General features: G+C 67.6%; 45 protein-coding genes and 3 pseudogenes. 23 read left to right on the top strand and 25 right to left on the bottom strand.

Features of this window, described 5'->3' with window-relative positions; genetic code table 11:
- Window positions 1-81 precede the first annotated feature (81 nt).
- From BV908_RS04105 to BV908_RS04095, 3 genes are all read right to left on the bottom strand, one after another.
- Window positions 82-981 (bottom strand): sulfurtransferase, encoded by a 900-nt coding sequence (locus BV908_RS04105; RefSeq protein WP_103737309.1) that lies wholly within the window; start codon window positions 979-981, stop codon window positions 82-84.
- A gap of 60 nt (window positions 982-1,041) precedes the next feature.
- Window positions 1,042-1,953, bottom strand: a complete 912-nt coding sequence (locus tag BV908_RS04100) for a DMT family transporter (RefSeq protein WP_015912681.1) — start codon at window positions 1,951-1,953, stop codon at window positions 1,042-1,044.
- Between the two features lie 97 nt (window positions 1,954-2,050).
- Complete coding sequence (locus BV908_RS04095) at window positions 2,051-3,190, bottom strand: aromatic ring-hydroxylating dioxygenase subunit alpha (RefSeq protein WP_103737308.1); 1,140 nt, start codon at window positions 3,188-3,190, stop codon at window positions 2,051-2,053.
- Between the two features lie 306 nt (window positions 3,191-3,496).
- On the opposite strand from BV908_RS04095, the gene xseB reads away from it, so the two are divergent.
- From xseB to dctP, 4 genes are all read left to right on the top strand, one after another.
- Window positions 3,497-3,742, top strand: coding sequence for an exodeoxyribonuclease VII small subunit (xseB, locus tag BV908_RS04090; RefSeq protein ID WP_103737307.1), 246 nt, complete (start codon window positions 3,497-3,499; stop codon window positions 3,740-3,742).
- Between the two features lie 8 nt (window positions 3,743-3,750).
- Window positions 3,751-4,647: a polyprenyl synthetase family protein gene (locus tag BV908_RS04085; RefSeq protein ID WP_246867438.1), complete on the top strand. Its 897-nt coding sequence runs from the start codon at window positions 3,751-3,753 to the stop codon at window positions 4,645-4,647.
- 103 nt (window positions 4,648-4,750) lie between these two features.
- On the top strand, window positions 4,751-6,640 hold the full coding sequence (gene dxs, locus BV908_RS04080) for a 1-deoxy-D-xylulose-5-phosphate synthase (RefSeq protein ID WP_103737305.1): 1,890 nt from the start codon (window positions 4,751-4,753) through the stop codon (window positions 6,638-6,640).
- A gap of 273 nt (window positions 6,641-6,913) precedes the next feature.
- The gene (gene dctP, locus BV908_RS04075) at window positions 6,914-7,996 is read left to right on the top strand and encodes a TRAP transporter substrate-binding protein DctP (RefSeq protein ID WP_011804476.1); all 1,083 of its coding nucleotides are present in this window, start codon (window positions 6,914-6,916) and stop codon (window positions 7,994-7,996) included.
- Window positions 7,997-8,135: 139 nt separating this feature from the next.
- Here dctP and BV908_RS04070 read toward each other — a convergent pair whose 3' ends face one another.
- The 4 genes from BV908_RS04070 to BV908_RS22705 all read right to left on the bottom strand — a co-directional run bounded on the left by BV908_RS04070 (window position 8,136) and on the right by BV908_RS22705 (window position 13,541).
- Window positions 8,136-9,962: a TRAP transporter large permease subunit gene (locus BV908_RS04070; protein WP_015912686.1), complete on the bottom strand. Its 1,827-nt coding sequence runs from the start codon at window positions 9,960-9,962 to the stop codon at window positions 8,136-8,138.
- Between the two features lie 21 nt (window positions 9,963-9,983).
- Window positions 9,984-10,610, bottom strand: coding sequence for a TRAP transporter small permease subunit (locus BV908_RS04065; protein ID WP_103737304.1), 627 nt, complete (start codon window positions 10,608-10,610; stop codon window positions 9,984-9,986).
- A 325-nt stretch (window positions 10,611-10,935) separates the two neighbouring features.
- Window positions 10,936-12,807 (bottom strand): gamma-glutamyltransferase family protein, encoded by a 1,872-nt coding sequence (locus BV908_RS04060; RefSeq protein WP_103737303.1) that lies wholly within the window; start codon window positions 12,805-12,807, stop codon window positions 10,936-10,938.
- A 557-nt stretch (window positions 12,808-13,364) separates the two neighbouring features.
- The gene (locus BV908_RS22705) at window positions 13,365-13,541 is read right to left on the bottom strand and encodes a hypothetical protein (RefSeq protein WP_246867437.1); all 177 of its coding nucleotides are present in this window, start codon (window positions 13,539-13,541) and stop codon (window positions 13,365-13,367) included.
- A 400-nt stretch (window positions 13,542-13,941) separates the two neighbouring features.
- Here BV908_RS22705 and BV908_RS22700 point away from each other — a divergent pair.
- The 3 genes and pseudogenes from BV908_RS22700 to BV908_RS04050 all read left to right on the top strand — a co-directional run.
- Window positions 13,942-14,841: pseudogene (locus BV908_RS22700) on the top strand (PAS domain S-box protein); the annotation flags it as partial.
- Between the two features lie 238 nt (window positions 14,842-15,079).
- A complete protein-coding gene (locus tag BV908_RS22695) occupies window positions 15,080-17,932 on the top strand; it encodes a response regulator (RefSeq protein WP_246867436.1) in 2,853 nt (950 codons plus the stop codon).
- Between the two features lie 35 nt (window positions 17,933-17,967).
- Window positions 17,968-19,101, top strand: coding sequence for a two-component system response regulator (locus tag BV908_RS04050; protein WP_103737302.1), 1,134 nt, complete (start codon window positions 17,968-17,970; stop codon window positions 19,099-19,101).
- A gap of 82 nt (window positions 19,102-19,183) precedes the next feature.
- Here the strand turns inward: BV908_RS04050 and BV908_RS04045 are convergent, their stop codons facing one another.
- Window positions 19,184-20,152, bottom strand: a complete 969-nt coding sequence (locus BV908_RS04045; protein WP_103737301.1) for an inositol monophosphatase family protein — start codon at window positions 20,150-20,152, stop codon at window positions 19,184-19,186.
- 170 nt (window positions 20,153-20,322) lie between these two features.
- On the opposite strand from BV908_RS04045, the gene BV908_RS04040 reads away from it, so the two are divergent.
- From BV908_RS04040 to BV908_RS04030, 3 genes are read left to right on the top strand one after another with little or no spacing between them, the layout of a single operon-like run.
- Window positions 20,323-21,117 carry an RNA methyltransferase gene (locus BV908_RS04040; RefSeq protein WP_103737300.1) on the top strand — a complete coding sequence of 265 codons (795 nt, stop codon included), beginning with the start codon at window positions 20,323-20,325 and terminating at the stop codon, window positions 21,115-21,117.
- A 33-nt stretch (window positions 21,118-21,150) separates the two neighbouring features.
- Complete coding sequence (cysE, locus tag BV908_RS04035; RefSeq protein WP_047349618.1) at window positions 21,151-21,942, top strand: serine O-acetyltransferase; 792 nt, start codon at window positions 21,151-21,153, stop codon at window positions 21,940-21,942.
- A gap of 7 nt (window positions 21,943-21,949) precedes the next feature.
- Window positions 21,950-22,609: a nitroreductase gene (locus BV908_RS04030; protein WP_103737299.1), complete on the top strand. Its 660-nt coding sequence runs from the start codon at window positions 21,950-21,952 to the stop codon at window positions 22,607-22,609.
- A gap of 116 nt (window positions 22,610-22,725) precedes the next feature.
- On the opposite strand, the gene BV908_RS04025 is transcribed toward BV908_RS04030, so the two are convergent.
- Genes BV908_RS04025 through yjgA form a run of 4 tightly spaced genes read right to left on the bottom strand, consistent with a single transcriptional unit; the run spans window position 22,726 to window position 26,822 of the window.
- Window positions 22,726-23,826 carry an NAD(P)-dependent alcohol dehydrogenase gene (locus BV908_RS04025; protein ID WP_058130996.1) on the bottom strand — a complete coding sequence of 367 codons (1,101 nt, stop codon included), beginning with the start codon at window positions 23,824-23,826 and terminating at the stop codon, window positions 22,726-22,728.
- 57 nt (window positions 23,827-23,883) lie between these two features.
- Window positions 23,884-25,530, bottom strand: a complete 1,647-nt coding sequence (locus BV908_RS04020; RefSeq protein ID WP_103737298.1) for a SulP family inorganic anion transporter — start codon at window positions 25,528-25,530, stop codon at window positions 23,884-23,886.
- Window positions 25,531-25,558: 28 nt separating this feature from the next.
- Entirely contained in the window at window positions 25,559-26,167 is a 609-nt protein-coding gene (gene mog / locus BV908_RS04015; RefSeq protein WP_103737297.1) for a molybdopterin adenylyltransferase, read from the bottom strand.
- Window positions 26,160-26,822 (bottom strand): ribosome biogenesis factor YjgA, encoded by a 663-nt coding sequence (yjgA, locus tag BV908_RS04010; protein WP_103737296.1) that lies wholly within the window; start codon window positions 26,820-26,822, stop codon window positions 26,160-26,162. The genes mog and yjgA overlap by 8 nt, the downstream gene beginning before the upstream one ends.
- A gap of 95 nt (window positions 26,823-26,917) precedes the next feature.
- Between yjgA and pmbA the strand changes: the two genes are divergently transcribed.
- Complete coding sequence (gene pmbA / locus BV908_RS04005) at window positions 26,918-28,327, top strand: metalloprotease PmbA (RefSeq protein ID WP_103737295.1); 1,410 nt, start codon at window positions 26,918-26,920, stop codon at window positions 28,325-28,327.
- Between the two features lie 25 nt (window positions 28,328-28,352).
- Window positions 28,353-29,273 carry an EamA family transporter gene (locus tag BV908_RS04000; RefSeq protein ID WP_103737294.1) on the top strand — a complete coding sequence of 307 codons (921 nt, stop codon included), beginning with the start codon at window positions 28,353-28,355 and terminating at the stop codon, window positions 29,271-29,273.
- A gap of 84 nt (window positions 29,274-29,357) precedes the next feature.
- On the opposite strand, the gene BV908_RS03995 is transcribed toward BV908_RS04000, so the two are convergent.
- Together BV908_RS03995 and BV908_RS03990 are read right to left on the bottom strand one after the other, a co-directional pair.
- Window positions 29,358-30,386 carry a TerB family tellurite resistance protein gene (locus tag BV908_RS03995; RefSeq protein WP_103737293.1) on the bottom strand — a complete coding sequence of 343 codons (1,029 nt, stop codon included), beginning with the start codon at window positions 30,384-30,386 and terminating at the stop codon, window positions 29,358-29,360.
- Between the two features lie 140 nt (window positions 30,387-30,526).
- The gene (locus BV908_RS03990) at window positions 30,527-32,086 is read right to left on the bottom strand and encodes a fumarate hydratase (RefSeq protein WP_015912701.1); all 1,560 of its coding nucleotides are present in this window, start codon (window positions 32,084-32,086) and stop codon (window positions 30,527-30,529) included.
- A gap of 190 nt (window positions 32,087-32,276) precedes the next feature.
- On the opposite strand from BV908_RS03990, the gene fumC reads away from it, so the two are divergent.
- Window positions 32,277-33,668: a class II fumarate hydratase gene (gene fumC / locus BV908_RS03985; protein ID WP_103737292.1), complete on the top strand. Its 1,392-nt coding sequence runs from the start codon at window positions 32,277-32,279 to the stop codon at window positions 33,666-33,668.
- A gap of 36 nt (window positions 33,669-33,704) precedes the next feature.
- Here the strand turns inward: fumC and BV908_RS03980 are convergent, their stop codons facing one another.
- From BV908_RS03980 to proX (BV908_RS03965), 4 genes and pseudogenes are all read right to left on the bottom strand, one after another.
- A complete protein-coding gene (locus BV908_RS03980) occupies window positions 33,705-34,481 on the bottom strand; it encodes a Crp/Fnr family transcriptional regulator (RefSeq protein ID WP_103737291.1) in 777 nt (258 codons plus the stop codon).
- Between the two features lie 190 nt (window positions 34,482-34,671).
- A complete protein-coding gene (locus BV908_RS03975; protein ID WP_011804495.1) occupies window positions 34,672-35,400 on the bottom strand; it encodes a response regulator in 729 nt (242 codons plus the stop codon).
- Window positions 35,397-36,884 (bottom strand): ATP-binding protein, encoded by a 1,488-nt coding sequence (locus tag BV908_RS03970; RefSeq protein ID WP_103737290.1) that lies wholly within the window; start codon window positions 36,882-36,884, stop codon window positions 35,397-35,399. The genes BV908_RS03975 and BV908_RS03970 overlap by 4 nt, the downstream gene beginning before the upstream one ends.
- Before the next feature lie 242 nt (window positions 36,885-37,126).
- Window positions 37,127-37,984 (bottom strand): annotated as a pseudogene (gene proX, locus BV908_RS03965) (glycine betaine/L-proline ABC transporter substrate-binding protein ProX); the annotation flags it as partial.
- A gap of 96 nt (window positions 37,985-38,080) precedes the next feature.
- Between proX (BV908_RS03965) and BV908_RS03960 the strand changes: the two are divergent.
- Window positions 38,081-39,412 carry an IS1380 family transposase gene (locus BV908_RS03960; protein WP_103737289.1) on the top strand — a complete coding sequence of 444 codons (1,332 nt, stop codon included), beginning with the start codon at window positions 38,081-38,083 and terminating at the stop codon, window positions 39,410-39,412.
- Window positions 39,413-39,827: 415 nt separating this feature from the next.
- Here the strand turns inward: BV908_RS03960 and proX (BV908_RS03955) are convergent.
- From proX (BV908_RS03955) to BV908_RS03940, 4 genes and pseudogenes are all read right to left on the bottom strand, one after another.
- A pseudogene (gene proX, locus BV908_RS03955) lies at window positions 39,828-40,052 on the bottom strand (proline/glycine betaine ABC transporter substrate-binding protein ProX); the annotation flags it as partial.
- Between the two features lie 36 nt (window positions 40,053-40,088).
- Complete coding sequence (gene proW, locus BV908_RS03950) at window positions 40,089-41,291, bottom strand: glycine betaine/L-proline ABC transporter permease ProW (RefSeq protein WP_103737288.1); 1,203 nt, start codon at window positions 41,289-41,291, stop codon at window positions 40,089-40,091.
- Window positions 41,292-41,315: 24 nt separating this feature from the next.
- Entirely contained in the window at window positions 41,316-42,605 is a 1,290-nt protein-coding gene (gene proV, locus BV908_RS03945) for a glycine betaine/L-proline ABC transporter ATP-binding protein ProV (protein WP_103737287.1), read from the bottom strand.
- A gap of 656 nt (window positions 42,606-43,261) precedes the next feature.
- Window positions 43,262-43,843 carry a TIGR00645 family protein gene (locus BV908_RS03940; RefSeq protein WP_041835925.1) on the bottom strand — a complete coding sequence of 194 codons (582 nt, stop codon included), beginning with the start codon at window positions 43,841-43,843 and terminating at the stop codon, window positions 43,262-43,264.
- Window positions 43,844-44,078: 235 nt separating this feature from the next.
- On the opposite strand from BV908_RS03940, the gene acs reads away from it, so the two are divergent.
- Window positions 44,079-46,076 (top strand): acetate--CoA ligase, encoded by a 1,998-nt coding sequence (gene acs, locus BV908_RS03935; protein WP_015912709.1) that lies wholly within the window; start codon window positions 44,079-44,081, stop codon window positions 46,074-46,076.
- Window positions 46,077-46,432: 356 nt separating this feature from the next.
- Window positions 46,433-46,942, top strand: coding sequence for a hypothetical protein (locus BV908_RS03930; protein ID WP_011804503.1), 510 nt, complete (start codon window positions 46,433-46,435; stop codon window positions 46,940-46,942).
- 87 nt (window positions 46,943-47,029) lie between these two features.
- Here BV908_RS03930 and BV908_RS03925 read toward each other — a convergent pair whose 3' ends face one another.
- Window positions 47,030-47,335, bottom strand: a complete 306-nt coding sequence (locus BV908_RS03925) for a c-type cytochrome (RefSeq protein ID WP_011804504.1) — start codon at window positions 47,333-47,335, stop codon at window positions 47,030-47,032.
- 108 nt (window positions 47,336-47,443) lie between these two features.
- Between BV908_RS03925 and BV908_RS03920 the strand changes: the two genes are divergently transcribed.
- The gene (locus BV908_RS03920) at window positions 47,444-47,686 is read left to right on the top strand and encodes a TIGR04438 family Trp-rich protein (RefSeq protein WP_011804505.1); all 243 of its coding nucleotides are present in this window, start codon (window positions 47,444-47,446) and stop codon (window positions 47,684-47,686) included.
- Between the two features lie 132 nt (window positions 47,687-47,818).
- Here the strand turns inward: BV908_RS03920 and ilvD (BV908_RS03915) are convergent, their stop codons facing one another.
- Window positions 47,819-49,513, bottom strand: coding sequence for a dihydroxy-acid dehydratase (ilvD, locus tag BV908_RS03915; RefSeq protein ID WP_047350769.1), 1,695 nt, complete (start codon window positions 49,511-49,513; stop codon window positions 47,819-47,821).
- A 229-nt stretch (window positions 49,514-49,742) separates the two neighbouring features.
- On the opposite strand from ilvD (BV908_RS03915), the gene ilvD (BV908_RS03910) reads away from it, so the two are divergent.
- Both ilvD (BV908_RS03910) and BV908_RS03905 read left to right on the top strand, forming a co-directional pair.
- Window positions 49,743-51,599, top strand: a complete 1,857-nt coding sequence (gene ilvD, locus BV908_RS03910; RefSeq protein ID WP_047350770.1) for a dihydroxy-acid dehydratase — start codon at window positions 49,743-49,745, stop codon at window positions 51,597-51,599.
- Between the two features lie 154 nt (window positions 51,600-51,753).
- Window positions 51,754-52,182 (top strand): PaaI family thioesterase, encoded by a 429-nt coding sequence (locus BV908_RS03905; RefSeq protein ID WP_103737286.1) that lies wholly within the window; start codon window positions 51,754-51,756, stop codon window positions 52,180-52,182.
- Between the two features lie 13 nt (window positions 52,183-52,195).
- Here BV908_RS03905 and bfr read toward each other — a convergent pair whose 3' ends face one another.
- A complete protein-coding gene (gene bfr / locus BV908_RS03900; RefSeq protein WP_103737285.1) occupies window positions 52,196-52,678 on the bottom strand; it encodes a bacterioferritin in 483 nt (160 codons plus the stop codon).
- Between the two features lie 181 nt (window positions 52,679-52,859).
- Here bfr and lgt point away from each other — a divergent pair, with 181 nt between their 5' ends.
- From lgt to BV908_RS03880, 4 genes are all read left to right on the top strand, one after another.
- Window positions 52,860-53,684, top strand: a complete 825-nt coding sequence (lgt, locus tag BV908_RS03895; protein WP_199856238.1) for a prolipoprotein diacylglyceryl transferase — start codon at window positions 52,860-52,862, stop codon at window positions 53,682-53,684.
- 235 nt (window positions 53,685-53,919) lie between these two features.
- A complete protein-coding gene (locus BV908_RS03890) occupies window positions 53,920-54,591 on the top strand; it encodes a GntR family transcriptional regulator (protein ID WP_011804511.1) in 672 nt (223 codons plus the stop codon).
- Entirely contained in the window at window positions 54,588-56,054 is a 1,467-nt protein-coding gene (locus tag BV908_RS03885; RefSeq protein ID WP_103737284.1) for a malonyl-CoA decarboxylase, read from the top strand. Before BV908_RS03890 ends, BV908_RS03885 begins: the two co-directional genes overlap by 4 nt.
- Before the next feature lie 146 nt (window positions 56,055-56,200).
- Window positions 56,201-57,226, top strand: a complete 1,026-nt coding sequence (locus BV908_RS03880) for a tripartite tricarboxylate transporter substrate binding protein (RefSeq protein ID WP_088887419.1) — start codon at window positions 56,201-56,203, stop codon at window positions 57,224-57,226.
- Window positions 57,227-57,265 lie beyond the last annotated feature (39 nt).

Genomic DNA, 57,265 nt, shown 5'->3' with positions numbered 1-57,265 from the left:
ACAGGCAGGCCCATGCACGGCGCCGGCTTGGCCGTGCACCGCAAAACGGGCTGTAACGTTGCGAAAGCGTCCGCGTGAGCGTCAGCCGCGCTCAACCGGCCGGCCGGGGTCGCTGCACCACTCGCTCCAGCTGCCGGCAAACAGGGCCGTGGGACCCAGGCCCGCGATTTCCATGGCCAGCAGGTTGGGCAGGGCGCTCACGCCGCTGCCGCATTGATGGACGACGGTGGCGGGGTCGCGGCCCTCCAGCAGGGTGGTGAACTCGGCACGCAGCTGCTCCGGGCTCTTGAAGTGGCCGTCCGTTCCCAGGTTCAGGCCGAAGGGGCGGTTGAGTGCGCCGGGGATGTGGCCCGCCACGGGATCCAGCGGCTCCACCTCGCCCCGGTAGCGTGGTGTGGCGCGCGCGTCGACCACCGTCTGGCCGGGCTGACCCAGTTGCGCCAGCACCTCCTGCGCACTCACCAGCCGGCGCAGCGGCGCCTGCAGCCGAAAGTGCGACTGGAAACGCGCCGGCTCGTCGCCGCTGGCCACCGCGCCGCCGGCGGCCTGCCAGGCCTGCAGCCCGCCGTCGAGCACGGCCACGGCATCATGTCCCGCCCACTTGAGCATCCACCACAGGCGGCCGCAGTAGTTGGCGCCGTTGCGGTCGTACACCACGGCCTGCATGTCATTGGCAAAGCCAATGTCCGAGAGCCAGGTCGCAAATCGCTCGCGGTTGGGCAGCGGGTGGCGCCCGCCCGATGCGGGCTCGTCCGCCGCCGAGGCCACGACCGTGCCGCCCGCGCCGGGAGCGCCATGGCGGGCGCTCAGGTGCTTGTCCAGGTCGGCGTGGAAGGCGCCGGGGATGTGCGCCTCGCGGTATTGGCTGGCACCCAGGGTGGGTTGGGTGAGGTCGAAGCTGCAGTCGAACACCATCAGCGGCTGGCCGCTGTGCAGGAGGGACTGCAGTTCAGGAACGGAGATCAGCGTGGTGTAGGGCATGGTCGGGCTCTGTGCGTATCGATCAGGCCCCATTGTCGCGGCGTTGGGCGCGCCAGCGCGTCAGTGTTCTTCGGCAGGCGTGTCCGGCGCGGCCCGGGCACGCAATACGGTGGCCGTGATGCCGCTGCCCACGATGAGCGCCATGCCCGCCCAGCCGATGAGTGGCAACTGGTCGCCGAACAGCGCCACGCCGTAGATGCTGGCGAAGACGATGCCCGAGTACTGCAGGTTGGCCACCACCAGCGTGCCGCGGGCGGTGAGGGCGCGCGAGTAGGCACGCGTCATGCACAACTGCCCGCCCGCGGCCAGCAGGCCCAGCGGCAGCAGCCACAACGCGGGCCACCCGGGCCAGTCGGACATGCCCGTGACCAGCATAGCCGCGCCGCCGGCTACGGCCGAGCCCACGGCGAAATAGAACACGGTGCGCGTCTCGGGCTCGCCCAGGCGCGACAGCGCCACCACCTGCATGTAGGCGAACGCGGCGGTCAGGCCCGAGCACAGGCCCACCAGACCCGCAAAGGCCTGGTTGTCGTCGATGCTGGGGCGCAGCATCATGACCACGCCCGCGAACCCGACCAGCACGGTCAGCACCAAGGTCACTTGCAACGGCGGGCGCGGCTGCGCGCTGGAGGGGCGCCAGGCGAGCAACGCGCCGCCGATCAGGAAGGCGGCGATCCACACGCTGCTCATGTAGTTGAGTGTCATCGCCGTGGGCAGGGGCAGGTAGGCGATGGCGTAGAACCACGCGCCCAGCGATGTCACGCCGATCAGGCTGCGCCAGGCGTGCATGCCAGGGTAGCGTGTGGCCAGTGCCACCTTTTGCGAGCGTGCCAGCGCCCAGAGGATGGCCATGCCGATGAAGCCGCGGTAGCAGACCAGCTCGGCCGCGTTGAAGTAGGCCGAGGCCATTTTCACGCAGACCCCCATGCTTGCGAACAGGAACGCCGCCAACACCATCCAGAGCGCTTGCATGGAAAACCTATGGGTATGAATAAAAATAGCTGCCAGCGCTTGTGTATCAAGCGCTGGCAGCTATTGTAATGGTAGCGTAGGGCGGCGGTGTGGGGCCTTAGCCGCGGGACACGGCGGCACCCATGCGACCGCGGTACCACTCGTGGAAGTGCTGCATGCCGTCCTCCATGGGGCTCTGGTAGGGGCCGACCTCGTTGTCGCCGCGTTCCATCAGGGCCTTGCGGCCCGCGTCCATGCGCTCGGCGATCTCGTCATCCTCGATGCAGGTTTCCATGTAGGCCGCACGCTGCGCCTCGACGAACTCGCGCTCGAAGGCGACGATTTCCTCGGGGTAGTAGAACTCCACCATGTTCAGCGTCTTGTCCACACCGATCGGGTGCAGCGTGCTGACGGTAAGCACGTGCGGATACCACTCCACCATGATGTGCGGGTAGTAGGTGAGCCAGATCGCGCCGCGCTCGGGCATCTTGCCCTCGCGGTATTTCAGCAGCACCTCGTGCCACTTCTTGTACACGTCGGAGCCCGGCTTGCCGAACGTGGAAGCCACCCCCACGGTTTGCACGGAGTATTCCTTCTGGAACTCCCACTTCAGGTCGTCACAGGTGACGAAGTTGCCCAGGCCCGGATGGAACGGACCCACGTGGTAGTCCTCCAGGTAGACCTCGATGAAGGTCTTCCAGTTGTAGTTGCACTCGTGCAGTTCCACATGGTCGAGCGCATAGCCCTCGAACGACAGCTCACGCCGCGTGCCCATACCGGCCAGGTCGGCGGCGATGTCGCGACCGTTGTCCTCGAACAGCAGGCCGTTCCATTCGCGCAGCTTGTAGTTGTTGAGATTCAGGCAGGGGTCGTGCGCGAAATGCGGCGCGCCCAACAGCTCGCCGCTGGTGGAATACGTCCAGCGGTGAATCGGGCAGACGATGTTGCCGCCCGCATGGCCCTTGCCTTGGGCCTGCAGGTTGCCGCGGCCCTTGAGCATCACTGCCTGGCGGTGCCGGCAGACGTTGGAGATCAGCTCCACCCGCCCCTGGGCATTGCGCACGAGGGCGCGGCCCTCCTTTTCCTGGGGCAGCGCGAAGTAGTCGCCCACCTCGGGGACGGCGAGTTGGTGCCCCACGTAGCGGGGCCCTCGCTGGAAGATCGTCTCCAGTTCGCGCTGCAGCAGCGCTTCGTCGAAATAGCTGGAAACTGGTAGTTGGCTTGCGGCCTGCTGCAGTTGAAGACTTAAATCAGACATGGGTGACCTGACCTAAAGACTCCCCACAGGGAGGGTGCGCGTGCGCACGGGGCTATAGAAAAAACGAAACCGGCCCAGGGAAGTACTCCATAGCCGGTTCGTGGTGAAGGAATGGGATTATAGGTGGTGGGGTTATTTCCGCGGCGGGTGTACGTGTATTGCGCGCGCCTAGCAAGCCGCGTGCGGCGTCCGGGGCGGCGATCTCCCGCCGGCCGCGGGGGCATCCCCGCGGCCTTCGCCGGGCAGGCGCGGGGCCCTGCGCCTAAAATTGGCCGTTTCCACTTGCGCCCTTGGCGCTGCGTCTCCATGGCCAAGGCCCCCGCCGCCCCTTCATCCACCCAGCCCGATCCCGTCAGCTACGAAGCCGCACTGGAAGAGCTTGAACAGCTCGTGGGCCGCATCGAGTCGGGCCAGCTACCGCTGGACCAGATGCTGGCGGGCTACCAGCGGGGCGCGGTGCTGCTGAACTTCTGCCGCGCGCGCCTGGACGCGGTACAGGCCCAAATCAAGGTGCTGGACGAAGGCACGCTGCAGCCATGGACGCAGGAGTGACGCCCGCCATGTCCGCCGTGCCCGTGTTCGACTTCGATGGCTGGATGCGCGCGCAGCTTGCGCGGGTCGAGGACGCCCTGTCCCATTGGGTGTGCCCCGATGCGCCCGCAGGCCTGGGCGAGGCCATGCGCTATGCCGTGCTGGATGGCGGTAAGCGCCTGCGCCCGCTGCTGGTGCTGGCCGCTTGCGAGGCCGTCGGCGGAAACGCGCAGGCCGCCCTGCGCGCCGCCTGCGCGGTGGAGCTGATCCACGCCTATTCGCTGGTGCATGACGACATGCCCTGTATGGACAACGATGTGATGCGCCGTGGCAAGGCCACGGTGCATGTGCGCTTTGGCGAAGCGCGTGCACTGCTGGCGGGCGACGCACTGCAGGCGCTGGCGTTTGAGCTGCTCACACCCGAGGAGGGGGTACCGCCGGCCATGCAGGCGCGGCTGTGCCGTGAGTTGGCCCGCGCCGCGGGCGCCGACGGCATGGCCGGCGGGCAGGCCATCGACCTGGCCAGCGTGGGCCTGCAGTTGTCTGAAGACCAGTTGCGTCAGATGCACCGCCTGAAGACGGGCGCGCTGCTGCAGGCCAGCGTGGTGATGGGCGCGGTCTGCGGCCAGACCCCGGAGGGCACGCTGCGCGCGCTGAGCGACTACGGCGCAGCCATGGGGCTGGCCTTCCAGGTGGTGGACGACGTGCTGGACGTGACCCAGGACTCCGCCACACTGGGCAAGACCGCCGGCAAGGACGCCGCGTGCGACAAGCCGACCTATGTCTCGCTGATGGGGCTGGAGGCCGCGCGCGCGCATGCCGAAGCCCTGCGCGCGCAGGCACTGGCGGCGTTGGCCGCCAGCGGCCTGACCGACACGCGGGCGTTGGCGGCGTTGGCCGACATGGTGGTGCGCCGTTCGCATTGATGATGGGCAAGGCTGCGCATGGCGGGGCTGGTGTCTTTTTATGAATCAAATTGGCCTCTAGCGCTTGTTCATCAAGCGCTAACAGCTACTAAAAACATAGCATATGTCCACGACGAACTATCCGCTGCTTGAGCGCGTGAACGATCCCGCCGACCTGCGCCGGCTGCCCCGTGCCGAGCTCAAGGCGCTGGCTACGGAGCTGCGCGCCTTCGTGCTGGAGAGCGTGTCCAAGACCGGCGGGCATCTGTCGTCCAACCTGGGCACGGTGGAGCTGACCGTGGCGCTGCACGCCGTGTTCGACACGCCGCGCGACCGGCTGGTGTGGGACGTGGGCCACCAGACCTACCCGCACAAGATCCTGACCGGGCGGCGCGACCGCATGCCCTCGCTGCGCCAGCTGGGCGGCCTGTCGGGCTTTCCGCAGCGCGCCGAGAGCGAATACGACACCTTTGGCACCGCGCACTCGTCCACCAGCATCTCCGCGGCGCTGGGCATGGCGCTGGCGGCCAAGCAGCGCGGCGACGAACGCCGCTGTGTAGCCATCATCGGCGACGGCGCCATGACCGCCGGCATGGCCTTCGAGGCGCTGAATAACGCCGGCGTGGCCGACGCCAACCTGCTGGTCATCCTGAACGACAACGACATGAGCATCAGCCCGCCCGTGGGCGCGCTGAACCGCTACCTGGCGCAGCTCATGAGCGGACAGTTCTACGCCAAGGCGCGCGACGTGGGCAAGAGCGTGCTCAAGAACGCGCCGCCGCTGCTGGAGCTGGCCAAGCGCCTGGAGCAGCAGGCCAAGGGCATGGTGGTGCCGGCCACGCTGTTCGAGAAGTTCGGCTTCAACTACATCGGCCCCATTGACGGGCACGACCTGGACTCGCTGATTCCTACGCTGGAAAACATCCGCGGCCTCAAGGGCCCGCAGTTCCTGCACGTAGTCACCAAGAAGGGCCAGGGCTACAAGCTGGCCGAGGCCGACCCCGTGGCCTACCACGGCCCGGGCAAGTTCGATCCGCGCGTGGGCCTGGTGAAACCGGCCACGCCGCCCAAGCAGAGCTTCACGCAGGTCTTTGGCCAGTGGCTGTGCGACATGGCCGAGAAGGACGAGCGCCTGGTGGGTATCACGCCCGCCATGCGCGAGGGGTCGGGCATGGTGGAGTTCCACCAGCGCTTTCCCGAGCGCTACTACGACGTGGGCATCGCCGAGCAGCACGCCGTGACCTTTGCCGCCGGCATGGCGTGCGAGGGGGTGAAGCCGGTGGTGGCGATCTACTCGACCTTCCTGCAGCGCGCCTATGACCAGCTCATCCACGACGTGGCGCTGCAGAACCTGCCCGTGGTGTTTGCCCTGGACCGTGCGGGCCTGGTGGGTGCGGACGGCGCCACGCACGCCGGCGCGTATGACATCGCCTTCGTGCGCTGCATTCCCAACATGAGCATGGCCTGCCCGGCCGACGAGCGCGAATGCCGCCAACTGCTCACCACCGCCTACGAGCAAGACCACCCTGTGGCCGTGCGTTACCCGCGCGGCGCGGGCGTGGGCGTGGCGCCGCTGCCCGATCTGGAGGGGCTGCCCTTCGGCAAGGGCGAGGTGCGCCGCAAGGGCCGGCGCATTGCCATCCTGGCTTTCGGCACGCTGCTGTACCCGGCGCTGCAGGCGGCCGAGGCGCTGGACGCTACGGTGGTGAACATGCGCTGGGCCAAGCCGCTGGATACGCAGCTGCTGCTTCAGGTGGCAGCGGAGCACGATGCGCTGGTCACCGTCGAGGAGGGCTGCATCATGGGCGGCGCCGGCAGTGCCGTGGCCGAGGCGCTGGCCGCCGCAGGCGTGCAGCGCCCCTTGCTGCAACTGGGCCTGCCCGACGCGTTCATCGAGCATGGCGACCCGGCCAAGCTGCTGGCCCTGCAGGGGCTGGACGCCGCTGGCATGCAGCGCTCCATCACCGAGCGCTTCGGCGCATTGCCGGGCGCGCAGGCGCTGGCAGCGGCCTGACGCGCTTTCCTTCCCTTCACAACAATGCAGTCATCCCGCGGCAGCGTGCCGCTGGGATGCGTCGCGGCGCCTGTGCAGCCCATCGCGGAGGCCTGCGCTGCTCCTTGCCCGGCCGAGTAATACGCGCCATTCGCGGATTTTTCAGGGGAAACCCGCAACGGGGCCGGCAACCCACGTTTTTACAATTTACCTCCGCTCATCGGCGGGATTCAGCGGCGCGTACACTCAACCGCGTTACTGTTTGTTTGCTTCATCATTTCGGAGAATTTGTCCATGGATCGTCGCTCAATCATCAAGCAGGCCGGTTTGGCTGGCGTACTCGCAGCCGGGGTTGCACCCGCAGTGCATGCCCAGGCCGCCGTTCGCTGGCGCCTTGCCTCCAGCTTCCCCAAGTCGCTGGACACGATCTTTGGCAGTGCAGAAAAATTGTCCCAGGCCGTCAAGGCGATGTCGGGCGGCAAGTTTGAAATCTCCGTGCACCCCGCCGGCGAGCTGATGCCCGCGTTTGGCGTGGTGGATGCGCTGCAGGGCGACACCATCGATATGGCCCAGACGGCCGCCTACTACTTCACCGGCAAGGACCCCGTGTTCGCCTTCAGCTGCGCTGTGCCCTTCGGCCTGACCACGCTGCAGATGGCAGCCTGGAAGGACCACGGCAACGGCCGCAAGTACCTGGATGCCTTCTTCGAGAAGTACAACTTCAAGACCGCCAGCGCCGGCAACACCACCACCCAGATGGGCGGCTGGTACCGCAAGGAAATCAAGACCGTCGCTGACCTCAAGGGCCTGAAGATGCGCCTGGGCGGCGGCGTGTTCGGCGAGGCCATGGCCAAGCTGGGCGTGGTGGCGCAGAACATGCCCGCCGGTGACGTGTACCAGGCGCTCGAGAAGGGCACGCTGGACGCCGTGGAGTTCGTTGGCCCGTACGACGATGAAAAGCTGGGCTTCAACAAGGTGGCGCCGTACTACTACTATCCCGGCTGGTGGGAAGGCTCCGCTGACCTGGAGTTCTTCATCAACATCAAGAAGTACAACGCCCTGTCGCCCGAGCACAAGGCGATCCTGGACGCAGCCACCCGCGTGGCCGCTGCCGACATGACCGCCAAGTACCAGGTGTTCAATCCGCGCGCCATCAAGAACCTGGTGGCCAACAAGACGCAACTCAAGGCGTTCCCCAAGGCGATCATGGACGCCGGCTTCAAGGCGTCGATGGAAGTGTTTGCCGAGCACGAGGCCAAGTCGCCCGAGTTCAAGAAGATCCACCAGGACATGCGCGCCTTCCAGCGTGACCAGATCCTGTGGAACCGCTTCTCGGAGTTCCCGTTCAACCAGTACATGAACAGTGTGAAGATCTGATCGCGTGGCGGGCTGCTGCCCTTGCGGCGGCGGCTTGCGACCAATCCAACGAGGCCGCAGTTCCCTGCGGCTTTTTTGTTGCCCGCGCAAACTAAAAAAGCCCCGGCGTACCGGGGCTTTTTAGTGGGGTTGAGACGGCTTACTTGCTGCCCGAGCCCATGGCGTCCTGCAGCGCCTTGGCTGGGTCGTCCGAGCCGTAGCCGCCGTCGGCAGGGGGCGCCAACTCGCCCTCCGGTGCCGGTGCCGGTGCCTGCTCGGCGTCTGGAGCGGGCTGCGATGCGAACGGGTCGTTGCCTGGGGCCCCGTAGCTCTCCGCATCCTGGAGCGCATCCATCATTTGCGCGCCCACCGCTTCCATGTTCACTTCCACCTTTTTGTCCAGGCTGCCCGTCACCAGGGACGGGAAGGCGATGAGCAGGCTCACCATGATCAGCTGGATCAGGACGAAGGGAATGGCGCCCTTGTAGATCTGCATGGTGGTCACGGGCTGGATGGCCTTGTGCGTCACCCGGTCGATGTAGGGCTTGTCCGGGGCCACCGAGCGCAGGAAGAACAGCGCGAAGCCGAAAGGCGGGTGCATGAACGAGGTCTGCATGTTCATCGCCAGCAGCACGCCGAACCAGATCAGATCGATGCCCATCTTGTCGGCGACGGGTCCCAGCAGCGGCACCACGATGAAGGACAGCTCGAAGTAGTCCAGGAAGAACGCCAGAAAGAAGATCATGAGGTTCACCACGATCAGGAAGCCCACCTGTCCGCCGGGCAGGCTGGCCAGCAGGTGCTCCACCCACTTCGGTCCGTCGGCCGCCTGGAACACCAGGCTGAACGTGGTGGCGCCGATCATGATGAACATCACGAAGCTGGCCAGGCGCGTAGTGGCGCCCAGCGCCTGCTTGAGCAGGGGCATGTCCAGGCGCCGGCGCGCGAAGCCCATGACCAGCGCCGCCATGGCACCCATGGCGCCGCCTTCGGTCGGTGTGGCAATGCCCAGGAAGATGGTGCCCAGCACCAGGAAGATCAGCAGCAGTGGCGGAATCAGCACGAAGGTCACGCGCTCGGCCAGGCGAGAGAGCATGCCCAGCTTGAGCACGCGGTTGATGCTCGCGATGACGAACGCGATGAAGGTGCCGCCGCACATGGCGGTGACGACCTTCTCATCGGTCGGCACGTCCAGCACTTCGGTGCCTGTCCACCACGTATGCACGTCGGCCATGTGAGCGGCCAGGAAGATCGATGCTGCCGTGGAGATGCCCATCACGACGGCCAGCGAGGCATAGCCGGAGCTGCCATTGTCTTCACGGTAGATGCGCGCCTCGGGTGGCAGGGCGGGTACGGACTGGGGCTTGAAGATGGCCAGGATGACCACCCACAGCACGTAGAGGCCGACGAGGATGAAGGCGGGCACGAATGCGCCCTTGTACATCTCGCCCACGCTGCGGCCGAGCTGGTCGGCCATCAGGATCAGCACCAGTGATGGGGGAATGATCTGGGCCAGGGTGCCGGATGCGGCAATCACACCGCTGGCGAGCCGCCGGTCGTAGCCGTAGCGCAGCATGATGGGCAGCGAGATCAGGCCCATGGAGATCACCGAGGCCGCCACCACACCGGTGGTGGCCGCCAGCAGCGCGCCCACGAAAACCACCGCCAGCGCCAGGCCGCCGCGCAAAGGGCCGAACACCTGGCCCACCGTGTCGAGCAGGTCCTCAGCCATACCACTGCGCTCCATGATCAGGCCCATGAGCGTGAAGAAGGGCACCGCCAGCAGCGTGTCGTTGGCCATGATGCCGATCAGGCGCTGCGGCAGCCAGGCCATCACGGACGAAGGAAAGACCCCCAACTCGATCCCCAGGAAGCCGAACAGCAGGCCGCAGGCGCCCAGGCTGAACGCCACGGGGAAGCCCAGCAGCAGGAAGATGATCAGGCCCCCGAACATGACGGGGGCGTAATTGCTTGTGATGAATTCCATGAAATGCTTTCCTGGGGCAGATCAGCGTTGCGCGGCGGGAGCGGCGGACAGGGCCTGCTCCTGCTTTCTCTCAGCTTCGGCGCGCAGCGCCTCGGCCAGTTCTTCTTCAGCGCTCTTGTCGCTGAGCTTGCCCATGGGATCGGGCCCCTGGCCACGCAGGAAAGCGATGCGCTTGATGAGTTCGGACCAGCCCTGCAGCATCAGCAGCGTGATACCGACGGGAATCGCCACCCATACGGGCCAGCGGATCAGGCCGCCAGGATTGCCGGACACTTCACCCGACTGGTACATCTGGATCACGACCGGCATGGTCAGGTACAGGATGGTGATGCATAGCGGGGTGAGAAAGAGCGCAAAGCCGACGATGTCGATCCACACCTGCACCTTCTTGGGCAAGCGGCTGTTGACCACGTCGATGCGCACGTGCTCGCGGTTGAGCAGCGTCCAGCCGGCGGCGATCAGGAAAGACCATGCGAACAGGTACCACTGCACTTCCAGAAAGGCGTTGGAACTCGTGTCGAACGCCTTGCGCACGATGGCGTTGGCGGCACTGATGAAAGTGGATGCGAAGATGAGCCAGATTGAATACTTGCCCACGAACGCGTTGAGCCTGTCGATGGCCCGCGACAGTGAAAGTAAAGCCTGCATGGTGTCTCCAAGAAGATGGCTGGGTGCGCGTGTCTGTCCGCACGCGGGGTGGGGCATGGGCCAGATCGATTTGCAGAACGCTGACGCTGCCGTCGGTAGGCAGGGCACGGTCGGCGGCGCCGCGCACACGTTCTTACAAAGGTGACATTCTACGAAGTCACGCAGCCTCGCCAGGTAAAGGGTTTAGCCTGCCCCCGCAGGGGGAGGAGCGTTGCGCTGCTATGAAAATGGGAGAAACCGGCGCACGCAATAGCGCAGGCGGTCCACGCGCTGCCGCACGAAGGGCGACGCACCGCCCGTGCGTCGCCAGGGGGGATCGGGGCTTTCAGTCGCCCATGACCACGCCTTCGCGCCGCGGGTCCGCTCCGCCCAGCCACATGGGTTTGCCATGCACTTCGCTGCGCGTAATGGCCTGCAGGCCACTGGTCATGTTCATCTCGCGCACTTCCGCGCCGCGTGCGCGCAGGTTGTCGATCGTGGTGGAGGTGAAGCGCTTTTCCTCCAGCAGGGTGGGGCCGTTGAGGTTGCCGAAGTTGGGCAGATTGATCGCCTGCTGCGGCGTCAGGCCCCAGTTGAAGATCCCGTAGATCGTCTTGGCGGTGTAGTGGATGATGAGCGCGCCGCCCGGGCTGCCTCCGCTCATCAGCAGGCGCCCGGACGCCTTGTCAAACACCAGTGTGGGCGCCATGGACGAGCGGGGGCGCTTGCCCGGCTCGACGCGGTTGGCGATGGGGCGGCCCTGGGCGTCGCGCGGCGCAAAGCTGAAGTCGGTCAGTTCGTTGTTGAGTAGGAAGCCCCCGCTGCGCGCGCTGCTGGTGCTGACCATTTGGCGGGAGCCGAACTGGTCTTCGATGGTGGTGGTCATGGCGACGGCATTGCCCCGGGCATCGACGACGCTGATGTGGCTGGTGCCGTACTCCGGCTGGTCGGGCATGGGCGCCATGCTGGTCTGCGCCCCGCCGGGGGTTCCGGGCCGGGCTACCTTCATGCTTTGCGGCTGGATGAGGCGTGCGCGGCTGGCGAGGTAGGCCGGGTCCAGCAGGCTCATCCAGCTGCCGGCAGGGGGGCGCACGAAATCGGGGTCGGCCACGTATTGCGCGCGGTCGGCGAAGGCCAGGCGGGCGGCTTCGTTGTACAGATAGAGCCAGTCGGCCGTGGGCAGCGGGCCCAGCGGGTCGGCGGAACCTTGGGGGCCCTCCTGCAACGGCATGGTCGTGGCATCGGTGTTCTTCAGGATGCCCAGGATCTGCGCCACGGCAATGGCGCCGGAACTGGGCGGCGGAAAGCCGCAGACGCGATAGGCTTTAGCGCCAATCTGGTAGTCGGAGCACAGGGCCTCCCGTTTCTTGGGCTGGTAGCCTGCCAAGTCGGCCAGGCTGAGCCCGCCGGGATTGCCTGCGTGGCCCTGAACCTTGGCCACGATGGCCTGGGCCACTTCCCCTTCAAGCAGCGCCTTGGAGCCGTTCCTGGCAATGGCACGCAGCACGCTCGCCAGCTCAGGATTCTTGAGCGTGTGCCCCACGGGCCAGGGTTGGCCGGCGGCATCGAAGAAATAGGCGCGCGCCACCGGGTCCTGCGCGAGGAACTTCTCATTGGCCAGCAAGGTGTGCAGGCGCGCACTGACCTTGAAGCCCTGTTGCGCCAACTGGATGGCGGGCTCGAACAGTGTGGCCCAGGCAAGCTTGCCGTGTTCCTTGTGGGCCTGCTCCAGCATGCGCACCGTACCCGGCACGCCGACCGAGCGCCCGCCCACCACAGCGTCATGGAAGGCCATGGGCTTGCCATTGGCGCCAATGAACAGGTTCTCCGTGGCGGCCGCGGGGGCGGTCTCGCGCCCGTCGTAGGCCTCGACCTTGCTGCCAGCCGCGTGCAGCAGGAACGCGCCGCCGCCGATGCCACTGGACTGCGGTTCCACGAGGGTAAGCACCATCTGTACCGCGATGGCCGCATCCAGCGCCGAGCCGCCTGCCTTCAGCACCTGGTAGCCGGCGTCGGTCGCCAGCGGATTGGCGGCTGCCACCGCGAAGCGCTCGGTAGCCCAGCCGGGCTTCTCCGTGTAGCCGGAAGAGCCCTCGGGCTGTTGCGGCACCTGGTAGTGGAATGCGGCGGGGGGGCTGGAGCAGGCCGCCAGCGTCACCACCGCGAGGGCGGCGACGACAGAGGCGGTCATACGTTGGGCGCGCAGGTACGGTCGCATCGGGGTCTCCTTGGTGGTGGCGTGATCCGGGCCATCGTACTGGGCAGGAAGGTCACACGCTCCCGCTGTTACATGCTGGTACGCTGCTGTTGGCAGGTGGTGGATAAGTGTCATGCAGGATGGCGAAAATGGTTACGTTTTGACATACTCCGCGCACCCACTGGATCACGGCGCACCACGCGCCTGTGACGCATCTTGCACCGACCCCCGAAGCACGGGGCTGATGGAGGTTTCCTTGAAAAGCTCCCCCGACGTGTGGCTGGTCGCTCGGCCCCTTGGCAGGCATGACGGCCATGCCTGAGCGCAAGGAACGGCTGGCTGTTCTGCGCGATTCGCTGCGCGACCCCCAGGGCCGGTGGTTGCGGGGCGCCGTATGGGTGCTCGTGCTGGCGGCGCTGGGTGCCTGGCTGGCAGTGGAAGCGGTCGCGCTGGTGCGCTCGGAACAGCGCCAACACGAACGCAATCAGCTGCTGGAAGGCATGGAGCAGACGCTGCTGGGCGAGAGCAGCAACGGCCCGCTGCTGGGGATGGTTACCTTGCTTGGCTTGAGTGAGCCGTCACTCAAGGCTGCCGCGCAGGGCTTTCTGCCCTACGATGCGCCGCCGGTGCTGGCGCGCCTGGGCGTCATCCGCGGCCGCTTCATGGTGGATGGCGCCTACGTGATCGCGCGCGACGGCACGGTGGTAGCGCATGACACCGCCGGCAACCGCACGACCGGTGCGCAGCTGGGACATCGGCCCTATTTTCAGCAGGCCTTGCAGGGCAATGCGTCCGTATATGCCGCCCTGGGCGGCACGTCGCAGGAGCGCGGCCTCTATTACGCAGCGCCGCTGTATGAGAGCGATACCCCGTCCAGTCCCATCATCGGTGTGGTTACCGTCAAGGTGGGATTCTCCCATTTCGACCGCCTGCTCACGCGGGCGGGGCATCCCGTGCTGCTGATGTCGCCGCAGGGCGTGGTGTTCTCTTCCACCCGTCCGGAGTGGCTCTACGCGATGACCGCGCCCCTGACGCAGGAACGCATCGACGCGGTGCGCAGCACGCGCCAGTTTGGCAGCCGTTTCGACAACGGGCTGGTGTCGGCCCTGCCGTTTTCCACCGATTCCCGCGAAGCGCTGATCGACGGCGTGCGCTATGCCGTGGGCCGCCGCGCCGTGGACTGGAAGGACCCTGCGGGCCCCTGGCAGCTGGTGTTGCTGGACGACAAGCGCCATCATGCCCATGGGGTTGCGCTGGATGGTGGGAGGGGTCGCATTCGCGCTCTTTGCGCTCGTGGGTGCCATGGCGCTGGATGCGCTGCGCAACCGGCGCCGCCTGGCGGAGGGCATGCAGCGCTTTTCGGTGCTGGGCGCGGCACTGGAGAACAGCCCCATTTCCATCGTCATCACCGATGCGGAAGGGGTGATCGCGTGGGTCAATCCCCAGTACGAACGCAGCACCGGCTATACGCTGGGCGAAGTGCGCGGGCGCAAGCCATCGATAGCCGCCAGCGAACACACGCCCGCCGGTACTTACCGGGACATGTGGAGCCGGTTGCTGGCCGGCCATTCCTGGCGCGGACGCTTCGTGAACCGGCGCCGGGACGGCACCCTGTACCACGAGGAAGCCACGCTGTCGCCGGTGTTCGACGCCAAGGGCCGGCGCATCGCGATCGTGGGGCTGCTGCAGGACGTGACCGCGCGCATCGAGGCCGCGCAAGAGCTGGAGCGGCGTGAACGCCGCCTGAGCGAACTGCTGGAACAACAGACAGCGCTTTTTGACAACGCGCCGCCCATCGTGCTCGTCTGCGACGGGCAGATACGGCAGTTCAACCGCGCCCTGGCGGAACTGCTGCACTCCTCGGACGATGCCCTGGCGGGAACCCCGGTACAGGAGCTGTTCGCAGGCGAGGCCGGCTACGGCGCCTTCACCGCACGGACCGTTCCCATGCTTCTGGCCGGTGGCTCGGTGCGCGAGCAGGCCGTGCTGCGGCGTCCGGACGGCACGTCGTTCACGGCGCGCATGGCGGGCCGCGGGCTGAAGATGGAAGGCGTGCAGATCGCATCGCTGTGGGTGATCGAGGACGTGACCGAGGCGCAGCGCGCCGAGGCTGCCACGCGCGAAGCCAACGCGCGGCTGGAGCTGGCGCAGGAGGCGGGGCACATCGGCGTGTTCGACTACAACTTGCTGACGCAGCGCATGGTGTGGTCGCTCCAGCTGGAGCAGCTGTATGGCGCGGCGTCGCTGCCGGCGCAAAAGGACGGGCATGCCGCAGAGGCCGTTCCAGGCGTGGATGGATGTGATCCATCCCGAAGACCGTGCGCGCGTGCAAGGCCTGCTGGCGCAGGCACAGGCCGGCCAGGGCGGCGGCCGTCTGCGCGATTCCTGGCGCATCGTGCGCGCCGATGGCAGTACGCGCTGGATCCTGTGCACCGCGCGCGTGGTGCGCGACGAAGCAGGACAGGCCGCGCGCATCATCGGCGTGCAGGTGGATGTGCATGACCAGAAGATGTTGGAGGCGCGCGTGGCCGAGCAGCTCGCCTTCCAGCAGGCGCTGATCGATGCCATTCCGGTACCGCTCTTCTACAAAGACGCGCAGGGGCGCTACCTGGGTTTCAACCGGGCCTATGTCCAGGCCTTCGACATCCATACGGAAGACTTCATCGGCAAGACGGTGCTGGACCTGGAGTTCCTGCCCATGCTGGAGCGCGAACGCCTGCATGCGGATACCGAGGCCGCGCTGCGGGGCGCGCAGTCCGTGCACCGCGAGGTGGCCATGCCGTATGCCGATGGACTGGTGCACCACACGATGTTCTGGCTGCATGGGTTCAACCGCCCGGACGGCTCGGCGGGCGGAGTCATCGGCACCTTCGTGGACGTCTCCGACCGCCAGCGCGCCGAAGTGGAACTGCGCCGCGCCAAGGAACTGGCCGAGGAGACGGCGGCGCTCAAGTCGCGTTTCCTGGCCAACATGAGCCATGAGATCCGCACGCCGCTCAACGCGATCATCGGCATGTCGCACCTGGCCCTCAAGTCGGGGCTGGATGCGCGCCAAAGCGGCTACGTGGTGCGCATGCAGCAGGCGGGCCAGCATCTGCTGGGCGTGATCAACGACATCCTGGACTTCTCCAAGATCGAGGCCGGCAAGCTCGTGGTGGAGCGCAGCCCCTTCGCGCTGGATCGTATGCTGGAAGGCGTGGCCGACGTGGTGGGCTTCAAGGCGGCGGCCAAGGGGCTGGAGCTGGTGCTGGACGTGGCCCCCGACGTGCCGCAGCACTTGGTGGGCGACGCGTTGCGCCTGGGGCAGATCCTCATCAACTTTGCCAATAACGCCGTTCAGTTCACCGAGCAAGGAGAGATCCATCTGCTGGTGCGGCTGGAGCGCGACGAGGGCGCGCGCGTGCTGCTGCGCTTCGAGGTGCGCGACACGGGCATCGGCATCGCGCCGCAGCAGATGCAGCGCCTGTTCCAGAGCTTCGAGCAGGCCGATACCTCCACCACCCGCCGCTACGGCGGCACAGGCCTGGGCCTGGCGATCAGCAAGAGCCTGGCCGAACTCATGGGCGGCGAAGTGGGCGTGCGCAGCGAACCAGGGCAGGGCTCGGCCTTCTGGATCATCGTGCCGCTGGTGCGGGGCGAGCCGCTGCCCCGTGCGCTGTTGCGCAGCGATTGGCGTGGCAGCCGGGTGCTGGTGGTGGACGACAACCACACCGCCGCCCAGGTGCTGGTGGACATGCTGCAGACCATGGGCCTTCAGGCCACGCAGGTGCACTCGGGCGTGCAGGCGCTGCAGGCACTGCGCGACGCGGTGGCCGAGCAGCGTCCCTACGGCCTGCTGCTGCTGGATTGGCACATGCCGGGGATGGACGGGATCGAGTTGGCGCGCCGCATTCGCGGGCTGGGCCTTGCGCATATCCCGCAGATGCTGATGGTTACGGCGCACGGGCGCGACGAGGTGATGGACGCAGCGCGCAGCGCGGGGATCGACAACGTGCTCGTCAAGCCGGTGAGCGCGTCGGTGCTGTTCGACACGCTCATGCAGCCGCTGGCCCAGGCGTGGGACGTGCATCCGCTGCCGCGGTCTGCGTCTGGCGCCGCACCCGCCGTGCTGCGCGGTGCGGTGGTGCTGCTGGTGGAAGACAACGAGCTCAACCAGATCGTGGCGCAGGAACTGCTGCGCGATGCGGGCATGCAGGTGGATGTGGCGTCCAACGGCCAGGAGGCCATCGCATGCATCGACCGGCGCCGGTACGACGCGGTGCTCATGGACATGCAGATGCCCGTGATGGATGGCGAAACGGCCACGCGGCAACTGCGTGCCGACCCACGCCACGCCGGCCTGCCGATCATCGCCATGACTGCCAATGCCATGCAGGCCGACCGGGAGCGCTGCTTTGCCGCGGGCATGAACGACCACGTGCCCAAGCCCATCGACCCCGACGTGCTGTGGGCCACGCTGGTGCGCTGGCTGTCGCCGCGCCCCGAGGCGGCGTCGCAGTCGCCCGCGCCCCCGGCGGACGCGCCGCTGGCACCTGCATTCGCGCCTGCCCTGCCACAGGGCGTGCCGGGTCTGGATACCGCGCTGGGCCTGAAGCGGGCTTCGGGTAAGCCGGGGCTGTACGCCGAACTGTTGCAGCGCTTCGCGCTGAGCCAGAGTGACGTCGTCCAGAACCTGCAGGCGGCCATACAGGCGGAGGACTGGGCACTGGCCGAGCGCACCGCGCACACGCTGCGCTCGGTGGCCGCCAACCTCGGTGCGCAGCCGGTGTCGCGGCATGCGCAGGCACTGGAGCAGGCGCTGCGCTCTCAGGCGCCGGCAGAAACGCTCCAGCCCCTGCTGGCGGCCCTGGCAGAGCATATGGCGCCTTTGCTGCAGGCGTTGGGTGCCTGGACCCGGCAGGCCCCGGGCGCGGGCGCTCGCGAGGCCACCGTGCCGCCGCAGACGCCCGCCCAGCTGCTGCGCGGGCTGCGCACGCTGCTGCGCGCGGACGACCCGGCCGCAGGCGACTACCTCCAGCGCAACGCGGCTGGGCTGGCCGACTTGCTGGGTGCGGACTTCGATGCGCTGGAGCGCAGCGTGCGCAGCTTTGCCTATGACGACGCGCTGCGGCGGCTGGAGGCATGCCCGGCGGCCCCGGCGGAATGACGCCCCATCCCACCAACTCTTTGGCAGGACTTCCCATGGATCAGCAACGCTACGTGAACGCCGCTCCGGACCGCCTGGTCGACAAGCCCATCGCCACCGTGCTGGTAGTGGACGACACGCCCGACAACCTGACGCTCATGGCCGGACTGCTGCAGGGGCTTTACCGCGTCAAGGTGGCGGCCAGCGGTGAGAAGGCCCTGGTAATCGCGCAGTCCGACGCTCCGCCCGACCTGCTGCTGCTGGACATCATGATGCCCGGCATCGACGGCTACGAGGTCTGCCGGCGCCTCAAGGCCAACGAGGCCACGCGCCACATTCCGGTGATCTTTCTCACCGCGCGCTCCGATCCCGACGACGAGCGCGAAGGCCTGGCGCTGGGGGCGGTGGACTACATCACCAAGCCCATCAGCCCCTCCATCCTGCTGGCGCGCGTGGCCACGCACCTGGCGCTCAAGGCCACGGCCGACTTCCTGCGCGACAAGAGCGCCTACCTGGAGCGCGAGGTGGCGATGCGCACGCTGGAGGTGCAGGCGATCCAGGACGTGACCATCATGGCCATGACTTCTCTGGCCGAGACGCGCGACAACGAGACCGGCAACCACATCCGCCGCACGCAGCTGTACGTCAAGGCCCTGGCTGAGCGTCTGCGCCACCACCCGCGCTTCGAGGCGGCCTTGAACGACCGCATGATCGACCTGCTGTACAAGTCGGCGCCGCTGCACGACATCGGCAAGATCGGCATCCCCGACAGCATCCTGCTCAAGCCGGGCAAGCTCACGGTGGAGGAGTTCGAGATCATGAAGACCCACACCACGCTGGGGCGCAAGGCCATCGAGGATGCCGAGCAGCGCCTGGGCATGCGCGTGGCCTTCCTCAGCGTGTCCAAGGAGATCGCGTACAGCCACCAGGAGAAGTGGGACGGATCGGGCTACCCCGAAGGCCTCAAGGGCGACGCCATTCCCGTGTCTGCGCGCCTGATGGCCGTGGCCGACGTGTATGACGCACTCATCAGCAAGCGCGTGTACAAGCCGGCGTTCTCCCACGAACAGGCCTGCACCATCATCCTCAAGGGGCGGGGCACGCACTTCGACCCGGACATGGTGGATGCGTTCGTGGAACTGGCCGACGACTTCCGCGGCATCGCACAGCGTTACCCCGATCCCCATTGAAGTGCTGCCGCAGTTCAAATAAAAATAGCTGCCATGGCGCTTGCAGCAAGCGCGGGCAGCTATTGTTTTATGAGTGTGAGGATTACGGCGCTGCCGTGGGCCGGGTCTGGGTGTCCTCCGCGGCGCTGTCCGGTGCGGTGGGCGTGGCGTCGTCTGGCGACTGCGCGGCCGCCCCGTCGTCGGCCACGCCAGCGACTTCCGTGACCTCGGCGGCCTGGCGCACTGCGGCCTTGTCGCCCGCGCTGGCGAACTTGCTGTATTTGCCCAGCAGAGTCACCAGCTGGCCATAGATGCGTGGCGCGCCGGCCAGGCATTCGCGCTGCTCCATGTAGTCGGCCTCGCCCGTGAAGTTGCCCACCAAACCGCCGGCCTCGGTCACCAGCAGACCGCCCGCGGCCACGTCCCAGATCGACAGGCCGCTCTCGAAGAAGCCGTCCGTGTAGCCGGCGGCCACATAGGCCAGGTCCAGCGCGGCAGCGCCGGGGCGGCGCAGGCCCGCGGTGCGGGGCATCACCTCGGCCATCATGTTCAGGTATTGCTTGAAGTTGTCGCCGGGGCGGAAAGGGAAGCCCGTGGAGATCAGGCATTCGCCCAGGCGCGTGCGCTTGCTCACGCGGATGCGGCGCTCGTTCAGGAAGGCGCCGCGCCCGCGCGTGGCGGTGAAAAGGTCGTTGCGCGAGGGGTCGTACACCACGGCCTGCTCGACCTTGCCGCGCACGGCCAGGGCGATGCTCACGCAGTACACGGGAAAGCCGTGGATGAAATTGGTGGTGCCGTCCAGCGGGTCGATGATCCAGACGTATTCGGAATGCTTGGAGCCATGCTCCGAACCCGATTCCTCGGCCAGGATGCCGTGGCCGGGGTAGGCGGTGAGCAGCGTCTCGATGATGGCCTGCTCGGCGGCATGGTCCACCTCGGTCACGAAGTCGTTGATCTGCTTTTGCGAAATACGCACGGCCTCCACGTCAAGGGCCGCGCGGTTGATGATGGCGCCGGCGGCGCGAGCGGCCTTGATGGCCACGTTGAGCATGGGGTGCAGATTGGACGACATTGGATTGTGACGAAGGAGCGGGGCGGCTCGTGGCCGCGGGGCGCGCAGCCGGCGATGCGGGCGCAAAACGGGCATTTTACCCATCACCCTCCGGGCTTGCACGCGCGGGCCTTCGGGCGCTTTGCAGCAGCGGCGACAATGGCAGGCTTGCTCCCGAGTCACTTCGCGCCATGAGAACCCGCTTCATCCTGATCCAGACCAGCCATGCCGGCAACGTGGGCGCCACGGCCCGCGCCATGAAGACCATGGGTTTCGATGACCTGGTGCTGGTCGCACCGCGCTGGCCCAACGTGCTGCGCAAGGAGGAGACCATCCAGCGGGCCAGCGGCGCGCTGGACGTGCTGGCCCATGCCCGCATCGTCGCCACGCTGGACGAGGCGCTGGAGGGCGTGAGCCACCTGTGTGCCACGGCGATGACGCCGCGCGACTTCGGCCCGCCCACGCGCACGCCGCGCCAGCATTTCGAGATGCTATTGAATAATGAGCTGTCAGCGCTTGATGGCAAAGCGCCAGGGGCCGATTTGGCTAGAAACCCGTCGCCGGAAACCGGCGTGGCCTTCCTGTTCGGCTCCGAGCGTTTTGGCATGGCCAACGAGGATGTGTACCGCTGCCATGTGGCGCTGAGCATTCCCACCAATCCGCAGTTCGGCTCGCTCAACCTGGGCGCGGCGGTACAGGTCATCGCCTATGAATGGCGGCAGGCCCTCGCCACCCGTGGGGAGGGCTTTGCGGTGCAGGAGTCCGCCCCTCAGGGCGAGCGCGCGGACGCCGCGCAGGTGGCCGGCATGCTGGCGCACTGGGAGCAGGCGCTCACGGGCATCGGCTTTCTGGACCCGGCCGCGCCCAAGAAGCTCATGCCGCGCTTGAACCAGCTTTTCAACCGCGCGCAACTCACGCAGGAGGAAATCCACATCCTGCGCGGTGTCGCCAAATCCATGCTGCAGGCCACGCAGGCAAACCGCTAGACTGCCAAGCTTCTCGTTACACCATTGCCCTTCATGCTTGCCCGCCTGCGATCCGACGTCCAGTGCATCCTCGAACGCGACCCGGCTGCGCGCAGCACCTGGGAGGTCATTACCTGCTATCCCGGCCTGCACGCCATCTGGCTGCACCGGCCGGCGCACTGGTGCTGGACGAACGGTTTCAAGTGGCTGGGGCGCTTCATCTCGCACTTTGCGCGCTGGTTCACGGGCATCGAGATCCACCCGGGCGCCAAGATCGGCGAGCGGGTTTTCTTCGACCACGCCATGGGGGTGGTGGTGGGCGAGACCGCCGAGATCGGCGACGGCTGCACCATCTACCAGGGCGTGACGCTGGGCGGAACCTCGCTCTACAAGGGCACCAAGCGCCATCCCACGCTGGGCAAGAACGTGGTGGTGAGCGCGGGCGCCAAGGTGCTGGGCGGCTTCGAGGTGGGCGATGGGGCCAAGATCGGCAGCAACGCCGTGGTCATCAAGCCGGTGCCGGCGGGTGCGACGGCCGTGGGCATCCCCGCGCGCATCATTCCGTCCAAGGAAGGCCAGAGCGCTGATGTGACCGAGCCGCACAAGCCCGAGGAGGCCAAGTTCAGCGCCTACGGCGTGACCTCCCTGCAGGACGACCCGCTGACCCAGGCCATGCGCGGCCTGATCGATTCCGCCGCCACGCAGGAGCACCAGATCGCACTGCTGTGGCAGGCCATTGAAAAGCTCTCCAGGTCCACCCCGCAAAGCGGCGGCTGCGTACCCGACGAGGCCGTGCGCTGCGAGCAATTCCAGGCAGCCAAGCTCAACGACATCATTGGCAAGTAAACAATCCATGGAAGTCACCCAGGCCCTGCGTGCGCGCCGCTCGGTGCGCGCCTTCCTGCCCGACGCGCCCCCCGCAGCGACGGTGCAGACGATTCTTCAAGAAGCCGCACAGGCGGCCTCCGGCGGCAATCTGCAGCCCTGGCGCGTGGTGGCCCTCACAGGCGCGCCGTTGCAGGAGTTGTTGGCGGTCGTCGCCCAGGCGCAACCCGAGGAAGGACCGGACAACCAGTCCTACCCGCCGGGCCTGTGGGAGCCCTACCGCACACGCCGCTTCGCCAACGGCGAAGACCTGTACCGCAGCATCGGCATTCCGCGCGAGGACAAGGCCGGGCGCCTGCAGCAGCTGGCCAAGAATGCCGAGTTGTTTGGCGCGCCCGCGGGCATCTTCGTCTGCGTGGATGAGCGCATGGGCCAGCCGCAATGGGCTGATCTGGGGATTTACCTGCAGTCGCTGATGCTGCTGGCGGTGCAGCATGGGCTGGCCACCTGCGCCCAGGGCTTCTGGCGCCGCTATGCCGGCACGCCGCAGCAGCAGCTGGGACTGCCCGAGCCGTACCGCGTGGCCTTTGGCGTGGCGCTGGGCTATGAGGATGCGGCGGCGCCCATCAATACCCTGCGCTCCTCGCGGGCTCCCTGGGCCGAGTGGGGCGAGATGCGCGGGTTCTGAGCCCGAGGAAGGGCCGCCGGGGCCTTTTGTTGGGTGGGTGCTCCTAATTTGGTAGCTGCCAGCGCTTGATGTATAAGCGCTAGCGGCCTATTTCCCCTGATGGGCGTTGGCTCGCCTCAGTGAGGCTTGATGGCGATCTTGAGCACCCCGTCGCGCTGGTGCGCAAACAGGTCGTAGGCCTCCACGATGTCGTCCAGCTTGCGCTGGTGCGTCACCAGCAGCCCCAGGTCCAGGCGGTTGGCGGCGATCACGTTCATCAGGCGGCGCATGCGCTCCTTGCCGCCGGGGCACAGCGCGGTGCGGATGGTGTGGTCGCCCAGGCCGGCAGCGAACTGCGCCAGCGGGATCGACAGATCTTCCGAGTACACCCCCAGGCTGGACAGCGTGCCGCCGGGCTTGAGCACCTTCATGGCCTGGGCGAACGTGGCCTGCGTGCCCAGTGCCTCGATGGAGCCGTCAGCACCCTTGCCGCCGGTGAGCTTCATCACCTCCTCCACCACATCCACGTTGCGGAAGTTCAGCGTCACGTCGGCGCCCATCTTCTTCGCAACCGCCAGGCGGTCGTCGTTGCCGTCCACGGCGATGATGGTGGTGGCACCCAGCAGGCGCGCGCCGGCCGTGGCGCACAGGCCGATGGGACCTTGTGCGAACACCACCACGGTGTCGCCGATCTTGATGTTGGCGTTCTCCGCGCCCTTGAAGCCGGTGGACATGATGTCCGGGCACATCAGCACCTGCTCGTCGGTCAGCCCGTCGGGAATGGGCGCCAGGTTGGCCTGGGCATCGGGCACCAGCACGTACTCGGCCTGGGTGCCGTCGATCAGGTTGCCAAAGCGCCAGCCGGCCGTGGCCTTGTAGCCGTGGCAGCCGCACAGGCCACGCGGCACCAGGTAGCTGCCGTCCTGGCTGGGATAGCCGTCCTGCGCCGCGTAGCTGTTGAAGTTGGGGCAGATGGCGCCGGCGATCACGCGCTGGCCTTCCTGGTAGCCCTGCACGGCGCTGCCCAGTTTCTCGATCACACCCACGGGTTCATGGCCCACGGTCAGGCCCTTGGCCACCGGGTATTCACCCTTGAGGATGTGCACGTCGGTGCCGCAGATGGTGGTGGTGGTGATGCGCACCAGCGCGTCGTTGGGGCCCACGCCGGGAATGGGCTTGTCGGCCAGTTCAATGCGGCCTTTTTCGACGAAGACAGCGGCTTTCATCATGGCGGTCATGCGGGGCTCCTTTGCGGGGTGAAGCCGCTATATTACGCCGGGTACGCGGCGGCGGGGCTACGGTTGAGTGGACTGCTCGGGTATGGCCATGCCCTGTGCCGCGCCCACGGCGTCGTCCACGCTCCAGAACAGCGGAATATGCGTGAGCCCGGCGCGCTGAAGCGCGGCACGCGGGTGGTCCTTGATGCGCGCGAGCAGCAGGGCCAGTCCCCGGCGCGCCAGATGGGCCTGCAACTCCTGCAGGGCCTCCAGCGTGGTCACGTCCATATCGTCGCTGGACTCCACGCTCAGCACCACGGCGCGCACGCCCTGGGCTCCTGCGTGCGTGGCCACGATATGCGCCATGGCCTCGGCATTGGCAAAGAACAGCGGTTCGTCCGGCCGCAGCACCAGCACGCCCGGCGTGCGCTGCGCGTGCGGGTGCAGCTTGAGCGCGACGAAATCATGCGTGCCCGGCAGGCGGCCCAGCTCACTGGCGGCCGGCTGCGCAAAGCGGCGCAGCGCCAGCAGCAGCGAAAGCCCCACCGCGAGCAGCATGCCGAACAGCACGCCCAGCACCAACACCCCTGCCGCGGCGGCCAATGCCATCCAGGCGTCGCCATTCCAGCGCAGCGTGGCCCACAAGGGGCGCGGGCCCAGCTTGTGCGACAGGATGCCGATCACCACCGCACACAGCACCGGCAGCGGCACAAGCGCCAGTGCGCCTTGCGCCAATCCCAGCGCCAACGCAATCGCCGCTGCGGCGACGAGGCCCGTCCAGCGGCTGTGCCCCCCAGCCTCGTAGTTGGCCGACGAAGCCGAGAAGCCTGCGCCCACGGGCAGGCCCTGCAGCAGGCTGCTGCCGATGTTGGCGGCGCCCAGGGCCAGCATCTCGCGCCGCGCGTGCACGCGGTCGCCCGCTTGCAGGGCCAGGGAGCGGGCCGATCCCCACGACTCGGCGAACAGGATCATCATCAGCGCTGGCGCCACCTGGGCGGCGCGCACCCAGTGGTCCCAGTCCAGCCGCGGCCAGCCCCACTGCAGCCCCTGCAGCGTGACAGGCCCCACCAGCACCACGCCGTGTGCCGCCAAAGGCAGCGCCGCGGACAGCGCGATGCCCAGCGCCAGCACCAGCACCGAGGGCTGCACCCAGGCATGCCGCGCCTGGGCGCGCTGTAGCACCAGCCACAGAGCCAGCGCGCCGCAGCCCAGCGCCGGCGTCAGACCCTGTGCGTTGCCGAGCCCGCCCAGCCAGTCCCACAGCAGGCCGGGCGTGTGCGTGCCCTGGGCCGGAACGCCCGTGAGGCCGGGCAGTTGCTTGACGACGATGGTGACCGCGAGCGCCCACGCAAAGCCGCGCAGCACGGGGCGCGAGACGAACGCCGCCAGGAAGTCGGCGCGCGCGAGCGCCGCCACGATGAACAGTCCGCCGGTGACACCGACCAGCGCGAACGCTCCGCCCGTGCCTTCCGCCGCCACGACGGACGCGAAGATCGCCGCGGCCGACGACGTGGCCGAGAGCGTGGCGAAGCGGCTGGTGCCGATGAACGGATAGACGAGCAGCCCGACGAGCGCGGCCACCAGCGCATGGGCCGGCGGTACCCCGGCGATGGCGGCGTACGCCACCGCCTCGGGAACCAGCAGGCCGGCGATGGCCAGGCCGGCCAGGAACGTGTTGCCTGCGCGGGGGCGCGAAGGCGCGGCAGGACGGTCGGTGGGCAGCATGGCACGGCCCCGTGGCGGGGCGGCGCGCTCAGCGCTGGGGGCGCACGGCGGTCTTGGGGCGGAAGGCCTTGCAGACCTCGGGGCGTGTCTCCAGGTAGGGACCGCCGATCAGGTCGATGCAGTAGGGCACGGCGGCGAAGATGCCCGGCACGCGCTGTGCGCCGCTGTCGTCCTTGAGGCCCTCCAGCGTCTCGGCAATCGCCTTGGGCTGGCCCGGCAGGTTGATGATGAGGCTCTCGCCGCGAATCACCGCCACCTGGCGCGACAGGATGGCCGTGGGCACGAACGTCAGCGAGATCTGGCGCATCTGCTCGCCAAAGCCCGGCATCTCCTTGTCGGCCACGGCCAGCGTGGCCTCGGGCGTCACGTCGCGCAGCGCGGGGCCGGTGCCGCCGGTGGTCAGCACCAGGCTGCAACCAGCGTCCACCAGTTCGACCAGCGTGGCGCTGATGCGCTCTTTCTCGTCGGGAATCAGGCGCGGCTCGAAAGCAATCGGGTTGTGCAGCGCGCGCTTGAGCCAGTCGTGCAGGGCGGGCAGGCCCTTGTCTTCGTACGTGCCGCTGCTGGCGCGGTCGCTGATGGAGACGATGCCGATCTTGACCGGCTCGTAGGACGGGGCTTTGTGGGTGTCAGGCATCGTCTTCGCGCTCCTCATGCACGGCCAGGGTGGCCGCTTCGGTCATCTGGTGGCGCACCAGTTGGAACAGTTCGCGGTAGGCACGTCCCTTGCGCGGGGCCTCGCCCTGCGACTGGGCCACCCGGGCCTCATGGTCGGACGGCGCATCCTTGCGCGCTTGGCGAATCAGCGCGCGGATCTGTTGCGTGTCCGTGCGCGGAAACTGCTCCAGCCATGCTGCCAGCGCATTGTCGTCCGCAATGAGGCGGTCGCGCCAGTGCTCGGCCTGGTGCAGTGCCAGCTTCTCGGCGGCGGAGCCGTTGCGCTGCTCGTCCAGCGCGGCGTGGATGGCCGCCACGGTGCCTTCTTCCAGCTTGCGCATGAGCTTGCCCACGAACTGCATCTGCCGGCGCTTGCCCTCGAAGTTGGTGATGCGGCGGGCCTCGGCCAATGCATCCTGGAGCTTTTCGGGCAGGTCCAGGCGCGCGAACAGGTCGCTGCGCAGCGTGAGCAGCTCGGAGCCCAGGTCCTGCAGCGCCTCCATCTCGCGCTTGAGGTCGGTCTTGGTGGCACCGTCGGTGCCTTTGAGTTCGGCCTTGAGCTGCAGGTCCATCTCGCTGCCTTCGGCAACGAAATGGCCCTTCACAAAATAGCCTTTTTTGGGTTTGCGTGACATGGGTGTGCTGGGGGCGGAAACAGGCCCTGCGCGGCGCAGCGGCAATGGCGCCTGCCGCGCGGCGGCGCGGGTCGGCAAGTATCATAGCCGCCGCTATGAATACATCCAGCAACCGCGCCGCCAGCGGCACTTCTTCCCAGCCCGACAGCGGCTTCAGCTATACCCGAGAGTTCTTTGAAGGCCTGGTGGACCATGCCCTGGCCCATGCCAAGAAGTTGGGCGCTACCGACGCGGGGGCGGACGCCTCGGAAGGCTGCGGCCTGTCGGTGAACGTACGCAAGGGCGAGCTGGAGACGGTGGAGCGCAACCGCGACAAGTCGCTGGGCGTGACGGTGTACGTGGGCCACCGCCGTGGCAATGCGAGCACGTCCGACTTCTCGCTGGCCGCCGTGGAGCGCACGGTGCAGGCGGCCTACGACATCGCCCGCTTCACCGCCGAGGACCCGGTGGCCGGCCTGCCCGACGCGGCCGACATCGCGCCACAGGAAACGCACCGCGACCTGCAACTGTTCCACCCCTGGGCCGTCACCAGCGAAGAGGCCGCGCTTCTCGCGCTGGAGTGCGAGGCCGCCGCCTTCAAGACCCACAAACGCATCACCAACAGCGAAGGCGCGGGCGTGTCGGCGCAGCAGAGCCATTTCTTCAGCGCCCACACACGCGGCTTTCGCGGCGGCTACGCCAGTTCGCGCCACAGCATCTCGGTGGCGCCCATCGCCTCGCTGCCAGGGCGCAATGCCGAGATGCAGCGCGACGCCTGGTACAGCTCCATGCGCGACGCGCGCGAACTGGCCGCGCCCGAGGCCGTGGGCCGCTACGCCGCCCAGCGCGCGTTGAGCCGCCTGGGCAGCCGCAAGATCCCCACCACCGAATGCCCGGTGCTGTTCGAGTCGCCCCTGGCCGCCGGCCTGCTGGGCGGCTTCGTGCAGGCCGTGAGCGGCGGCGCGCTGTACCGCAAGAGCAGCTTTCTCGTCGATTCGCTGGGCAAGCAGGTGTTCGCCAAGCACATCGACGTGGCCGAGGACCCGTTCATCCTGGGCGGCAAGGGCAGCACGCCGTTCGACGACGAGGGCGTGCGCGTGGCGCCGCGCCAGGTGGTGGAGGCGGGCCGCGTGCAGGGCTATTTCCTCAGCACCTATTCGGCGCGCAAGCTCGGCATGCCGACCACCGGTAACGCCGGCGGCTCGCACAACCTGGTGCTGTCGTCGCGCCTTACGAAGCCCGGCGACGACCTGGACGCCATGCTGCAAAAGCTGGGCACGGGCCTGTTCGTGATCGAGCTCATGGGCCAGGGCGTGAACTACGTGACGGGCGACTACTCGCGCGGCGCCAGCGGCTTCTGGGTGGAGAACGGCCGCATCGCTTATCCGGTGCACGAGATCACCATCGCCGGCAACCTCAAGGACATGCTGCGCGGCATCGAGGCCGTGGGCGCCGACGCCTACACCTATGGCGCCAAGACGGTGGGCTCCATCCTCATCAACCGCATGAAGGTGGCGGGCAGTTGAGCCGCGCCGCGCCGGCAGTCCGCGCATGAGCACGTCGCTGTCGCGGGCCGACTGGGCCAAGGCGCTTGTGGTGGTTGTGGTCTGGGGGCTGAACTTCGTCGTCATGAAGTGGGGCCTGGCCACGCTGTCGCCGCTGGTGCTGTGCGCGCTGCGCTTCCTGGCGGCGTCGCTGCCGTTCCTGCTGTTCGTGCGCCCGCCGCGGCACCTGTCCTGGGGCGTGATGGCGGCCTATGGCTTGGTGCAGGGTGTGGGACAGTTCGGCCTGCTGTTCACCGGCATGCAGCTGGGCATGCCTGCCGGCATGGCATCGGTGGTGCTGCAGACACAGGCTTTCATCACCATGCTGCTGGCCGCGGCCTTTCTGGGCGAGACGCCTCACCGCTGGCAGTGGCTGGGCCTGTGCATCGCCATCGGCGGGCTGGTGCTGATTGGCGCGGCGCATGGCGACGGCGCCTCGGGCATGACGCTGGCGGGCTTTGTGCTGACGGTGAGCGCGGCGGCCATGTGGTCCACGTCCAACCTGCTCACGCGCGTGGCCGCGCGCCAGGGGCCGTACGAGCCCGTGTCCTTCATCGTCTGGACCAGCCTGTTTCCCATCTTGCCGCTGCTGCTGCTGTCGTGGTGGGTGGACGGCGCGGACAGCATGGCGCAGCAACTGCGCGGCCTGGGCTGGCGCGAACTGGGCGTGGTGGCCTATCTGGCGCTGCTGTCCACCTTGCTGGGCTACGGCCTGTGGACGCGCCTGCTGCAGCGCTACGCCGCCAGCACGGTGGCGCCGCTGTCGCTGCTGGTGCCGGTGGTGGGGCTGCTGTCGGCCATGCTGCTGCTGGGCGAGCGCCCCACGGCCTGGCAATGGATGGGCACGCTGGGCGTGCTGGCGGGCATGGTGATCAACCAGTTCGGCGGGCTGTGGGCCAAGCGCCGCCGCGGGACTGAATCTATATAAAAATTGGCTCTAGCGCTTGCCAGTCAAGCGCTAGATGCTCCTGAAACGGTAGCAAAACCCGCGTTCGGCGCAGCAACTTGCCTCTCAGCCGCCGCGCACCATGGAGAGGATCTTGGCCGTGTCGAGCTGGCGCGCGGTCGCCTGCATCTGCGGCAAGTAACGCGCCTGCAATTGCTGGCCGTCCTGCATCACGTGCTGGTAGGCGTCCTTGAGCATGTCGGTGGACAGCGTGCGCCCGCCCGCGTAGTACTGGTTGGCCACATGCCCCAGCGCATAGGTGGCCGCAAAGCTCATGCCGCTGCTCACCGCCTGGCGCCCCAGGCCGCCCATCAGGCCCTTGCCGGCCTTGCCCAGCAGGCCGCTGAGCAGCTTGCGGCCTGCCTGCTCCAGGTACTGAGAGGTGAGCCCCACGCCCAGCGTCGCGAGGAAGTCCTTGATGTGCCCGCGGTCCAGCTCATAGCCGTAGCTCTGGCCGATCTGGTAGACCAGCCGCATTTGCAGCGGAATGATGGCCAGGGTGGACAGATTCTCGGGCAGCAGTTCGATGGCGCCGTTCATGATCGACGCCTGCAGAATCTTGCGGTCCATCTCGGCGGGCGGCAGGCTGCCGGGGCGGCGCTGCGCGGCGGTGGTGGGCAGCGCGTCCGCAGCGGCGGGGTGGGGGGCCGGTGTCGCAGGCGCAGTGGATGCGTCCAATGGCGTTTGCAGAGGCGCTTGCAGAGGCGCTTGCAAAGGGGCGTCGGCCACGGCCTGGGCCTCGGCATCGAATCCCCCTGTGGTATGCGCGCCCCCCAGGCCCCAGGCCTGGCGCACCTGGGCCAGGAAGGCGTCTTCCTTGGCGCTGGTGTGGCCGTCGGCTTCGCACACGCACACGGCCATCTCATAAGCCAGCTGGCGCGACTCGGGAGAGGCCAGGCGGCCCAACACTTCTGGCAGCTGCACACGGCGCAGCAGCACGTCCTGGTACAGGCCGGGCAGGTTGACCTGCGCGTCGCCCGCAAGGCCTTGCGCGACCTCGCGGATTTGCTCACGCTCGCGGTCGTGCTTCTCGCCGTCTGCGTACGAGGCCATCAGGCACAAGGTGAGGGTGGCGCGGATTTCTTCTGCGGTCATGGTGCTCCTGAGGCGGTGAAGAGATGCAGATGGGAGTGCAAGGCGGCAGCGGGGTTCCCTGCCGCGCTGGCCCTTTACCCGTTGGAAAAAAAACCGCCCGAGGGCGGTTTTTGTCACGGACGGTTCACATCGCGAGGCCGTCAGGCGGCCACCATGGGCACGACCTTGTATTCGCCCGCGGCGATTTTCTTTTGCCACTCGGCCGGGCCGGTGATGTGGGCGCTGGTGCCGCCCGCGTCCACGGCCACGGTGACGGGCATGTCCACCACGTCGAACTCATAGATGGCTTCCATGCCCAGGTCCGCAAAGCCCACCACCTTGGCGTTCTTGATGGCCTTGCTGACCAGGTAGGCGGCGCCGCCCACGGCCATCAGGTAGGCGCTCTTGTGGTTCTTGATGGACTCGATGGCGACCGGGCCGCGCTCGGCCTTGCCGATCATGGCGATCAGGCCGGTCTGCTCCAGCATCATGTCGGTGAACTTGTCCATGCGCGTGGCGGTGGTGGGGCCGGCGGGGCCCACGGCCTCGTCCTTCACCGGGTCCACGGGGCCCACGTAGTAGATCACGCGGTTGGTGAAGTCCACGGGCAGCTTCTCACCCTTGGCCAGCATGTCCTGGATGCGCTTGTGCGCGGCGTCGCGGCCGGTGAGCATCTTGCCGTTCAGCAGCAGCGTCTGGCCAGGCTTCCAGCTCGCGACCTCTTCCTTGGTCAGGGTGTTGAGGTCCACGCGCTTGCTGGTCTCGGTGTTGGGCGCCCAGTCCACCTTGGGCCACAGGTCCAGGCTCGGCGGGTCCATGTAGACGGGGCCGGAGCCGTCCATCACGAAGTGCGCGTGGCGCGTGGCCGCGCAGTTGGGGATCATGGCCACGGGCTTGCTGGCCGCGTGCGTGGGGTACATCTTGATCTTCACGTCCAGCACGGTGGCCAGGCCGCCCAGGCCCTGGGCGCCGATGCCCAGGGCGTTGACCTTCTCGTACAGCTCCAGGCGCAGCTCCTCGACCTGGTCCAGCTTCTCGCCGCGCTGGCTCTTGGCCAGCAGCTCGTACATGTCCAGGTCTTCCATCAGGCTTTCCTTGGCCAGCAGCACGGCCTTTTCCGCCGTACCGCCGATGCCGATGCCCAGCATGCCCGGCGGGCACCAGCCGGCGCCCATGGTGGGTACGGTCTTGAGCACCCAGTCCACCAGGTTGTCGCTGGGGTTCATCATGACCATCTTGGACTTGTTCTCGCTGCCGCCGCCCTTGGCGGCCACCGTCACGTCCAGCGTGTCGCCGGGCACGATCTGCACGCTGATGACGGCGGGTGTGTTGTCCTTGGTGTTCTTGCGAGCAAACTGCGGGTCGGCGACGACCGACGCGCGCAGCGTGTTGTCGGGGTGGTTGTAGCCGCGGCGCACGCCTTCGTTGATGGCGTCCTCCAGGCTCTGGTCGGCGGCGAAGCCCTCGAAGCGCACGCCCATGCCCACCTTCAGGAACACGTTCACGATGCCCGTGTCCTGGCAGATCGGGCGGTGGCCCGTGGCGCTCATCTTGCTGTTGGTGAGGATCTGCGCCATCGCATCCTTGGCCGCGGGGCTCTGCTCGCGCTCGTAGGCGCGGGCCAGGTGCTGGATGTAGTCGGCGGGGTGGTAGTAGGAGATGTACTGCAGCGCGGCAGCTACGGACTCCACAAGGTCGTTGTACCGGATGGTCGTGGTCATGTGGGGGAGGATTCTTGTGAAACGGACGCCCGCGATTATCGCCCTGCACCTTGCACGCGCCTGATGCAAGGGCAAAAGCAAGGGTAGAAGCCCCATCCGCCCGGCGTGGCGGCAGGGGCTTTCAGTGGCCGTGCGGCCATTTGCGGTGAAATCGCTCCGTTGCTCCTTCCCGGATCAGAAAGGCCTTTGCATGACTACCAGCACCCGTATCGAACGCGACACCTTCGGCCCCATCGAGGTGCCGGCCGACAGGCTCTGGGGCGCGCAGACGCAGCGCTCGCTGCAGAACTTCGCCATCTCGGGCGAACGACAGCCGCAGGAACTCATCCGCGCGCTGGCGCAGGTCAAGCGCGCGTCGGCCCGGGTCAACCACGCGCTGGGGCTGCTGGGGGCGGACAAGACGCGCGCCATCGTCGCCGCGGCCGACGAGGTGCTGCTGGGCCAGCACGACGACGAGTTCCCGCTGGTGGTCTGGCAGACCGGCTCGGGCACGCAGACCAACATGAACGTCAACGAGGTGCTGGCCAACCGCGCCAGCGAGCTGTTGGGCGGCGAGCGCGGCGAGGCACGGCTGGTACATCCCAACGACGACGTGAACAAGAGCCAGTCCAGCAACGACGTGTTCCCCACCGCCACGCATGTGGCCGCGGTGCAGGCGCTGGTGCACCGGCTGTTGCCCGCCATGGAGGAGCTGCGCGCCACCCTGCAGGCCAAGGCCGAGGCGTTCGACGACATCGTGAAGATCGGCCGCACCCATTTGCAGGACGCGACGCCGCTCACGCTGGGGCAGGAGATCTCGGGCTGGGTGGCGCAGCTTGCCCATGGGGAACGCCACGTGCGCGCGGCGCTGCCGCACCTGTATGAACTGGCCCTGGGCGGGACGGCCGTGGGCACGGGCCTGAATGCGCCCGAGGGCTACGCCGAACGTGTGGCGCAGGAGCTGGCCCAGTTCACCGGTCAGCCCTTCGTGACCTCGCCCAACAAGTTCGAATCGCTCGCATCGCAGGACGCGCTGGTGCATGCCCACGGCGCGCTGAAGACGCTGGCGGCCAGCCTCACGAAGATCGCCAACGACGTGCGGTGGCTGGCCAGCGGCCCGCGCAGCGGCATCGGCGAGATCACCATCCCTGAGAACGAGCCCGGCTCGTCCATCATGCCCGGCAAAGTGAACCCCACGCAGTGCGAGGCGCTGACCATGCTGTGCGCCCAGGTGCTGGGCAACGACGTGGCCATCAACATCGGCGGGGCCAGTGGCAACTTCGAGCTGAACGTGTTCCGCCCGCTGGTGGCGCACAACTTCCTGCAGAGCGTGCGGTTGCTGGCCGACGGCATGGTGAGCTTCAACGAGCACTGCGCCGTGGGGATAGAGCCCAACCGCGCGCGCATCGCGGAGCTGGTGGAACGCTCGCTGATGCTGGTGACGGCGCTCAGCCCGCACATCGGCTACGACAAGGCCGCGGCGATTGCCAAGAAGGCGCACAAGGAAGGCAGCACGCTGCGCGAGGCCGCGCTGGCGCTGGGCTACGTGACGCCCGCGCAGTTCGATGAGTGGGTGGTGCCCGCCCGGATGGTGGGGCGCTGACGGCTGGGAGGGACGTTGCGACGGTGGGCGGCGCGCTCAATCGTCGCCGCGGCCGTCTGCCGCAGCCTGGTCCACCAGCGTCTGCAGGCCGGTGGCGTCCAGGATCTCGATGCCGCGCGGGCGCACGCTGATCAGGCCCTCGCGTTCCAGCCATTTCAATTCCACGTTCACGCGCTGGCGCGAGCCGCCCAGCAGGCAGGCCAGTTCGTCTTGCGCCAGCGACAGGCCCAGCGGCACGCTCTCGCCTGGCTCGGTGCGCTGCGGGCCGAAGCGCTGCAGCAGCTGTAGCAGTTGCTTGGCCAGGCGCGCGCGCAGCGGCAGCGTGGCCATGTCTTCCATCATGCAATACAGCGACCGCATGCTCCACGCCTGCAGCGTGAGCAGCGCCTCGCCGAACGAGGGATGCTCCTGCAGCAGCGTGCGGAAGGTGGGTTCGGGCACGCTCAACAGCGTGGTGGGGCCATGGGCATGCGCGTCGTAGGTGCAGGGACGGCCGTAGAGCACCTCGGCCTCACCCACCCAGATTCCGGGCTCCACATAGGCCAGCGTGACCAGCTTGCCCGAGGGCGTGGTGCGTTGAAAGCGCAGCGCGCCACTGGCGCAGGTGAACCATTCGCGGATGGGACGGCCCTGCTCGACGATCAGGTCGCCGTGTGCATGGCGCGTCACGTGCCCCAGGCGGAAGATGTCGTGCCGCAGCGAGGGCGAGAGGGTGGAGAACCAGGGGCTGCGGTCCAGGGCCTCGCGCTCGCGCGCCGACAACAGGGGACGTTGCAGCGACACGTCGGCACAAAAGCGCAGGGGAGCGGGCATGGTGGTTCGTCGGTGAAGGGCGCCGGGCGCGGGAACAGAGGCTGCGGCATTCTAGGCGCCGTCACGCTCGGTAACAAACCCTTGTCCCCACCCGGCGTAGGCCGCTGTAGCTGCCGGGGTGCGTTTAAAGCAAAAAGTGCTCTAAACGCGCTTGTGGTAAGCGCAAACAGCTATTAAAAAAGGAGCTAACTCAGTCCTGAGCGTCCTGCGGCGCCGCGGGCGGGTCGAAGGCAAAGCCCACGCCATAGACCGAGCGGATCCAGTCGTGCCCGGCGGGGTCGGCGCTGCGCAGCTTGCGGCGCAGATTCTTGATGTGGCTGTCCACGGCGCGCTCGTTGGGCTCCTGCGGCGAGTCCGGGTAGGCGTGCTGCAGCAACTGGGCGCGCGACAGCACGCTGCGCGGGTGTGCCAGCAGGGTGCGCAGCAGATGCCATTCGCGCGGTGTCAGCGCCACGAGGGTGCCGTGCAGCGTGGCTTGCAGCTGGGCCTCGTCCAGCACCAGCGCGCCGTAGGCCAGCTCCGCCTGCGCGGCGGCCTGGGCCGGCGGTGCGCGCCGGCGCAGCACGGCCTTCACGCGCGCCACCACCTCGCGCGGCGAGAAGGGCTTGCAAATGTAGTCGTCCGCGCCCAGTTCCAGGCCGATGAGGCGGTCCACTTCTTCCACGCGGGCAGTGATCACCACGATGGGGTTGTCGGTGTGGCGGCGCGCCTGGCGCAGCACCTCCAGCCCGTCGATGCCGGGCAGCATGACGTCCAGCAGCGTCAGGTCGGGCGGCTGGGGGGCGGTGAGGGCCTGCAGGGCCGTGCGGCCGTCGGCCGCGTGCTCCGGGGCGTAGCCCGCGTGGCGCAGGTAGTCCAGCAGCACGTCGGCGATGTCCTGCTCGTCCTCCACGACGAGGATGCGTGCGGGCGTGGTCATGGCGAGGGGTTCTCCAGTAGAGGCAGCGTGAGGGTGATGCGCAGACCGCCCAGCGGCGAGGCGCTGGCTTCGATCTGGCCGCCGTGCGCCTGCACGATGGTGCGGCAGATGGCCAGGCCCAGGCCCGAGCCGCCCAGGTCGCCCGAGGCGCGGCGGCGCGAGGCCTCGGCACGGTACAGACGCTCAAACAGGTGCGGCAGCTCGTGCGGCGCCACGCCGGGCGCCGTGTCGTCCAGGCGCAGCGTGAGGCGCGGCGGGCCGCCATTGCGCTGCACATTGGCCGACACCTGCAGCCGCCCGCCGGGGTCGGTGTAGCGCAGGCTGTTTTCCAGCAGGTTCAGGAACACGCGGTGCAACTGCTGTGCGTTGCCGTGTACCTGCAGCGGCTGCTTGGCGAGCGTGGCCAGGTCTGGCGCGGCCTGCAGCGCGACGCCCGTCTGGTCGAAGCGCGACTGCATGCCGGCCATGGCCTCGCGCAGCAGCGCGAGCGGCTGCACGGCGCTCATGACGGGCGGGGGCTGGTCGCCGGCCATGTCCACGCTGGCGCGCAGATCGCCCACGAGCTGGATCAGCCGCATCACCTGGCGGTGCAGGCGGCGCGCGGTCTTTTCGTCGAACGGGCGCACGCCGTCCTGCACGGCCTCGATCTCGGCGCGCATCGCGGCCAGCGGCGTGCGCAGTTCATGCGCGGTGTCCCCGATCCACTGGCGGCGCGAGGCCTCGACGCTCGCAAGCTGCTCGGCCATGGCGTTGAAGGTGTGGATCAGGCGGGTGAATTCCTCGCTGTCGGCCTGTTCGGGCACGCGGGTGTGCAGCTCGCCGGCCGCAATGGCCTGCGCGCCGGTCACCAGCGTGTCGATGGGGCGCAGCCAGCGCCGCGCCAGCCACCAGGACAGCAGCAGTGCCAGCGCCAGGCCCGTCACGCCGCTCCACACCACGAAACCGAGCTGCTTGGACAGAAATGCGCGGTCCGCATCGCGCTCCAGCCCGTCAAGCGGCGCCAGCACCAGGTGGCCGATCAGGCGCCCCTCGCCGTCGCGCAGCGCGGTCCGCGCACCGCCGGCAACGGGTGCGGCGCCGGCCACCACGCGGCCCTGCGTATCCACCACGCCCAGGCGCCGCGAAAGCGCGTCCACCGGCGGCGGGGCCGTGCCGGGCGTGACCTGGGGTAGCAACAGGGGCTCGGGCGCAGGCACGGGAGCGGGTCCGAAGGTCGGCATCTGGACGTTGCGCGGGCGGCGCAGCTCGCGCCACAGGCCGGGCTGCTCGCGCAGTGTCTGCCAGCCGCCCTGCTGTTCATACGCGGCCTGCAGGCGGAACACCAGCCAGTCCATACGCGCCAACTCCACCTCGGCCACGTAGGGACCCAGCCCCCGCTGCAGCCCCAGCAGCGAGAAGCCCACGAACAGCACCAGCATCACGACCAGCAGCGCCGACAGGGCTGCAAAGGCCTTGCCTTGGAGGGTGAGACGCGGAAGTTGCATGAAGTGGGGAGCCGCTTGGCCGTGGTGAAACGCCGAGGATGGCATGGCCGGGCCACCCCCGGGGTCTGGCCGCGGTGGCACGAAGCGCGCCAAATGCAACCAATGGCAACGCCTCGCCCGCAGGCATGGGCGGGGCGAAAGCCCGCCCCGTCCGACTCTTGCGCTACTTAAAAGATAGCTGTTCGCGCATGAGGGACGGGCGTTATCTCCTGTTTTTATGCAAATTGTTGCAAAGGCACCCGTCAGCGGGCCGCGGCCAGCGCCTGCTGCACCCAGCCGTCAAAGGTCTTCTGGTGTGCCTTGATCCAGCCGTTCACATGGCGTTCGATGTCGGCGGCCTTGTTCTGGCCCCGGCTCATCAGGTGGTTCTGGGCGTTGATGTCGGCCACGGGCAGCTGCATCACTTCGAACAGCTTGGCGGCGGCGGGGTTGGCCTCGGCCCAGGCCTTGTTGGCCACGATCTGCTGCTGGTTCACCACGAAGCCGTAGTTCTTGCCGTTGGGCAGGCGCGTGTCCAGGCCTTTTTGCTCGCCGGGCAGGGAGGAAAAGGGCACTTCCAGCCAGACCACGTCCTTGCCGGGCTTGAGCTCGTTGCTCACCCAATAGGGCGTCCAGGTGTAGTACAGGACGGGCTTGCCCGCGCGGTAGCGCGTGATGGTGTCGGCGATCAGCGCGGAGTAGGTGCCCTGCTGGTGCGTGACGGTGTTGCGCAGGCCGTAGGCGTCCAGGTGGTGCTCGATCATGGCCTCGCAGCCCCAGCCGGGCGTGCAGCCCGTCAGATCGGCCTTGCCGTCGCCGTTGGTGTCGAACAGCTGGGCAATTTTCGGGTCCTTGAGCTGCTCGACGTTGGTGATGCCATGCGCGTCGGCGGTCTTCTTGTCGATCAGGTAACCCTGCGCCGCGTTGCCCGAGTAGGTGCCGCGCCGGTAGAGCTTCGCGTCGCCGCCAGCGTTCTTGTAATAGTCGGCATGCAGCGGGTTCCAGTGGTCGGCCATGAACGTGGCGTCGCCATTGCCGATGGCGATGTGGGCCGTGGGGTACTCCACCTCCTGGATGGGCTGCACGTCGTAGCCGAGTTTTTCCAGGCCCTTCATGACTAGCCCGGATATTTCACCGTAGTAGAGCCACAAACGAGGACGGCATTGCCCTTGTGTGCCCGAAAATCCAGGTGTCGAATCTTGATCAACGAGCGGGCAATGCCGAAGCCAAACTGTACCGAAGAAATTGACGTTGGGAGCATGGACTTTGGCCGGTTGGGCCGGCGCGTGGTGCAGGGGTGTTTTGACGGCGGCAGCATGACCAGCGATGGTGGCGTGATGCTGCTTGGCCAGGTCGATCGCAAGCTGGGCTTGATGGATGCGGCGGCGCGCTGCATCGCCGATCCGCGCAATCCGCTACTGATCACGCACGACGTGCGCGACATGTTGCGCCAGCGGGTGTACGGCCTGGCGCTGGGCTGGGAAGACCTCAACGACCACGGTGCTCTGCGCTGTGACGTGGCTGTGCAGACGGCTGTTGGCGTGGACCACGAGATTGCCAGCGCGCCTACGCTTTGCCGACTGGAGAAATGGGCCGACCGTGCCACGGCGTGGCGGCTGCACGAGGTGTTGGTCAATCAGTTCATCGCCAGCTTCGAGAGCGCGCCCGAAGAGTTGGTGCTGGACTTTGATGCCACCGACAACCCGTTGCACGGCCAGCAGGAGGCACGCTTCTTCCATGGTTACTACGACAGCTACTGCTACCTGCCCCTGTACGTGTTCTGCGGCCAGCAACTGCTGTGCGCCTACTTGCGGCCCAGCAACATCGATGCGGCGCAGCACGCTGGGGCTATCCTCAAGCTGCTGGTGCGCCGACTGCGCCAGAGTTGGCCGCAGGTGCGCATCGTGTTTCGGGCCGACTCCGGGTTCTGCCGCCAACGCATCCTGAACTGGTGCGAGCGCGCCGGCGTGCACTACATCGTGGGTCTGGCGCGCAATGCACGGCTGCAGGCGCGCGTGGCGTTTGCCGAACTCTCAATGAAAGACGAATACGAGCGCAGCGGGGCCAAACAGCGCATGGTCGATGAATTCGACTACGCCGCACAGAGCTGGCCGCACGAGCGGCGCGTGATCACGCGGCTTGAATGGGGCGCGCAAGGCTGCAACCCGCGCTTCATCGTGACAAACCTTGCCGGTGATCCCCAGGCGCTGTACGACGGCGTGTACTGCCAGCGCGGCGAGGCGGAGAACCGGATCAAGGAAGCGCAGGTAGGGCTGTTCGCCACGCGCACGAGCTGCCATGTGCTGCGCTCCAACCAACTGCGCATGCTGCTGGCCGCGCTGGGCTACGTGCTGGTAGAGAGGCTGCGCGCGTTGGCGTTGCAGGGCACAGAGCTGGCCACGGCGCAGATCGACACGCTGCGCATGAAGCTGCTCAAGGTGGCGGCAGTGGTGACGCGCAACACGCGGCGCATCCGCCTGTACCTGGCCTCCAACTGGCCCAGTGCGCAGACCTTCGCGCACGCCATGAGCCAGCTGCGCTCACCCTGAACACACCAGCAGCGCCTGGCCGGCGCGATGAAACAAAAACGGCCCGCAACCCAAGCCGGGGTGGGGGTCAGTGCGACCGCATTGCGCATGCCAACCATCACACCCATGGCTGCGGCCAACATCGTGGCCTTGCTCGCTCAAATCCGCGCCGCGATGCCCCGCTGCGCAGGCCGTTACCTACATGCGTGAAATATCCGGGCTAGGGCCTGTTCACACTATTTTTGCCAGATGCGTTGCGATCAAAAAGGGCCAGGCGCAANGGCCCTTTTTGATCGCAACCCGGAGGGAACGGAGTGAAAACCGCGCCATTCGTCGTTGCCCTCCTAGCCAAGGCCCCGGCCTTGGCGTCGTCACGCGCCTAGATTGGCGCGGTTTTCACGCCATTCGCACTGGCAAAAATAGTGTGAACAGGCCCTAGCAGTGTCTGGAAGGTCTCCTCGGCGATCGAGCTCTTGAGAGGCAGCACCTTCACGCCCTTGCCGGGCAGGGCGGTGGGCTGGGCCAGCGCAGCGGTGGCGCCCAGCGCCAGGCCCAGACCCGCGGCAACCGCGGCCAGCGGCGCGCGCAGGCGGCGGGCGAGGGCGGCGCATGCGCCGGAACGTGCAGCGTGTGTGGGAGAGGTCAGCGACAGAAGAGTCATCCGGGGTTTCCTTTCTGGTGGTGAACGGGAGTGGTGTCAGGCCGCGGAGTTGCGGGGGGTGGCAAGCGGGGCGGCATGCGACGCGGGCGCTGCGGGCTTGCCGCGCACGGCGCGCAGCACCAGGCCCGCGGGGCCGGTGTGCCACCAGCGCGCACTGGCGCGCCGCGGCTGGCCCATGGCCTGGGTGAGGCGGTCCAGCACGATGGCCAGCAGCACGATCCCCAGGCCGCCCACGGTGGCCAGGCCCATGTCCAGCCGGCCGATGCCGCGCAGTACCATCTGGCCCAGGCCGCCCACGGCGATCATCGAGGCGATGACCACCATCGACAGCGACAGCATCAGCGCCTGGTTGATGCCGGCCATGATCGAGGGCATGGCCAGCGGCAGCTGCACCTTCCACAGCAATTGCAGGGGCGAAGCGCCATAGGCGCGGCTGGCCTCGATCAGATCAGGGCGCACCTGGCGCAGGCCCAGGTTGGTCAGGCGGACCAACGGCGGCAGCGCGAACACGATGGTCACGATCACGCCCGGCACGTTGCCGATGCCGAACAGCATCACCACCGGCACCAGGTACACGAAGGCGGGCGTGGTCTGCATGGCGTCCAGCAGCGGGCGCGTCCAGCGCTGTGCGCGTTCGCTGGCCGCCAGCACGATGCCCATGGGCAGGCCGATGACGACGCAGAACAACAGCGATGTGAGCACCAGCGCCAGCGTCACCATGGCGTCGGGCCAGATGCCCAAGAGCGCCACCAGCCCCAGCGACAGCGCCGCGCCCACGGCCAGGCCGCGGCCGGCGAACTGCCAGGCCAGCAGCGTGACCAGCGCGATGAGCGCGGGCGCGGGCGCGGCCAGCAGCAGGTCGGTCACGCCGGTGAGCGTGGCGTCGATGGGCGCGCGCACCGCCTGGAAGAACGGGCGGAAGTTCTCCACCACCCAATGCAGGCCCTCGTTGATCCAGCCCTGCACGGGCAGGCCGTCCGTGGCGACCTGCTGCCACAGGCCGGCCAGTCCGGCGTCGGGCTCGGGCATCGGCGCCGCCGCGGCGTCAAGCCAGTCCGCGCCGGCCGCGGCATCGGTGCCGGCGGTGCCGCCGGCGCCCCACGGGTCGGCATCCGCGGGTTGCAGCGCAGTGTCGGCGGCCCAGGGGTCGTTGGCTTGTGCTTGCGCCTGAGCGGGCGCGGCGTCGGCGGGTGCCCAGGGATCGTCGATGGCGGCGGTCTCTTGCGTTGTGTCGTTCATGCGTGTCCTCTCCTTGGGTTGTTCTTAGCGGGGCGCTGCCACCGGCGTGCTGGCTTGCGCCGGGAAGTGGGGGTGGAGCTGGATGGGTGGCACCTCCGCCTGCGGCGGCGGCACGGGCGGCGTGTCGCGGTCCAGGAACTTCATCAGCGTGGTGCGGCTGATCACGCCCTGGTAGATGCCGTCCTCGTCCACCACCGGAAGCGGGCAGGGCGCACTGCTCATGGGGCCGAACAGGTCCGCCACCGGCGTGGCGGCATCCAGCGGCTGGGCATTGGGCAAGAAGGCATGGTGCAGGCCCAGCGCGCCCTGGCGGCCGTGCAGCGCTTCACGCAGCGACTGCGACGACACCACGCCCAGCAGGCGCTTGCGGCTGTTGAGCACGTAGGCGTGGTCGCGGTCCGAGTCCTCCAGCAGGCGCAGTGCCGCGCGGCAGCCGCGGTCGTCGTGCTCGGACACCAGGGTGAGCGCCTGGCGCGCGATGTCGGCCGCCTTGAACACCGCCGCAGCGTCCACGCCGCGCACGAAGCTGCGTACGTAGTCGTTGGCAGGCGCGCGCAGGATCTCGTCGGGCGTGCCCACCTGCACCACGTGGCCGTCCTTCATGATGGCGATGCGGTCGCCGATGCGCATGGCCTCGTCCAGGTCGTGCGAGATGAAAACGATGGTGCGGCGCTTGATCTGCTGCAGGCGCAGCAGCTCGCTTTGCATCTCGGTGCGGATGATCGGGTCCAGCGCGGAGAACGCCTCGTCCATGAGCAGGATGGACGGGTCCGCGGCCAGCGCGCGCGCCAGCCCCACCCGCTGCTGCATGCCGCCCGAGAGTTCGTCGGGGTAGCTGGCGCCCCAGGCGCCCAGGCCCACCTGCTGCAGGGCCTCCTGCGCTGCCTGCTGGCGCTCGGCACGGTCCACTCCGGCGAGTTCCAGCCCGAAGGCGGCGTTGTCCAGCACCGTCATGTGCGGCATCAGGGCGAACGACTGGAACACCATGCTGATGTCCTTGCGCCGCAGCGCGCGCAACTCGCGGTCGCCCAGACGGTTGATGTCTTGGCCGTCCACCAGGATGCGGCCGCTGGTGGGCTCGATCAGGCGGTTGAGCATGCGCACCAGCGTGGACTTGCCCGAGCCCGATAGGCCCATGACGACGAAGATTTCGCCGGCCTCGATGGTGAAGCTGGCATCGAACACGCCGATGGAATGGCCCGTGCGCTCCAGGATCTGCTGCTTGCTCAGGCCCTGCTGCACAAGGCGCAGCGCTTCCTGCGGCGAGTCGCCGAAGACCTTGAAGACATGGTCGATGATGATTTGCTTGGCCACCGTGTGGGTCCTTCCTCGGTTGTGACGGGTTGAACGGGCCCCTGCCGCACCAATGGCGGCAGGAACGCAAAGGCCAAAGCGGCACACACGACCCCGATGCGGCGTCCCTGCGAGGGCACGCGCGTCGCCAATCGACGGGCGCGGCCTGCAGGGCCGGGAAGAGGGCGGACACGAAAAGTGACCAGATCGGCCCGAATGGCACGCGAACGGTGCGCAAGGGCCTGGGTGCGCGGCGCAAGAGGTCTGGCTGAGGACTTGCGCAGTCACGCGGATGCCGTGCGCCGCGCATTGGCGGCAGGGCACCCTGGGGCATCAGGGGCGAATACTTCGGCCTGTGTGCCAGGGCCGCCAGCAGTGGGAGGCGCGTTGGCACGGGGCGCTCTCGGGCAACGCAGCCACAAAGAGCGAATTACCTGCGCGGCAGGTTGTAAAACACCGTGAAAGTATAGATATTCGGTATTTTTTAGTCAAAAAACGGGTTTTTTGATTTGTGCTATTCCGCGCGTGGACGGACGGCGGGATCGCCGGTTGCTGCAAAATTAATAGCTGCTCGCGCTTGCTGCATAGGTGCTAGAGGGCTTTTGAAGCAAAAAACCCATGGAGCGCGGGCGCTCCATGGGTTTGCGGGCGATTGGCCGGGTGACCGGCCGCATGCCTCAGTGCTTGTCCTCGGAAGTGTGCAGCAGCCGGTCGGTGAGTGCGATGGCCAGCGCGCTGAACAGGAAAGTGACGTGGATGATGGTCTGCCACATGAGCACCTTCTCGCTGTAGTTGGCGGCGTTGATGAAGGTCTTGAGCAGGTGGATCGAACTGATGCCGATGATCGACAGGCCCAGCTTCACCTTGAGCACCGAGGCGTTCACATGGCCCAGCCACTCGGGCTGGTCGGGGTGGCGGTCCAGGCCAAGGCGGCTCACGAAGGTCTCGTAGCCCCCGACGATCACCATGATGAGCAGGTTGGAGATCATCACCACATCGATCAGCGCCAGCACCACCAGCATGATCACCGTCTCGTTGAGCGAGGTGACGGGCGCGTCCGGCTTGTAGCCGATGCTGGTGATGAGCGCCTGCAGCGCGGCCTCGTGGCCGAAAGCCGCTTCCACCAGGTGCCACAGTTCCAGCAGGAAGTGCCAGACATAGACGCCCTGGGCGGCGATCAGGCCCAGGTACAGGGGCAGTTGCAGCCAGCGGCTGGCAAAGATCAGGGCGGGCAGGGGGCGCAGCGGGGCGTTTGCCATGTGGGCGGAATGGGGGGAAGGGGAAGTCATGGTGACGGGAAATGCGTCGGGAAGGTGAGGCGCGCCATTTTAGGGGCAGCCCGTTTCGCCCCGAAGACATGCCACCGTCAGGCATTTCACGCATGCCAGGGCATGGCGCTGGAGCGCTGCCGTATGCTGTGGCGCTCCGTCAGTGGCCTGTAAGTACCAGGGCTGAAAGTACCACTCAAAATTCTTAGCTTCAGGAGACAAACCCATGAGTGCATCGTCCAATGCCATCGAATCCGTATTGGTGGAGAACCGCGTCTTCCCGCCTGCCGATAGCGTGGTGAAGGCGGCCCGCGTGTCGGGCATGGCCGGCTACGAGGCCCTGTGCGCCGAAGCCAACAAGGATCCCGAGGGCTTCTGGGCGCGCCTGGCGCGCGAGCACCTGCAATGGACCAAGCCGTTCACGCAGACACTGGACGAGTCCAAGGCGCCGTTCTACCAGTGGTTTGCCGACGGCGAGCTCAACGCCAGTGCCAACTGCCTGGACAAGCACATGGGCACGCCGGTCGAGAACAAGGCCGCCATCCTCTTCGAGGCCGACGACGGCACCGTCACCCAGGTCACTTACCGGCAACTGCTGGAGCGCGTGAGCCAGTTTGCCAATGCCCTGAAGGCGCATGGCGTGCAGCAGGGCGACCGCGTGCTCATCTACATGCCGATGGGCGTGGAAGGCGTGGTGGCCATGCAGGCCTGCGCGCGCATCGGCGCCACCCACAGCGTGGTGTTCGGCGGTTTCTCTGCCAAGGCGCTGAACGAGCGCATCATCGATGCGGGCGCTGTGGCGGTGATCACGGCCAACTACCAATTGCGCGGCGGCAAGGAGCTACCCCTGAAGGCCATCGTGGACGAGGGCCTGTCCATGGGCGGCTGCGACAGCATCAAGAACGTCTTCGTGTACCAGCGCACGGCCACGGCCTGCGACATGGTGGCGGGGCGTGACAAGACCTTCTCCGAGATCCTGGCCGGCCAGAGCACCGAATGCCCACCCACGCCCGTGGGCGCGGAGCATCCGCTGTTCATCCTCTACACCAGCGGCTCGACGGGCAAGCCCAAGGGCGTGCAGCACAGCACCGGCGGCTACCTGCTGTGGGCCAAGGTGACGATGGAGTGGACCTTCGACATTCGCCCCGACGATGTGTTCTGGTGCACGGCCGATATCGGCTGGATCACGGGCCACACCTACGTGGCCTACGGCCCGCTGGCTGCGGGTGCCACGCAGGTGGTGTTCGAGGGCGTACCCACGTACCCCAACGCCGGGCGCTTCTGGCAGATGATCGAGCGCCACAAGGTCACGGTGTTCTACACGGCGCCCACTGCCATCCGCTCGCTCATCAAGGCGGCCGACTCCGACGAGAGCGTCCACCCCAAGAACTGGGATCTGTCGAGCCTGCGCATCCTGGGCAGCGTGGGCGAGCCCATCAACCCCGAGGCCTGGATGTGGTACTACCGCCATGTGGGCGGCGAGCGCTGTCCTATCGTGGACACGTTCTGGCAGACCGAGAACGGCGGCCACGTCATCACCCCGCTGCCGGGTGCCACGCCGCTCGTGCCGGGTTCGTGCACCTTGCCGCTGCCGGGCATCCAGGCCGCCATCGTCGATGAAACCGGCAAAGACCTGCCCAACGGCGCGGGCGGCATGCTCGTGATCAAGCGGCCCTGGCCCTCGATGATCCGCACCATCTGGGGCGACCCCGAGCGCTTCAAGAAAAGCTACTTCCCCGAAGAGTTGGGGGGCACCACCTACCTGGCCGGCGACGGCGCCGTGCGCAGTGCCGACCGTGGCTACTTCCGCATCACGGGCCGCATCGACGACGTGCTGAACGTGTCGGGCCACCGCATGGGCACGATGGAGATCGAGTCCGCCCTGGTCGCCAAGACGGACCTCGTGGCCGAGGCCGCCGTGGTGGGCCGTCCCGACGACCTGACGGGCGAGGCGATTTGCGCCTTCGTGGTGCTCAAGCGCTCGCGCCCCACGGGCGAGGAGGCCAAGCAGATCGCCACCGAACTGCGCAACTGGGTCGCCAAGGAGATCGGCCCCATCGCCAAGCCCAAGGACATCCGCTTCGGTGACAACCTGCCCAAGACCCGCAGTGGGAAGATCATGCGCCGCCTGCTGCGCTCGATCGCCAAGGGCGAACCCATCACCCAGGACACCAGCACCCTGGAAAACCCCGCAATCCTGGATCAGTTGGCGCAGTCCAACTGATGCAGGAGTCGCCGCAAGGCGCCGGCGCGCAGCGCTTGCGGAGTTGGACAGCACTCCTATCTGCGCAGCAGATGTGGAGTGCCGGCAAAACCTGCATCGGTGGGCCCAGCCCTGCGGGTGAAGGGGTGCCGCGAGGCGTCGTCGTCCAGACTTTGCAGACCCAAGCCGCTTCTTGCCAGGCGGCTTTTTTCGTTTCGGGCGAAGCAGCTTTGAACCCTGGCGTTGTAGGAGCAGGGCGCAAATACCGGGTTGGGCCATGACGGGCATGCCGCCATGGGGTACAACCCGCGCATTGGCCGCACATCCCGTGGGTTGAACACAGATAGCGGTCCAGCTGGCCATCAGGAGTCCCTTGCATGAAGCTCAAAACCCTCATCCTTTTATTGATCGTCGTGGCCATCGGTGCGTTGGCAGCACTCAATTGGGCGACGCTCTCGGTGCCCACCGTCGTTTCATTGGGCGTGGCCACGGTGCAGGCGCCCCTGGGGCTCATCATGCTGGGGCTGACCGTCCTGCTGGGGGCCTTTTTCTTGGCCTATGTGCTGACGCTGCAGGGCTCTGTGCTCATGGAAACGCGCCGCCATGCCAAGGAGATGGCGGCGCAGCGCGAACTGGCCGACCGGGCGGAGGCATCGCGTTTCACGGAGCTGCGCCAGTTCCTGGAAACCCAGCACCGCACGGGCTACGACGCCCTGATGGCGCGCCTGGACGCGCTGGAGGCGCGCCTGAGCGCGCGGGCGCAGGAATCGGACAACATCACTGCCGCCTACGTGGGACAGTTGGAAGACCAATTGCACCGCCGGGGCGAGCCGAAAGCCGTGCAGCCCGTGCCGCCGGTGCGCACGGAGCCGGAACTCAGGCTCTGACGGCCCTTGCGCCATAACAAAGGCCGCAGGGCGTGAGCGCTGCGGCCTTTTTGCAGGGCGCGCCGCGAAGGCGCTTTCCCCTCTGGATTACTTGAGCGACAGGACCCATGTCGCCAGCTTCTTGGCGTCGGCGGCGTTCACCTGGGCGTTGGCGGGCATGGGCACGGGGCCCCACACGCCGGAACTTCCCTTCATGATCTTCTCGGCCAGCTTGTCTGCGGCGCCTGCTTGGCCCGCGTATTTGGCGGCAACGTCCTTGTAGGACGGGCCCACCAGCTTCTTGTCCACGGCGTGGCAAGCCATGCAGTTCTTGGAGGTTGCCAGGGCCTGGTCGGCGAATGCAGGGGCTGCAACCGACAGCGTCATGGCGAGGGTGATCAGTGTGCGCTTCATCGCGGGGTTTCCTCTAGGGTTGGGGTACATTTAGCCTTCAATGGGATTGTAGTGTTCGCCGTTGACGGGCTCCAGGCCAAAGCTCGCGCGGCACCAAAGGATGTGACCATGTATGCGCTGCTTTTAGGCATCTTGTTGATACTTCTCAAATATCTGGAGATCGGCCCTGTGGCGAATTGGTCATGGTGGTGGGTGTTGTCTCCTTTTGCGGTAGCTGCGGCCTGGTGGGCCTGGGCGGATGCCACCGGCTACACCAAGCGCAAGGCCATGGAAAAGATGGACCAGCGTCGCAAGGACCGCATCAACAAACAGAAGGAATCCATGGGCATGGGTCCGCGCCGACCGCGCTGAGGGCTTCTTCCCTGTCCAGACAACCCGCAGCGGTGCACGCGCCCTGCGGGTTTTTCTTGGGCGGTGATGGCGCAGCAATGATCCTGTTTTGATAGCTGCTGGCGCTTATTGGATAAGCGTTGGCGGCATTTTTCATGAAAAGTCATCCAGCACCGCACCCTTGCTGGCGCTGGAGGCGTTGAAAGCAAACTTGGCCTGCACGCCCCGCATGTAGCGCGGCGTGGGTGGCTGCCAGGCGGCGCGGCGCTGTGCCAGCGTGGCGTCGTCCACGTGCAGCTGCAGCAGCAGTTGGTGGGCGTCGATGGTGATCGTGTCGCCCTCATGCACCAGCGCAATCGTGCCCCCCGCAGCCGCCTCGGGCGCGACGTGGCCCACCACCATGCCCCAGGTGCCGCCCGAGAAGCGCCCGTCGGTGATCAAGCCCACGCTCTCGCCCAGGCCCGCACCGATCAGCGCGCCCGTGGGGGCCAGCATCTCCGGCATGCCCGGGCCACCCTTGGGGCCGAGGTAGCGCAGCACCATCACGTCGCCTGCGACGATCCTGCCGTCCAGGATGGCCTGCAGCGCCGACTGCTCATCGTCGAACACACGCGCGGGCCCGGTGATGACGGGGTTCTTCAGCCCGGTGATCTTGGCCACGGCGCCCTCGGGACTCAGGTTGCCCTTGAGGATGGCGAGGTGCCCCTCGCGGTACAGCGCCTTGTCGATTGGGTGAATCACGTCCTGGTCCGGCCGTGGCGCGTCGGGTACGTCGGCCAGGGTTTCGGCGATGGTTTTGCCGGTGATGGTCATGCAGTCGCCGTGCAACAGGCCGGCATTCAGCAGCACCTTCATCACCTGGGGAATGCCGCCCGCGCGGTGCAGGTCGACGGCCAGGTACCGGCCGCTGGGCTTGAGGTCGCAGATCACTGGGACCTTCTTGCGCATGCGCTCGAAGTCGTCGATGGACCACTCCACACCCGCCGCGTGCGCGATCGCCAGGAAGTGCAGCACCGCGTTGGTGGAGCCGCCCGTGGCCATGATCACGGCCACGGCGTTCTCGATGGCCTTGCGCGTGACGATGTCGCGTGGCTTCAAGTCCTTGCGGATGGCCTCGATCAGCACCCGGGCGGATTCGCGGGCCGAGTTCATTTTCTCGTCGTGCGGATTGGCCATGGTGGAGGAGTAGGGCAGGCTCATGCCCAGCGCCTCGAAGGCCGAGGACATGGTGTTGGCCGTGTACATGCCGCCGCACGAGCCCGTGCCCGGGATGGCGTGCTGCTCGATGTCCTTGAGTTCCTGGTCGGTCATCCTGCCTGCCGCGTTCTGGCCCACGGCTTCGAACACGCTCACGATGTTCAGGTCTTGCCCCTGCCAGCGGCCCGGCAGGATGGTGCCGCCATACACGTAGATCGCCGGCACGTTGGCGCGCAGCATGCCCATCAGGCCGCCGGGCATGTTCTTGTCGCAGCCGCCGATGACGACCACGCCGTCCATCCACTGGCCCTGCACGCAGGTCTCGACGCAGTCGGCAATCACCTCGCGGCTCACCAGGCTGTACTTCATGCCCTCGGTACCCATGGCCATGCCGTCGCTGATGGTGGGCGTGCCGAAGACCTGGGCGTTGCCGCCCGCTTCCTCGATGCCTGCGATGGCCGCGTCGGCCAGGCGTTGCAGGCCGCTGTTGCAGGGCGTGATGGTGCTGTGCCCGTTGGCCACGCCCACCATGGGCTTGGCGAAGTCGCCCTCCTGGTAGCCCATGCCGTAGAACATGGAGCGGTTGGGCGCGCGCGCCTTGCCCTGGGTGATGTGGGCGGAGCGGCGGTTCAGCGGCAGCGGGTCGGTCATGGCGGGTCCTGCTTCTGCGGTGGCGAGACGGCCGAGTGTGGACGCCGCCGCAGCGGCTGTCCATGCGGGTGAATGCGGGGCCAGCGCGCCAACGTGGGTACTGGGGCTACGACATAATCAAACGGTTTTGCCTAGGGCGGGGCTCAAGAGGTTTCCGCTGCGGCGCGCGCAGGCCCCCAAGCGCACGGGCCCATCGACTTTCCTGAGCCACTCATCTCCCGCAACCACGATGCCCGCATACCGTTCCAAGACCTCCACCGCCGGCCGCAACATGGCAGGGGCCCGCTCCCTGTGGCGCGCCACCGGCATGAAAGACGCCGATTTCTCCAAGCCCATCATCGCGGTGGTCAACTCGTTCACCCAGTTCGTGCCCGGCCATGTGCACCTGAAAGACCTGGGCCAGCTCGTGGCGCGCGAGATCGAGGCCGCCGGCGGCGTGGCCAAGGAGTTCAACACCATCGCCGTGGATGACGGCATCGCCATGGGCCACGACGGCATGCTGTATTCGCTGCCCAGCCGCGACATCATTGCCGACAGCGTGGAATACATGGTGAACGCGCACTGTGCCGACGCCATGGTCTGCATCAGCAACTGCGACAAGATCACCCCCGGCATGCTCATGGCCGCCATGCGGCTGAACATCCCGGTGATCTTCGTCTCCGGCGGCCCCATGGAGGCCGGCAAGGTGCAGCAGGCCGTGCCCGGCACCAGCACCATCCAGATCAAGAAGCTGGACCTGATCGACGCCATGGTGATGGCCGCCGACGACAAGGTGAGCGACGCCGACCTGGCCGAGGCCGAGCGCAATGCCTGCCCCACCTGCGGCTCCTGCTCGGGCATGTTCACCGCCAACTCCATGAACTGCCTGACCGAGGCGCTGGGCCTGTCCCTGCCCGGCAACGGCACCGTGGTGGCCACGCACGCCGACCGCGAGCAGCTGTTCAAGCGCGCGGGCCGGCGCATCGTGGAGCTGGCGCGCCAGTACTACGAGCAGGGCGACGAGCGCATCCTGCCGCGCTCGGTCGGCTTCAAGGCCTTCGAGAACGCGATGACGCTGGACATCGCCATGGGCGGCTCCACCAACACCATCCTGCACCTGCTGGCCATTGCGCAGGAGGCCGGCATCGACTTCAGCATGGCCGACATCGACCGCCTGTCGCGCAGCGTGCCGCAGCTGTGCAAGGTGGCACCCAACACCGACAAGTACCACATCGAGGACGTGCACCGCGCCGGCGGCATCTTCGCCATCCTGGGCGAGCTGGAGCGTGCGGGCAAGCTGCACACCGACGTGCCCACCATCCACGCGCCCACGCTGGGCGAGGCGCTGGCGCAGTGGGACGTGACGCGCACGCAGGACGAAGCCGTCCAGACGTTCTACAAGGCCGGCCCCGGCGGCGTGCCCACGCAGGTCGCCTTCAGCCAGAGCGTGCGCTGGCCGAGCCTGGACCTGGACCGCGCCGCGGGCTGTATCCGCTCCGCAGAGCACGCCTTCAGCAAGGAAGGCGGCCTGGCGGTGCTCACCGGCAACATCGCCAAGGACGGCTGCGTGGTCAAGACCGCGGGCGTTCATGAATCCATCCTGGTCTTCGAAGGCCCGGCGCATGTGGTCGAAAGCCAGGACGAGGCGGTGGAGAACATCCTGGCCGACAAAGTGAAGGCCGGCGACGTGGTGGTGGTGCGCTACGAGGGCCCCAAGGGCGGCCCCGGCATGCAGGAAATGCTCTACCCCACGAGCTACATCAAGTCCAAGGGCCTGGGCAAGGCCTGCGCGCTGCTGACCGACGGGCGCTTCTCTGGCGGCACCTCGGGCCTGTCCATCGGCCACTGCTCGCCCGAGGCGGCTGCCGGCGGCGCGATCGGCCTGGTGCGCGACGGCGACCGCATCCGCATCGACATTCCCAACCGCACCATCAACGTACTGGTGAGCGACGAGGAGTTGGCCCAGCGCCGCGCCGAGCAGGACGCCAAGGGCTGGAAGCCCGCCCAGCCACGTCCGCGCAAGGTCTCGGCCGCGCTCAAGGCCTATGCCAAGCTCGTGACGTCGGCCGACAAGGGCGCCGTGCGCGACGTGTCGCTGCTGGACTGACGTGGTGCGGTGCACGCCCATGCCGGGCGTGCGCTCCTGATTTATGAGCTGCTCGCGCTGGACGGACGCGATTTACAGGTGCGTTTAAGCTTCAAATGGCCACGCTGCCAGCGCCAACAGCTCTTTTTGTTGTAGCAACGGAATGCCATCGCCCATGAACGAGTTCCAGCAACGCATCGCAGCCAGCTTCGCGGCACAAGGTTTGATGGTCACCCTCGGCGCCCGCCTGGCGCTGGTGGCGGAGGGCGAGGTGCATATCGAGATGCCGTTTTCCACCCACCTGTCGCAGCAGCAGGGCTTCGTGCACGCGGGGGCCATCACCAGCATCGTGGACAGCGCCTGCGGCTACGCGGCGCTGACCCGCTCGCCCCCCGGCTGCGAGATCGTCACGGCGGAATTCAAGACCAACTTCATGCGGCCCGCCATGGGTACGCGCTTCCTGGCCGTGGGCAAGGTGCAAAACGCCGGGCGCATGCTCACCGTGTGCACCGGCGAAGTGCGCGCGTACACGGGCGACGGGCCCGACTACAAGGTGGTGGCGTTGATGCAGGCCACCATGGTCAACGTGCCGGCCGGCGCCTGAGAGCGCCGCAGCCTCACGAGCCCGAAGGGCCGCCCGCCTGGGTTTGCAGGTAGTTGGGCAGGCCGATCTTCTCGATCAGGCCGAGCTGCTTTTCCAGCCAGTAGGCGTGGTCTTCCTCGGTGTCGCGCAACTGGGCCAGCAGCATGTCGCGGCTCACGTAGTCGCGGTGGGATTCGCACAGGGCCATCGCGGCCTTCAAGCGGGCCTGTACGGTGTATTCGGTGTCCAGGTCCTTGCGCAGCATCTCCTGCGCGGATTCGCCGGGCGTGAAGTCGTGCGGGCGCATGTCAGGGCGCCCGCCCAGCATCAGGATGCGGCGCAGGATGGCGTCGGCATGCTGGGTTTCCTCCTCCATCTCGTGGCCCATGCGCTCGTACAGGCGGGTGAGGCCCTGGTCCTCGTACTGGCGGGAGTGGATGAAGTACTGGTCACGCGCGGCCAGCTCGCCGCGCAGCAGATCCTTGAGGCAGTCGATGACTTCCGGGTGGCCGTGCATGTTGGTGTTCTCATGGGGGTGGTGATGGCGTGAGTATCCGGCGCCTTGCGCGCCGGTTCAATGGCGGCCGTCAATTCCCGGGCATGGGCGCCCTGGATGCGGGCCGTACGCAGGCGCATTCTCATCCTGGCAGCGTTGGACGGGCGCGGGCGTGTCACGGCCCTGCGGCACAATGCCCGCCATGCTGATGTACCCCCAAATCGACCCCGTGGCCCTGCAGGTCGGGCCTTTGTCCATCCACTGGTACGGCCTGACCTATCTGGCCGGTTTTGCGCTGTTCATGTTCCTGGGCATGCGCCGCCTGAGCCACCAGCCCTACGCATCGCTGCGTGGCGACCAGGCGTGGTCGCGCAAGGACGTGGAGGACATCCTGTTCCTGGGCGTGCTGGGCGTGGTGGTGGGCGGGCGGTTGGGGTACTGCCTGTTCTACAAGCCGGGCTACTACCTGAGCCACCCGCTGGAGATCTTCTACGTGTGGCAGGGCGGCATGAGCTTTCACGGCGGGTTGCTGGGCGTGATCGGCTCCATGCTGTGGTTTGCGCATTCGCGCCGCAGGCCCTGGCTGCAGGTGGCCGATTTCGTGGCGCCCTGCGTGCCCCCGGGGTTGGCGGCCGGGCGCATCGGCAACTTCATCAACGGCGAACTGTGGGGGCGCTTCGCGCCGCCGGATCTGCCCTGGGGCATGGTGTTCCCGCAAAGCGGCTCCATGCTGCCGCGCCATCCGTCGCAGATCTACCAGTTCCTGCTCGAAGGCCTGCTGCTGTTCGTGCTGCTGTGGCTGTATGCGCGCCAGCCGCGCAAGCGTGGCGAGGTAGCGGCGGCGTTCCTCGTGGGCTATGGCGTGCTGCGCTTCACGGCCGAATACTTCCGCGAGCCCGACAGCTTCCTGGGCCTGTTGTCGCTGGGCATGAGCATGGGCCAGTGGCTGTGCATCCCGATGGTGGCGGCCGGGGTGGCGATGTGGGTCTGGGCGCAGCGGCAGGATGCTCCGGAGGGATTTGCATAAAAGAAGGCGCCAGCGCTTGTCCAGCAAGCGCCGGCAGCTCTCATTTTTGATTGTTCCTTGCGGGCGGCGCGGTGGCGGAGTGTTGCCGCGTTGCGTCAATATGCCCCGCTAGGGATAGTCCCCATCCCGGCGGCTGGGCATGCTTTCATAATTATTGAAAATTACGCGAAATGATGCAGTTTCGCGACCACTTGTGTGCCATTCGTGACGTCATAACGCCTGCCGCCCATTCACCATGCGCCGTCCGCCTGCCAATTCCCTGCACCACCAGGCCGCCGAGATGCTGCGTCAGCAGATCTTTGCGGGCGAACTGGCGCCGGGCAGCTTCGTGGACGAGGCCGCGCTGTGCGAGCGGCTGGCCGTGTCGCGTACGCCGCTGCGCGAGGCGCTCAAGGTGCTGGTGGCGGAAGGGCTGCTGCGCCATGAGCCGCGCCGCGGCTGCTTCGTGGCCGAGATCACGGAGCGCGATCTGCAGGAGATCTTCCCCGTGATCGCGCTGCTGGAGGGCCGTGCGGCCTATGAGGCCACCGAGCACGCAGGCCCCGCCGACATCGACGCGCTGCAGGTGCTGCACCAGCGCCTGCAGGACCATGCCGAGGCGGGGCGCATCACCGAATACTACGAAGCCAACTACGCGATCCACGAGGCCTTCATCACCCTGGCGGACAACCGCTGGCTGGCCCAGGTGATCGGCGACCTGCGCAAGATCCTGCGCCTGGCGCGGCACCAGACGTTGCAGGTGCCCGGCCGGCTGCAGCAGAGCCTGTCGGAGCACCGGCAGGTGTTCGCCGCACTCCAAAAGGGCGACGCCGCCGCGGCTGAGCAGGCCATGCGCAACCACCTTCTGGCGCAGCGCGACGCGCTGCGCGAGCTTGCACGCAACCACCCCTCACGGATCACACCATGAACGCCGCCTCCACCTGGATCTCGCGCAACGTGGACCGCCTGCGGTCCGCAGACAGCAAAGCCGCCAGCAAGAACAAGGACAAGGACGGCGCAAGCGCCGCGTCGCCCAAGCCTGCGGCCGAACGTTCCACGCACGAGCGCCTGCAGGCCACGCTGCGCAGGAGCGGCGAGGCGCTGTCGCCCCGCGTGCTGCGCCGGTTGCTGACCGACCTGCAGGAAGTGGTGGCCCCGCGCGTGAGCGAGATCGAAGGCGGGCGCCGCGCGCAGGCCATTGCCGCGTGGTACGCCGAGGCCACGCCCGAAGAGCGGCGCGACCTGTGGTTGCTGATGTGCGAGCAGTTCGCGCCCGATGCCACGCGTTTCAAATCGGCCCAGCAGCGCTACGAGGCCGCCGCCGGCACCGACGATGCGCCCCAGGCCGAAGCCCACCTGCGCCGCGCCATGGTGTCGCCGCGTACACGGCTGCTGCAGCGCTTTGCGGTGTTTCCGGAAGGCATGCGCTTCCTCGTGGACTTGCGCGCCGAGCTGCTGCCCCTGCTCAAGAGCGACAAGCGCCTGCTGCCGCTGGACGCGGAGCTGGAGCAATTGTTCTCCACCTGGTTCGATGTGGCGTTCCTCGAACTGAGGCGCCTGTCGTGGGATTCGCCCGCCTCGCTGATCGAAAAGCTCATCAAGTACGAAGCGGTGCACGACATCCGCAGCTGGGCGGACCTGAAGAACCGACTGGACAGCGACCGCCGCTGCTACGGGTTCTTTCACCCCCGCCTGCCCAATGAGCCGCTGATCTTCGTGGAGGTGGCGCTGGTCAACGAGATTTCGTCCAGCATCACCCCGCTGCTGGACGAGGCCGCCGAGGCCGCCGACATCCAGCGTGCCACCACGGCGATCTTCTACTCGATCAGCAGCACGCAGACGGGGCTGCGCGGCGTGAGCTTCGGCGATTCGCTCATCAAGCACGTGGCCGAGACGCTCACGCAGGAATTCCCGCGCCTGCGCACCTTCGCCACGCTCTCGCCGATCCCGGGCTTTCGTTCCTGGCTGTCCAAGAACTGCGCCGCGCAGCTGGAGCAGCTCGACGAGAAGCGCCTGGCCGAACTGGGCCGCGCCGTGGGCTTCGAGCCGCCGCAGGCCGCGCATGTGCTGGCCGCGGCCGACAAGGCGCTGGAGCTGCCGCCCAAGTCACCCGTGCGCCAGCTGCTCATGCAGTGCGCGGCGCGCTACCTGGGACGCGAGCTGCACGACGGCAAGCCGGTGGACCCGGTGGCGCGCTTTCACCTGGGCAATGGCGCCCGCGTGGAGCGGTTGAACTGGGCGGGCGACCCGTCGGCCAAGGGGCTCAAGCAGTCCTTCGGGCTGATGGTCAACTACCTGTATGACCTCAAGCGCATCGACAAGCACCACGGCCTGCTTGCGCAGGGGCGCGTGCCCGTGTCGGGCGATATCGACAGCCTGTGCCGTGACTGACGGCGCGCTGCCTCGGCGCCAGCGGGCGCGGCTGGCCTTGTATGCTCGCGCCCAGCTGCCCTCGGCGGCCTTGGCCGAGCGGGCGCGCCGCGCCTGAGCACCTGCCAACCCACCCTTTTCACAACAGAAAGACAGGAGACAACGCCATGCGAGAGAGAGAGAACTTGAGCCAGATCGCCACCGCCGCGCTGCAACGCCGTGACATGCTGCGCGCAGCCGGCGCTGCGGGCCTGGCGCTGGCCACGGGCGGTGCCTGGGCGCAAGGCGCCAGCGGCTGGCCGACCAAACCGGTCAACATGGTGGTGCCGTTCCCCGCGGGCGGCGGCACGGATGCCTTTGCGCGCCCATTGGCTGCGCAGTTTGCCAAATCCACGGGCAAGACGCTGGTGATCGACAACCGCGGCGGCGCGGGCGGCACCGTGGGTGCCAGCGTGGCGGCCAAGGCGCCAGCCGATGGCTACAACCTGTTCATGGGTGGCGTGCACCATGTGATTGCGCCGTCCATGTACCCCAAGCTGGACTACGACCTGGAAAAGGACTTCGTGCCGCTGGCCCTGGTGGCCAACGTGCCGCAGGTGCTGGTGGTGAACCCGCGCAACGTGACGGCCACCAACATGAAGCAGTTCATGGACTTCGTGAAGGCCAACCCCGCCAAGCTGAACTATGCGTCGGCCGGCTCGGGCACCTCGCACCACCTGGCGGGCGAGCTGTTCAAGCTGCAGACGGGGACTTTCATCACCCACATCCCCTATCGCGGCGCGGGCCCTGCGCTGCAGGACCTGATCGGCGGCAACGTGGACATGCTGTTCGACGGCCTGGGCTCGTCGGCCTCGCACATCAAGGGCGGGCGCATCAAGGCGCTGATGGTGTCGGGCTCCAAGCGCAACCCGGCCTTCCCCGACGTGCCCTGCGCGGCAGAGGTGGGCCTGCCGGACTACACCGTGTCCACCTGGTATGGCCTGTGGGCACCCAAGGGCACGCCGGCCGATCTGCAGGCGCGCATCGTCGAGGAGATCCGCAAGCTCGGCCAGGCCGAGGAGCTCAAGGCCATCTGGGCCGGCAACGGCGCGGAGTTCGGCACGCTGTCGCAGGCGGACTTCGCCAAGATGGTCAGCAGTGAGATCAAGCGCTGGGCGCAGGTGGTGAAGGCCTCGGGCGCCAAGCTGGAGTGATGTAGTCCCCCACTGCGGCGCCCCTCCAGTGGCGCTGCC

This window comes from Diaphorobacter sp. LR2014-1 (genome assembly GCF_002916785.1).
GTDB classification, from domain to species: domain Bacteria; phylum Pseudomonadota; class Gammaproteobacteria; order Burkholderiales; family Burkholderiaceae_C; genus Diaphorobacter; species Diaphorobacter nitroreducens.
The sequence above is the reverse complement of the archived record's forward strand: the minus strand, read 5'-3'. Positions and strand labels throughout refer to the sequence as shown.

Coding starts and splice junctions, on each gene's coding strand:
- BV908_RS04060 (WP_103737303.1), bottom strand. CDS start 12,807: ATGCGACCGTACCTGCGCGCCCAACGTATGACCGCCTCTGTCGTCGCC.
- BV908_RS03960 (WP_103737289.1), top strand. CDS start 38,081: ATGCCGAAGCCAAACTGTACCGAAGAAATTGACGTTGGGAGCATGGAC.
- cysE (WP_047349618.1), top strand. CDS start 21,151: ATGCTTGCCCGCCTGCGATCCGACGTCCAGTGCATCCTCGAACGCGAC.
- bfr (WP_103737285.1), bottom strand. CDS start 52,678: ATGCACGGCCACCCGGAAGTCATCGACTGCCTCAAGGATCTGCTGCGC.
- mog (WP_103737297.1), bottom strand. CDS start 26,167: ATGCCTGACACCCACAAAGCCCCGTCCTACGAGCCGGTCAAGATCGGC.
- yjgA (WP_103737296.1), bottom strand. CDS start 26,822: ATGTCACGCAAACCCAAAAAAGGCTATTTTGTGAAGGGCCATTTCGTT.
- BV908_RS04030 (WP_103737299.1), top strand. CDS start 21,950: ATGGAAGTCACCCAGGCCCTGCGTGCGCGCCGCTCGGTGCGCGCCTTC.
- BV908_RS03940 (WP_041835925.1), bottom strand. CDS start 43,843: ATGGCAAACGCCCCGCTGCGCCCCCTGCCCGCCCTGATCTTTGCCAGC.
- BV908_RS04020 (WP_103737298.1), bottom strand. CDS start 25,530: ATGCTGCCCACCGACCGTCCTGCCGCGCCTTCGCGCCCCCGCGCAGGC.
- BV908_RS04095 (WP_103737308.1), bottom strand. CDS start 3,190: ATGTCTGATTTAAGTCTTCAACTGCAGCAGGCCGCAAGCCAACTACCA.
- dctP (WP_011804476.1), top strand. CDS start 6,914: ATGGATCGTCGCTCAATCATCAAGCAGGCCGGTTTGGCTGGCGTACTC.
- acs (WP_015912709.1), top strand. CDS start 44,079: ATGAGTGCATCGTCCAATGCCATCGAATCCGTATTGGTGGAGAACCGC.
- BV908_RS22705 (WP_246867437.1), bottom strand. CDS start 13,541: ATGTCCCAGCTGCGCACCGGTCGTGCGGTTGCCGGCGGTGTCATGCGC.
- BV908_RS04105 (WP_103737309.1), bottom strand. CDS start 981: ATGCCCTACACCACGCTGATCTCCGTTCCTGAACTGCAGTCCCTCCTG.
- BV908_RS04050 (WP_103737302.1), top strand. CDS start 17,968: ATGGATCAGCAACGCTACGTGAACGCCGCTCCGGACCGCCTGGTCGAC.
- BV908_RS03980 (WP_103737291.1), bottom strand. CDS start 34,481: ATGCCCGCTCCCCTGCGCTTTTGTGCCGACGTGTCGCTGCAACGTCCC.
- xseB (WP_103737307.1), top strand. CDS start 3,497: ATGGCCAAGGCCCCCGCCGCCCCTTCATCCACCCAGCCCGATCCCGTC.
- ilvD (WP_047350770.1), top strand. CDS start 49,743: ATGCCCGCATACCGTTCCAAGACCTCCACCGCCGGCCGCAACATGGCA.
- BV908_RS03930 (WP_011804503.1), top strand. CDS start 46,433: ATGAAGCTCAAAACCCTCATCCTTTTATTGATCGTCGTGGCCATCGGT.
- BV908_RS03925 (WP_011804504.1), bottom strand. CDS start 47,335: ATGAAGCGCACACTGATCACCCTCGCCATGACGCTGTCGGTTGCAGCC.
- BV908_RS03890 (WP_011804511.1), top strand. CDS start 53,920: ATGCGCCGTCCGCCTGCCAATTCCCTGCACCACCAGGCCGCCGAGATG.
- fumC (WP_103737292.1), top strand. CDS start 32,277: ATGACTACCAGCACCCGTATCGAACGCGACACCTTCGGCCCCATCGAG.
- ilvD (WP_047350769.1), bottom strand. CDS start 49,513: ATGACCGACCCGCTGCCGCTGAACCGCCGCTCCGCCCACATCACCCAG.
- BV908_RS04065 (WP_103737304.1), bottom strand. CDS start 10,610: ATGCAGGCTTTACTTTCACTGTCGCGGGCCATCGACAGGCTCAACGCG.
- proW (WP_103737288.1), bottom strand. CDS start 41,291: ATGAACGACACAACGCAAGAGACCGCCGCCATCGACGATCCCTGGGCA.
- BV908_RS04100 (WP_015912681.1), bottom strand. CDS start 1,953: ATGCAAGCGCTCTGGATGGTGTTGGCGGCGTTCCTGTTCGCAAGCATG.
- BV908_RS03905 (WP_103737286.1), top strand. CDS start 51,754: ATGAACGAGTTCCAGCAACGCATCGCAGCCAGCTTCGCGGCACAAGGT.
- BV908_RS03885 (WP_103737284.1), top strand. CDS start 54,588: ATGAACGCCGCCTCCACCTGGATCTCGCGCAACGTGGACCGCCTGCGG.
- BV908_RS03990 (WP_015912701.1), bottom strand. CDS start 32,086: ATGACCACGACCATCCGGTACAACGACCTTGTGGAGTCCGTAGCTGCC.
- BV908_RS04085 (WP_246867438.1), top strand. CDS start 3,751: ATGTCCGCCGTGCCCGTGTTCGACTTCGATGGCTGGATGCGCGCGCAG.
- BV908_RS03970 (WP_103737290.1), bottom strand. CDS start 36,884: ATGCAACTTCCGCGTCTCACCCTCCAAGGCAAGGCCTTTGCAGCCCTG.
- BV908_RS04000 (WP_103737294.1), top strand. CDS start 28,353: ATGAGCACGTCGCTGTCGCGGGCCGACTGGGCCAAGGCGCTTGTGGTG.
- BV908_RS03880 (WP_088887419.1), top strand. CDS start 56,201: ATGCGAGAGAGAGAGAACTTGAGCCAGATCGCCACCGCCGCGCTGCAA.
- BV908_RS04040 (WP_103737300.1), top strand. CDS start 20,323: ATGAGAACCCGCTTCATCCTGATCCAGACCAGCCATGCCGGCAACGTG.
- pmbA (WP_103737295.1), top strand. CDS start 26,918: ATGAATACATCCAGCAACCGCGCCGCCAGCGGCACTTCTTCCCAGCCC.
- BV908_RS04045 (WP_103737301.1), bottom strand. CDS start 20,152: ATGTCGTCCAATCTGCACCCCATGCTCAACGTGGCCATCAAGGCCGCT.
- BV908_RS03995 (WP_103737293.1), bottom strand. CDS start 30,386: ATGACCGCAGAAGAAATCCGCGCCACCCTCACCTTGTGCCTGATGGCC.
- dxs (WP_103737305.1), top strand. CDS start 4,751: ATGTCCACGACGAACTATCCGCTGCTTGAGCGCGTGAACGATCCCGCC.
- BV908_RS22695 (WP_246867436.1), top strand. CDS start 15,080: ATGGATGTGATCCATCCCGAAGACCGTGCGCGCGTGCAAGGCCTGCTG.
- BV908_RS04025 (WP_058130996.1), bottom strand. CDS start 23,826: ATGACCGCCATGATGAAAGCCGCTGTCTTCGTCGAAAAAGGCCGCATT.
- BV908_RS03920 (WP_011804505.1), top strand. CDS start 47,444: ATGTATGCGCTGCTTTTAGGCATCTTGTTGATACTTCTCAAATATCTG.
- BV908_RS03975 (WP_011804495.1), bottom strand. CDS start 35,400: ATGACCACGCCCGCACGCATCCTCGTCGTGGAGGACGAGCAGGACATC.
- BV908_RS04070 (WP_015912686.1), bottom strand. CDS start 9,962: ATGGAATTCATCACAAGCAATTACGCCCCCGTCATGTTCGGGGGCCTG.
- lgt (WP_199856238.1), top strand. CDS start 52,860: ATGCTGATGTACCCCCAAATCGACCCCGTGGCCCTGCAGGTCGGGCCT.